The sequence below is a fragment of the Leptospira sanjuanensis genome (assembly GCF_022267375.1).
GTDB classification, from domain to species: domain Bacteria; phylum Spirochaetota; class Leptospiria; order Leptospirales; family Leptospiraceae; genus Leptospira; species Leptospira sanjuanensis.
Window position 1 is genome coordinate 3,300,001 of sequence record NZ_JAIZBH010000001.1, and the last position, 57,671, is coordinate 3,357,671.

Sequence of the window (57,671 nt, forward strand, 5' to 3'; positions counted from 1 at the left end):
GCTCACTTTTAAGGGACCGTTGTGAATCGGTTTGATCGTTACTTTTCCGTTCCTAACTTCCAACGGAAAAGATTCTTCCGTTAAAGGTTCGCCGGTAGCAGCGAATCCTATCCCGTTATGACTGGAATCGCAGAACGGTTTGTTTTTGGAGGCGCCGCAACGACATAACGTTACGCGAAACCCTGAATCCGTTTGTCCTATGATTTCCAAGTCGGCATGGAACGCAAGCGGACCGTTTTCGCGGACTCGAACTACGTTTACAAGAGGAGCTTTTTCGTTTTCCGATTCGATCTTACTCGTAAAACGAATCGCACCGGAAGGACAGTTCAGCGCAAGATTTTGAATTTCACCCGAAGTTGCGCGCTCGGGATAAATCCATTCTCCCTTTACGTTCGGAACGAAAACGTCCGGTCGATTGAGAACACAATTTCTGGAATGGATGCACTTTTTTCCGTCAAACTGAATCGTGATATTCTTACCGGAAACCGTTTCCATGTTTTACTCCTGAATCGAATAAAAACTATATCCTAAAAGAAAAATAAACCAAGTAGAATCGCGTAAAGACGTCCGAAGGTTCGCCGATTCGTAGAATACTCCCGAATAAAAAACGGAGAATTTCGATTCTTCTTAAACCTCCGGTTTCATTCCGTGCGAAAAATCGTCGGTAAGAATTTCGAATGCGGCTTTGCGATTCGAAGTTAATTTCAAAAAAGCAGGATCCTCTTTTCTTTTTACGTAAAGTTCCGCGCTCGCTATCTTACTGTTAAGACAATGTTTCCAACCGCCGGGCGGGTTCCAATATTGAAGACAAGCGAAGTCGTTCGGTTCCGCGTAGATTCTTCCTTTGAGTTGAATCTCGTTCGAACTCGCGGAAAAATTCCAATCGAAGTAGCGATAGTTCGCTCTTCCGAAACCGCCGAGAGGGTGATTGAGTTTATAATCCTTACCGCGAAAACGAAACACGATCGGCGTGATCGCCGGAGTCCAAATCGGTCCGATCTTCAACTTAGCCGTTGCAAGTTCCAAAAAAGAATCCGGCTCTTCCGCAAAGCCGACGACCTGCCCCCAAGCATATTGATCGGTGTGCTTCGATCCCCAGTTATGATTGTGGCTTCCGATCCAATCTTCGATCGAAACTTCATCGGAGCCGAGTTTTAAGGTTCCCGAAAGTTTGATCCGAGGATTTCCGACCAACACCTTCGCTTTCGGAAAACCTCCTTCGTACAGATTTTCCGGAAAAAGAAAAAGCGGAGGACTGCCGCCGGAAATTTTCAAATCCCAGAAAAAATTCTCCGGACCTTTTTTATTTCCGGCCTTTCCGATTAAATAAGAATCCGTCAGTTCCGATCCGCCGATCACAATGGAAAGCGGAGCGGATTGAAACTTGCATTGATCGATCGGGAACTCCGACTTGGAAACGAAGTGGCTTTTTTTGTCCCCGTCGAAATAGATCGCCCAAAGTTCGCCGATCGCTTTTTCGGGATGTTTTTTCGGAGAAAAAATCGTATAACGAATCCATAATGCTCGATGCGAATTCGGATCGTTTGCTCGGACGAACCAGCTTTCATAGTGACCGTTCGGATCGTTCGGCTTAAATCTAGGATGATTGAAATTGGAAAGAATCCCGTTCATATCGTAGTCTGATCTCCTTTTACCGATGAATATATCGAATCCGCTTAGCATAAAGATCGGATCAAAATCCTTTTTGCCGTTAGAACAATCGGATCTTTTTCGTTTTTTTTGGGATACAAAACCCTCGATTCTAGATTCAAAGTCGACTCGTTGTCTCATTTTTTACCGATCCAATCGACCTCGACAACAAAAAAAAGAAACAACACATTATACAATAATAATATACCTACGGAACGCAAGATTGTCCAATACCCTTCTCCCTCGATGTTCCACTCAATTCAAGATTTTCAGAATAGAATTTACACTTTACAGGATCTTATCGTTTTGTATTCTTTTCACAAGCGAATCGAAAACTTTACAGCGTGTCCCAAAACCTAATTTTACTTTACCGGAAAGATCAGCTGCAAGGTTCTGTCCCGATTTTGGGACAGGTTCTTAGAAGAACATTCTCTTTTAAAAATTTTCGAAAAAGGTTCTTGTCATGACGTTTAAAGGAACGAAGTCCCCCTCATTCTCGACGATTTTTCGACAATTCGTGGATTATACTGTCGATCTATTTCACATCGTTGATGATACGGATCAAAAGGGAACCGTCGATGCGATAAAAAAGGGGATAGAATTTAAGGGTGTAAACGTCTGGACTTTGATTATCGCGATCTTCATCGCTTCCATTGGATTAAATACGAATTCGACCGCGGTCATTATCGGCGCAATGCTGATCTCGCCTCTAATGGGACCGATTTTAGGCGCCGGTCTTGCATTAGGAATTTATGATTTTTCTTTGCTGAATAAGTCTCTCAAAAACGTAGCCGTAATGACCGTTTTGAGTTTGGGAGCTTCCGCGATTTATTTTTGGCTTTCGCCGCTTTCCGATGCTCAATCGGAACTTTTAGCGAGAACGTATCCTACGATTTACGACGTCTTGATCGCCTCGCTCGGCGGATTGGCCGGAATTATCGCCGCCTCACGAAAAGATAAAACTTCAAACGCGATCCCCGGAGTTGCAATCGCAACGGCTTTGATGCCCCCTCTCTGCACTGCGGGATACGGCCTTGCCAATCTAAATCTCAAATATTTCTTAGGAGCGATTTATCTTTACTTGATTAACTGTGTTTTTATTGGAATCAGCACGTTAATCGCCGTTCGTTATTTAAAATTTAAGAAAATTACGTATCCGGACAAGGAAACGGAAAAGAGGATCGCGAGATATGTCTATGCAATTTCTTTAATACTTCTGCTTCCAAGCTTGATTTTGGCCTACGACTTAATCAAAGAATCCACATTTAAAAAGAACGCGCGAATATTTATCGATAGTAATTTTAAATCGGAAAAAAGCAGGATCTTGAGCGTAAATTTCCGTTCAAGCGGAGGTTCAAAACAAATCGAGATTTCCATTATCGGCGAACCTCTTTCCGAATCCGTGATTTCACATCTCGAATCGAGTTTACCTCAATTCGGATTGGAAGAAACAGAATTAAAAATTATTCAACCGTTTTCTTCGGAAGAAAAGCAGGAGACTTTTTCGAAGGATCTAGGACTCGGAATCAACTCCCGCTTTAAGACGAAAGACGAGAAAATCATTTTTTTAGAGAACGAAATCCGATCCATGAACAACCCGAACAATTTGATTCCCAAAATCACCAAGGAAATAAATATCCTTTTTCCAAATGTAAGGTCTTTTTCGTTCGGAGACTTACTTGTTCAAAACGTTCAAGACTTAAGTTCAACGAAGGAGAATACGATCCTTGTGGAATGGAAACCCGCAACGAATAAAACCGATAAGAAAAGACTCGAGTTGTATCTGAAATCAAGGTTGAATATTGAAACTATAAAAGTGTTGGAGATTCATTGAGTCTTGAACTTTCGATATTAAAGTGGATACGAATTCCATTTTTATTTTTCGATAGAAACGTTACAAAAATTTGATATGGATAATGCGGTAAATCGACTGATCATAGTTTCCAATCGTCTGCCTTTGAATTTTTCTTTCGAAGAGGGAGTTCCTCATATCGAAAGAAGTGTAGGCGGGTTGGCTACCGGACTCAGTTCGTTTTTGGAATCGGTCGGAAGCGAGAATTCGGATTTTTCGGAATATCTTTGGGTAGGCTGGCCGGGAACGACAGTAACGGAAGAACAACGACTTGTCGTAAAAAAAATCTCCCAAGAAAATTTCTCTTGTTCGCCTGTATTCCTTTCGGCAACGGAAACGGATTGGTTTTACACCGGTTTCTGCAATAGCACGCTTTGGCCGCTATTTCATTATTTTCCATCCTACGCGATTTACGAAGAGGAGCACTGGAAAACATACAAAGACGTTAACGAAAAATTTTCGAACGCCATCGGCGAAATTTACCGGCCGGGTGATACTATATGGATCCACGATTATCATCTGTTCCTTTTACCTGCGTCGATTAAGAAAAAGTTTCCAGATTCTAAAGTCGGCTTTTTTCTACACATTCCGTTTCCACACTTCGAAGTTTATAGACTATTGCCGATGAACTGGCGAAAAGAATTGCTCGAAGGAATTCTCGGATCGGATCTGGTCGGATTTCACACGCACGATTATACTCAGTATTTTTTACGATGTGTTCTCCGAATCTTAGGCTTTGATAATAGCCTGGGGTTACTGCACTACAACGATCGATTGGTAAAAGTCGAAACGTTTCCGATGGGAATTCATTATTCTAAATTTAGAAACTATTCTCTAACGGAAGAATGCGCTATAAAGAGAAACGAATTCAAGATCGGTTTTTCGGGAAAAAAAATCGTATTATCGGTGGATCGGCTTGATTATTCCAAAGGAGTTCATAAACGACTCGAAGCATTTCAATGGTTTTTGAATAAATATCCGGAATGGTCTGAAAAAGTCATTCTTCTTATGATCGTCGTTCCTTCCAGGGAAAACGTGGAAAAATATTCGGAAATGCGTGATCAGATCGAAGGAATGATCGGACGTATCAATGGACTTTTCGGAACTTTAGATTGGAATCCAATCGTATATCTTTATAAATCCTTTTCTTTCGAAGATCTTGTCGCCTTATACGGCGCAAGCGACGTCGGCTTGGTGACCCCTCTCCGCGACGGTATGAATTTGGTAGCCAAAGAATATCTTGCAAGTCAAGTCGATAACGAAGGCGTTTTAATTCTTTCAGAAATGGCGGGTGCGGCTAAAGAATTAGGCGAAGCTATTTTAATTAACCCTAATAATCCGGACGACGTAGCGAACGCGATACATCAGGCCTTTTTACTCAGTTCGGCCAAAAAACAAGAATGTCTCAAACATATGATCAAAAGAATCGCTCGTTACGACGTGAATAAGTGGGCTGCGGATTTTTTAGAACGTCTTGAAGAGACTCATAAAAAGGAAAAGGATCTTTCCGCAAAGGTGTTGGAGGGAACGATTCGCGCGCAAATTCTGAACGATTATCAAAATTCGAAAAAAAGAATACTATTCCTTGATTATGACGGAACTTTAGTTCCGTTTAATAATGAGCCGAAATCGGCTCTGCCCGATCCTGAAGTATTAAACTTATTGAATACAATCTCTTCTGAAGAAAATAACAAAATTTATATAGTGAGCGGAAGAAGCAAGGACTGGCTCGATTCCGTCTTCGGGGATCTAAATTTGGGATACATAGCTGAACACGGCGTATGGTTTCGCGAAGGGAAAAACTGGGAACTCTTTCGGGAAATTTCCGGTTCTTGGAAATCGGAATTGTTTCCGATTTTGGAACAGTACGCAGACCGGCTGCCAGGTTCCTTTGTGGAGGAAAAAGAATATTCTCTCGTATGGCATTATCGAGCTTCCGATTCGGATGCAGGAAACTTAAGAGCAAGGGAATTGTTGAACGACTTAGTAAATTACACATCCAACATAGACGTTCAGGTTCTACCAGGAAACAAGGTTGTCGAAGTAAAATGTGCAGGCGTCAATAAAGGTCTTGCAGTTAAAAAGGTTACGTCCGAATCGGATTGGGACTTTATCGTTGCGATCGGCGACGATTGGACGGACGAAGATATGTTTCGGGAATTACCCGATGGTTCCAATACGATCAAAGTCGGATTAGGAACGACGGCCGCGAACTATTATTTACGCAGACAGCCCGACGTGATCCGTTTTCTAAAGGATCTTTCAGATCTAAGGAAAAAAGTTTGAACAAACACTCTTATAAAATGGGTTTGATTGGTAACTGTTCCTTCATTGCACAGATATCGGAGGATACCAATGTCGAATGGCTTTGTTGGCCGAAATTCGATTCTTCGTTTATATTCGGCTCTTTATTGGATAAAAAAAAAGGAGGGGAATTCAGGATTCTACCTATAGATGAACGTGCGCATTATAATCAAAGCTATTTAGAAAATACGAATATTCTAAAATCGAACGTAAAAACGGAAGACGGAGAATTTGAAGTCGTCGATTTTGCACCCAGATTTTTCGAACACGAAAGATATTATAAACCCTTAATGTTAGTCCGCAAAATTAAACCGTTACGCGGATCTCCGAAAATCAGGATAATATGCGACCCCAAAGGAGACTACGGACGAATTGATCCGGTAATGCAGATAGGGAGTAATCACATTCGATATAGCGGTTTGGATTCGGATGTTCGCCTCACTTCCAATATTCCGATTCAATATATCCTGAACCGGTCGGAATTCTTACTGAACGAAACGAAGTATCTTGTCTTAACTTACGGTGAACCGCTTGAAAGTTCTTTGGAAAAAACTTCCGAAACACTTCTTGCGCGATCGAAGGAATATTGGCAAAGCTGGGTAAAACACTGTTCCATCGGCGAATTTAGACAAAGTTCCGTAATCCGTTCCGCGTTGGCATTGAAACTTCATCAATATCAAGATACAGGTGCGATCATCGCAGCATCCACGACGAGTCTTCCTGAATCGCCGGGAAGCGAAAGAAACTGGGACTATAGGTATTGTTGGATTAGAGACGCTTTTTATACGTTAAACGCGTTCAGTAATGTTGGCCATTTCGAGGAGATGGAGAAATACTCTTATTTTTTGGAGAACATCGCTTCCCGAAATAAGGAAAGAATTCAACCTTTGTTTTCGATTACCGGCGAAGAAAGGATCGAAGAGAAAATAATTGAGCTGGCAGGATACCTCGATAACAAACCCGTGCGTGTCGGAAACCAAGCTTATACGCACATTCAAAACGATGTATACGGTCAGATGCTTTTATCCATCGCGCCTTTATATTTAGATTATCGATTTTCTCACAAAAAAATTCCTTCCTCCGCGATTATCGTAAAGGAACTATTAGAGCATATTAAAAACACAATGGACCAACCGGACGCAGGTCTTTGGGAATTCAGAAATCTTTCCCAAAAACACTGTTATACGTTCTTATTTCACTGGGCGGGTTGTACCGCTGCGGAGAAGATCGGGAGAAAAATCGGCGATCGAAAAATTTGGAGTATTGCCGCCGAATTGAAACAACAAGCCGCGGAGCGAATCGAAACCTGTTACGATTCAACAAGAGGAGTCTATACTCAGGCGGAAGGTGTCTCGAACTTAGACGCGAGTCTATTACAACTGATCAGCATGGGTTATCTGGATAGAAATTCATCCAAGGCCGCCCAACATTTAAAGGTCTTAGAATCCGAATTGAGAACTCCGGAAGGTCTATTCTACAGATATAAACATTCGGATGATTTCGGCGTTCCGAAAACCACGTTTCTTGTCTGTGCATTCTGGTACGTAGATGCTTTAACGTGCGTCGGTCGAGTTCGCGATGCGATAGAAGTCTTCGACACGTTGACTAATTTTTCGAATCACTTAGGACTATTCTCGGAAGATATCGATCCCGTAGACGGGTCGCAATGGGGAAATTTTCCGCAAACGTACAGTCATGTCGGTTTAATGAATTCCGCCTTTCGGATTTCCAGAAAATTGGACAAACCGCTCTTTTTATCATAAAAAGTCTCTCTTAAGAATTTAGATAAACATGACTTAAGCTATTTTAAATCGTGCTATTAGTTATCACCTACCCGTTTTTAAGAACGCACAATATCCGATCGAATCCTAATCTTTACGAATGAAAAATTATTCCGACTTCGGATTATCGCCCGCTTATATTCCGAGTATATTATAAATTCTTAAACCGAAAAAGTCGTTCGAAAGAAAACACATCGTCGTTTTCTTTTTTATCGAACGCTTGAATTTTACGCCTAATTATAATTTTTGTTTGACCTTCTTTGAATTTCGGATACGCCTCCAAGAGTTCGGAGGAAATAAAAATGAAAAAAGAGAATTGGAAAATCGCATTTATACTACTAATCTGCTCTGCATTTGCGGAATGTTCCGAAAAGAAAAACGACAACGACGCAATCTTATCGTTGCTAAACGAAGAAATCGCCTCCACAAATCTAAACGGTCACAAGCCTAACAACGGACAAACGCAGCTTACGTCGACCGCGCCTGACGTATTTCTAATCGGAGCGGGAAAGGCGGACATTACCGGTCCGTTTGTTCAATCAAGCACCGGCTACAATAGTCCCGGAGATCAAATGTCCGGTCTGGCAATGCGTCTGTTTTCAAGAGCCTTTGTCATCGAACGCCCGGGAGGAAACACGGTCGCAATCGTTACGAACGACATGCTTCACATGTATCAAAGCGTAAAAAAGGATACGCTTCTTATCTTGTGGAAACTTCGATGGGAAACAATTTTGTCGCGGCGTTCCCCCAAGGTCCGATGGGAGATTCAAGTCCGAATCAGCCGAATCCCGCGGACATCACGAAACCGTTTCTAAGACCGAACGACTTAGATCCGAATCTCGACGCTCTGGAAAATCCGATCGTTCACGGAGCCCAATGGACTACGATCGCTACGGATAACAACCCTTATACGGCGTTCGATTGGGTAAGAACGGGAGGAGATCTTTCGCCTACTTCGGAAGTTACGATCACTTGGCTGATTCGGAATCAAAGTCAGGGAACATACAGAATCGTCTACAACGGTCTTGCAAAACAATTCTGGGTATTCTTTTGGACCTATAAAAAAGTCACGGGTATATCCAAAGAATTCATATTGCAGTAAATCGGATTTCCGTTTCAAAAAGAAGCCGCGATGTCCGCCCCGAGGCGCTGCTTTTTTTCCGATAATCCGCCTAATACGGAAGACGGAACAATGGAAGGGATAAATTAAAACGTACCGCCACGATTCGGATCGTCACGACTAAAAGAACGGAAAGTCCCATGTTCCAGTCGGAATTCACATTCAAATATCCTAATAGAATATAGAGCGTAGCGCCCGCAAGACAAGCGGTCGCGTAAATTTCCTTTCGAAAGATCAAGGGGACTTCGTTGATCAAAGTGTCTCGAATCACTCCTCCGAAAATCGCTGAGATCATTCCGAGAATGACCGATCCGAACGGATTGACTCCGGTTGCAAGTGAGATCTTCGTTCCGATCACCGTATAAATGCCGATTCCGATGGAATCGAAGAGAAACATCTCCCTCCGAAATCTTCCCCAATAGCGAGCGAACAAAAGAGTGACGATAAAGCCGATAAAGATCGCCCAGAGTACGTTTTCATCCCGAACCCAAGCGACCGGATAATTGCCGAGAGTGATGTCTCTCAGAGTTCCTCCTCCGATCGCGGTGATAAAGCCCGTAAAAAACGCGCTGAAAATATCGTGATGATGTCCCTTCTTTTCGGCCGCGGCCAACGCGCCCGAAATCGCAAAAAAACCGACTCCGGTCAGTTCGATATAATATGATAAATCCATAATATTTAAGATTTTTTTGAAATTTTTCCGACTTTTATAAATGTTCTATCAATTCGGAAAGCGTTTGAATATCTCCGTCTTTCTTTTTCAAATACGACCTCCAACCGAGCGATTTCGGAACGGCGACGTCGAGATCGTATTTATCTCCGCAATATACGAGGGATTCTCCCGGAAGTTCCACAAGACGCATCGCTTCCTCAAAAATCTTCGGAGACGGCTTTTCGTAACCGAACTCGGCGCTTACGATTACCGGATTCAAATATTCTAATATTCCTTTCGCTTCCAGAAGCGCTTTGAGTCTGTGATCCCAATTCGAAATCACGCCGAGTCCCCAATTCTCATTTTTACAATGATCCTTGAGATCCCAAAATCCAGGATCGACGGTCCAAAGCTCCGGGTCCGCAAATCTATGATAGATGATCGGAAAGGCTTTTTCAATCGATACACGATCCGGAATTCTTTCCAAAAAATCCTCGAGCAGTTCCTTCCACCAGCCCGGCGTCCCTCCCGGATGATGTTGGTATTTGTCGCGATGTTCAGGCGGCGCATTCTCATTCATCCTATGCCAAGATTCGGAAAAAGCCTTCCGATAGATTTCTCCCGCATTCTTTTCTTTTTTTAAACCGGCTTCCAAAAGGACTTCAAGATAAGTCTCACCCGCCGATTTTTTCAGATGAAGAATCGTGTCACCCACGTCCAAGAACAGATATTTATGATAACGCACGGACTTACTTTTATCGACCCCGAAGTTTTTGCATCAAGGTTTCGATCGTATTTTCAAATTCAAAAATGACTTGTAAGTCGCGTTCCAAGATTCATGCTCTGGGTATGCCCGCGAACTTCTCTATCGGAATCTTTATCTTTTCCGGCGTCACACAACTCGACTTCACCGGACCTTACGAAGTGTTTTCGAGAATCCCGAACGCTAAGGTTTTTCTTTTTGCGCAAACGAAAGGGGCGATCACTACGGAATCGGGAATGAAGTTCATCCCCGATTATGATTTTTCGGATTGTCCCGATCTGGACATTCTTCTCGTTCCGGGCGGCTCCGGCACGACGATCTTAATGGAAGAATTCGAGGTTCTTGATTTTTTAAAAGAGAAAGCGGAGAAGTCCAAGTTCATCACTTCCGTCTGCACGGGTTCCTTGGTTCTCGCGGCGGCGGGTCTTCTCGACGGTTACAAAGCGACCACACACTGGCTTTCTTTGGATGTTTTAAAATTATTTCCGGTTCAGATCTCGGGAGAACGTTTCGTAAAGGATCGAAACAGAATCACCGGCGGCGGCGTTACCGCAGGAATCGACTTTGCGCTTTTCCTAACCGCCGAATTTTTCGGAACCGATCTTGCGGAAGAAATTCAATTGATGATCGAATACAATCCGGCCCCTCCGTTTACTTCCGGTCATCCTACGACGGCGACTTCTCATTTGGTTGCGAAGGTGAAGTCAAGTCGGGAGACCGCTCAGAATCGTCGGAAGGCCGCCGCGATCCGAGTCTTAGAAGCGCGACCGAGAAATTAACGAACCGACGGACGCGGATTCGTCCGAGCATTCGGAGATGGTGTGTGAACTCCTGCGTTTTTCCGATTGTTCGGAAATATGTAGGAACTCCTTCCTATTTTTGAAAACGGAGACGATGTAGGATCTCCTACTCAGACGTTCAGAACTGAGAACAAAATTTACAGAAGTTCCTTCGTTTTTGTGGGAACTCCCCCATTTCACAAAAAAAATTCGACCCACGGGAGAATTCTCCCCCATGCCTAAATTGAATCAAAACCTACGTTTCTTCTTTAATGAGACAGAATCCAGGGACGAAAGTCCCATCGAACGATCCGGTTGTAAGAGTTCCCACATTCCTAAAATCACAGTAAATTCTTGACCTTTAGTTACAAATTACATATTTTGTTATTTGTAACTAAAGGTATTCCAGGAGAAATTCAAATGATGAAGCAAAGAAAGTTAGGAGCACAAGGACCGCTCGTTTCCGAAATCGGTCTCGGTTGTATGGGAATGTCGGACTTTTACGGCACAAAGGAGACTCGAGACAGGGGCGAAAGCATTCGCACGATTCACGCCGCTCTGGATGCGGGAATCAATCTTCTGAACACGGGGGATTTTTACGGGATCGGGCACAACGAGTTGTTGATTGCGGAGGCATTGAAGTCGGTCTCGAACCGACCGCTGATCAGCGTAAAGTTCGGGGCAATGAGAACTCCGCAAGGAGGGTTTACGGGTTACGACGCAAGACCCGCCGCGGTCAAAAATTTCGCCGCGTACTCTCTAACCCGACTCGGAGCGGAAGCGATCGACATCTATCAACCGTCCCGCGTGGATCCGACCATACCGATCGAAGAAACGGTGGGCGCGATCAAAGAGCTGATCGAGGAAGGAAAAGTGCGTTATCTCGGATTATCGGAGGCTTCTCCCGAAAATATACGACGTGCGCATAAAATTCATCCCGTGACCGCGTTGGAGATCGAATACTCGTTGGCTACGAGGTTGATCGAAAAGGAAATTCTTTCCACAGCAAGAGAACTCGGAATCGGCATTGTCGCGTACGGAGTTCTGTCCAGAGGGCTTCTTACCGGAAAAATTTCGGGCCAACTGGAAAACGGAGATTTTAGAAATCATTCCCCTCGCTTTATGGGAAAAAACCTTGAATCCAATCTGGAGCGGGTCAATCTGCTTCAAGAACTCGCAAAGGAAAAAGGCTGTAGTCCCGCACAACTCGCGATCGCTTGGGTGCTTCATCAAGGAAACGATATCGTTCCTTTGATCGGTTCCACAAAGACGGGAAGTCTGAAAGAAAACTTAGAAGCGCTGAACATATCTCTCAACCGCGAAGAATTGAATCGAATCTCGGAAGCGTTTCCGGACGGTTCCTTCCAAGGAGAAAGATATCCCGCGCTTCAGATGCAGACCGTAGCCAAATGATGTATGCCCAGAACAGGCTTAACGCCGGACGAACTTTATAACAAGGCGCTCGATTCGACGGAGGAAGAAATCCGACGCAACGGAGTCGAACGTCTCAAGCTGACCGACATTGCAAGAGAGCTCAATGTCAGTCACGCGGCTCTCTATAAATTTTTTTCGGACAAACAGTCTCTTCTGGACGAGGTTTCCAAACGGTGGTTGGATAGAATCGATCGGGAATTGGAAAGAATTTCGAAACAGAATTCTCCGGTCGAAACGATCCTCACCGAATGGTTCACAACCTTACACACGATGAAACGGGAAAAGGTTCTTTCCGATCCGCGCCTATTCGGCGCGTTCAACCTCTCCGCCGAAAAAACGAGACCTTTTGTGGTTTCCCACCTCGACCACATGGCAAAGCTGCTTGAAGACTTAGTACAAACGGGAATTTCAAACGGAACGTTTCATTGTTCGAACGCGAAAGAAGGAGCGAGAATTCTCTTCGAAGGAACCGCGTCCTTTCACCATCCTCGTTTGGTTTTGGAATCGATCGAAGAGGATCGCAGACAGGCGTTAGACGCTCTTTTGAAAACCTTGATTGCGGGTTTGAAATCGAAATCTTGATCCGTTATTTACACAGACATCCCCCGCGACCGAAGATCCTCGCTCGAACACGAAGCGGAAAAATCCCCGCACTCGATTGACGCCGCAGGATTTTCCGTTTACTCCATTTGAACTTTAGAATATATCACTATTTTAATGTTTATGATGAATCAGATGCGGTTCGTCCAAGTCCTTCCATAACGCCGAATTTCCGATCGTAATCGAAGCCTCGTGAATTTCCCTTAAGAATGCTTCTTCCTTTTCCGGATTTTTTTTCTTATCTTTCGAATCCAAAGATTCCTTTACGCCCGCAAGAATCTTATCCAGAAGAAACGAAATCGGTTTGTCCCAAATCGCCGAAGTGGCCACGATCACCATTCTTCGGTGAGGAATCACATACACGAACTGACTTCCCTTTCCGTTCGCCATAAACGTTTTTTTGCCTTCGAACTGGTGCATCCACAATTGATAACCGTAATTCTGCGACGCCCCCGGTCGAATCGCCTGTTTGATCCAGTCGGACTTGAGGATTTTTTTACCTCGGTAAATTCCGTTATCCAAATACAGAACACCTAACTTCAACATGTCGATCGGCTTGAGTCTTAAACCGAAACCCGCGGTTTGTCTTCCCGACGGAGAAGTATACCATTCATATCCTTTGAAATCGAGCCAAGCGAACAAAGTCTTTTCCGCAAACTGGAGCAAGGTCATACCCGCCTTGTTTTCCAAAACCGCGGCGGCAAGTTGAGAATCTCCGTTGCTGTAATCGAACTTCGTACCGGGTTTATCCTTCACTTCGGGAAGCAATGCGATGACGAGAGGATCTTCCGCGGTACGAATGTCTTCCCGTTCGGGAAACTCGGACCAACGCATTCCGGAAGCCATGTGAAGAACGTCTCTGAGTTTTAAGGATTCTTTTCCATCCAAAAGAGGAAAGGGAAGATTGCCGAGAGAACGAAGAGAATTCATCACTGGTTCGTCCACGTTTTTCAGAACGCCTTCCAAGTTGAGAATTCCGAGTAAGGTGGAAGTGACAGTTTTCGTCACGGAATAAACGCTGTGATTGTGGTCGCGTGTCACACCTCCCGCGTAACGTTCCATCACGAGTTTGCCGTCTTTAAAGACCAGAAGAGCGCGGACTTCAATTCCTTCGTCGCGTATCGATTTTGATAAGCGAAGTAGCGGGGCTGAATCCAAACCGGCTTCTTCGGGAAGGCCGATCGGAAATCCTTCGAAAGGAGTTCGATTCAATTGTTTCGGAACGAACGAACGTGCCGCGCTTCGCAAAGCGACTTCTCCCTCGGGCTGGGTGGAGGCGCAGGAAAGAACAAATCCGATCCAAATCAAAAAAAGCCAAATTCTCATACAACACTCACTCTTTCTAATAAAACAACCAAATCGATTCTTTTTCTTTTCGATTTCCTCATTTTGAAATTTATTGAGCGATCGAAGTTGCGCCCCATAGGAAGCAACTTGCTGAGTTCAGAATACGAGATTTGAATCGCTTTTTTTCGGATCTTCTGCGAAACTTCAGAAAGGCCTTTTCGATGAACCGTACATTCGTTCTTCATTCTTTATTGATTTTCTTTTTATGCGTCGCTGTTCCGAACCTGGGTTGTCTCGTTCGAGTGGATTGGGACGCAAACGAGAAGAATGTCAAAAAATCCCCTTCTCCCGATGCGTTTCCGACGGCGGAGGACGCAAACCTTACGCAGGCGGAACGAGCGAAGCTGATAAGGGAAGGAAAGCTGACGCCTCTTTCTCCGGACGGCCTCTCATTGATTCACGGCCGAGATTCCGGTTTTTCCTACGAACACGCCTGCACGCAACTTCTTGCAAAGTGCCAGGGGAATTGTATGGAGGAATGGTATCCGTTCACGTCCATTTTCTTGCCGATCATCGGTTACAGAAGCGCGAAACAAAGACAATGTATGGACCGATGCAATCAATTCTGCAAACTTCCGAGTAGAATTCTTTCGGGAGAAACAAGCACAACTCCGACGACTCCCGGCCCTCAAAGTCAGTGAGGTCCAATCAAAAATCCTAATATACCTTTCACCCTCTTAAAACCCTAAAAAAACGACGTTTTTTATACCGTTCCAATTTTAATTCCGAAGAGATTCTTATAATTATCATTTCCGTTTAACGGTTAAAAATTTCTTGCCATTTCCGACAAATCGCCGATGATTTCCTACCTGGAGAAAACATGGCCGACTCAAAAGAAATCGTCGTATTTACAACGCTAAGCGATCGGGATCTCGCGGAGATTCAGATTTCAGAAATGCTTCAGGAAGGAATCATCATATCGGGAACGATTTTTCCCGAAGTTACGTTGATGTATCAGTGGGACGGAAAGATCGCGATGGATACGGAAAACAAGATCATGATTAAGGCGAGATCGGATCAATATCCTAAAATCGAAGAATTCATCATGAAACATCACCCATACCTCGCTCCGGAAATCATCCGTCTCGACGTAAGTTTCGGAAGCGAGAACTATCGTAAATTCATTAAAACGAAGATCGATAAGGCGGGTTGATCGGCTCTTAACCTTCTCCGCCGCCCGTCATATTTCTCAAAACCCTGCCGATGATTTCGGGTTCCAGTAAAAGGGCAAATGCAATTCCGCATAACGCACCCCAAAGATGCGCGTCGTGATTGATTCCATCCGACGCCGCGTTTCGCGAAGAAAAATACGTATACACGAGATAAAGAACTGCGTAGATCGCGCCGGGAATCGGGATCGGAATAAACATCATATAAAGCGACAAACCCGGATAAAACAGAATCGTAGCGAACAAAACTCCGCAAACGCCGCCCGACGCTCCGAGGGTCGCATAAAGCGGGTTATCCGAATTCTTTTTCCAGGAAATGACGCTCGTAATCAGAATCGTTCCTAAATAAAAAATCAAAAACTTGATCGGCCCAACGGTCAGTTCCAGATTCTTCCCAAAAGAATAAAACGAAACCATGTTGAAGATCAAATGCATCCAATCGGCGTGAATAAAACCGGAAGTAAGAAGCGTGTAATAATTCTTATCCCTCTCCAATCGATACGGTGTTAGAATGAATTTTCCGAGCTTTTCCTCGGAGGCAAAACACCAAACGCTCAAACCGAAAGTGACAAGACAAATCAGTATCGTAATCAAGATAAATTCCTTTGTGTTAGTTTTCTGCGGAAGAATCGCCCGTCTGAATCGACAACATCTTATCCCGTAAGATCGCGGCTCTTTCAAAGTCCAGATCCTTGGCGGCCTTCATCATCTCTTCGCGGAGTTTATCCTTCAATTCTTCCTTGTTCGGGAATTTCTTGGAATTGAATTTCTTGTCCACGTCTTCGAGAATCAGGTCTTCGGAGGTTTGTTCTTTTTCTTCCCTTTCTATGATGTCGCTGACTTCTTTTTTGATGGTGAGCGGAGTGATTCCGAACTTCAGGTTGTGTTCTTCCTGAATATGCCTCCGCCGTTTCGTTTCGTCGATCGCCTTAGCCATCGAGTCCGTCATCTTATCCGCGTAAAGAATCGCGGTTCCGTTCACGTTTCTCGCCGCGCGGCCGATGGTCTGTATGAGAGATTTATAATTTCTTAAAAAACCTTCCTTGTCCGCGTCCAAAATCGCGACCAAAGAAACCTCGGGAATATCCAAACCTTCCCGTAAAAGATTGATCCCGATCAGAACGTCGTGAATCCCCTTCCGCAAATCGCGGATGATCGCGACACGATCCAAGGTTTCCACTTCGGAGTGGAGATAAGCGACCTTCAAACCGATCTCCTCGTAATAATCCGTCAAATCTTCCGACATTTTTTTCGTGAGAGTCGTCACCAAAACGCGTTCTCCCGCTTCGATCCGTTTACGGATTTCGACGAGAAGATCTTCGATCTGATTTTTAGTGGGACGCACTTCCACGATCGGATCCAAAAGTCCGGTGGGACGAATGATCTGCTCCACAACTTTGGTACTTTTTTCCAATTCGTATTCTGCCGGAGTCGCGGAAACATACAACGTTTTCGGAGTCAATGATTCGAATTCGTTGAAGTTCAAAGGACGGTTGTCGAGCGCGCTCGGAAGACGAAAACCGAAGTCGACTAACGTCTGTTTGCGGGCCTTATCCCCCGCAAACATTCCTCCTATCTGAGGAATCGTAACGTGCGACTCGTCCACGATCAAAAGGAATTCTCCCTGAAAATAGTCGATGAGGCAAGCGGGACGTTCTCCCGCTTTTCTTCCCGTTAAATGTCTGGAATAGTTTTCGATTCCGTTGCAGTATCCCATCTCCTGAAGCATTTCCATATCGTAATTCGTACGGGAAGTGATGCGTTCCGCTTCGAGAAGTTTGTTGTTCTTTCTAAAAAAATCCGCCTGCATTTCCATTTCGGAACGGATGTTTTCCACGGCTTCTTTGACCTTGGGACCGGAAGTGATGAAGTGTTTTGCGGGATATATATACGCTTTTTCTAATTTAAGAAGCGTTTGCGCCGTTACCGGATTGATTCTGCTGATCGAGTCGATCTCGTCCCCGAAAAATTCGATCCGAATTCCGTCGGTATGGTATGCAGGATAAATTTCGATCGAATCCCCTCTTACGCGGAAGTTTCCCCTCGAAAAATCGATGTCGTTGCGATTGTATTGAATATGAAGAAGTTTGCGGATCACCGCGTCGCGCTCTATCGTATCGCCGACTTTTAATGCGACAACCGAATTCGTATATTCTTCCGGCGAACCCAAACCGTAGATGCAGGAAACAGAACTAACGATGACCACGTCCTCCCGTTCCAAAAGGGAAGAAGTCGCGCGCAACCTGAGTTTATCGATCTCTTCGTTGATCGAGCTGTCCTTTTCGATAAACGTATCGGAAGAAGGGACATACGCTTCCGGTTGATAATAATCGTAATACGAAACGAAGTATTCCACCGCGTTTTCGGGAAAGAATTCCTTGAATTCGCGGAAGAGCTGCGCCGCCAAAGTTTTGTTATGCGACAAGACGAGCGTAGGCAATCCGAGATTCTGAATCACCTGAGCCATCGTAAACGTTTTACCGGAACCGGTCACCCCCACGAGGGTGACTTTTTCTTCTCCTTTTTTAAAGGAAGAAGCGATGTTTTCGATCGCCTTAACCTGATCTCCGGCGGGTTGATATGCGGAATGGATTTTAAATACGGCTGCCATAACTACGAAAGTTTTTTCTTGGCGTTGAACTGAGCCTGTTTTCTATCTTCGAGAATTTCCAGATCGAGTTCGTCGAAGAGTTTCTGCATCACCATCATGCCGCGCATGAGAGTCGCGGTGGAGGAGAATTTTCCCCGTTCGATGTCCTGTTCCAGATTCAATTCTTTGAGGTTATTTATAATTTTGATGAAGAGCGTTTTATCCCGGTCGATGGAATATTCCACTTCGACCTCGGTTCCGTCCCCGTATTTTACCGCGTTTTCCACTGCTTCCAACGCGCCGATGCAAAGATCGATGACGATGTCCTCGGGAGTTCCCTGAGTTTTTAAAAAGAATTCGAGACGACTTCGGACGTATTGCATCGGCTGAAACGCGATCTTGCCGAGTAGAACATAACTGTCCTTAGACGGGAATTTTTTTCCCTGGATTTGATCGGGATGAATGTGAAATTCCTTCGCGTTGAACTTGCTGCGTTTCACGGTTCCCGAATCTACGAAACCTTCTAGGATTTCGGAGACGACCGAATTTTCGATATCGGGTTCGTCCTTGAATTTGCGGAGAGTTTCCATCCGAATCCACGCGAAAAAATCGTTCACGGAGCCGGTCAACCCCTGAGAAAGCATCGACTGAATCTGCTTTTCGATTTCTTCTCGAGAAAGATGGAAGCTCATACTTTATCCATTGGAGTGTGGAATTCTGAACGTGTAAATCCGTTTTTACCAGGAGCGGATTTGGCGCATCGCTTCGTACGAAATCACCGCGACTGAATTGCTCAGATTCAAACAACGGGAAGAATCTTCCATCGGAATTTTTAAGATCTTCTCCGCATTCCAAGAATTTTTCATTTCTGCGGGAACACCCGACGTTTCGTTTCCGAACAAAAAAGCGTCTCCGTCCTTGTAACGAACGTCCGTGTAAGAACGTCTACCGTGAATCGAAATCAGATACAGATCCGCATTGTCCGGAAGAACCGCTTTAAATTCTTCTAAAGAAGAATGAAGCGAAAGTTTCACCTTATCCCAGTAGTCGAGCCCAGCTCTGCGCGCGGCTTTTTCCGAAAGGTCGAACGCGGCTTGTCCGACGATATGAAGTTCCGCTCCCAAGGCCACACAAAGTCTCGCGATGTTTCCGGTGTTGGGAGGGATCTCGGGTCTGTAGAGTCCTATATGCAGAGGCATCGGATCATTTTTTCTTATTCTTTTCCAGTGACTTCTGAAGAATCGCTCCGAAGGAACTCGTCGATCCGCTCGTGTCCGAACTCAGATAACTGCTGTAGTCCATTCTCTCTTGAATCTCTTTCGCCTTTTGAATCGAAAGGGAAATCTGTTTTCTTTCGGGATTCACTTCCATTACAAAAACGTCAATTACGTCTCCGGGTTTAAAACTCTGATTGAGAGGAACGCGGTTCGGAATTCCGGTTTCTCTTCCCGGAACGAGTCCGTTGAAATGATCGTCTAACTTGACGAAGAGGCCGAACGGTTTTAAAGAATCGATCGTTCCTTTTACGATATCGCCTTCCTTAAACGGAACGGTCTGCGCCCAAGGGTCCTTTAGAAAATCCTTAACCGTTAATGCGAACTTCTGATTTTCCCAATCGATGCGGAGAACGCGCGCGCGGAGAGTCTGACCGACTTGAAATTCCTTTTCGAGTTCCGGATTTTTTTTGTAGGTCGCTTCGCTGATCGGAATCAGCGCACTCAGTCCGTCCATCTCGACGATCAAACCGAAGTTCTGAATCGTCTTGACCTTGCAGGTGACGAACATTCCTTCTTTGAGTTCTTGTTTGAGAACGCCGAGCTTCGCTTCTTTGGCTCGGTCCGAAATTTTCTTTTGGGAAACGATGAGTTTGCCTCTGGTTCCGATGTCTTGAATCAGGAACTTGAGTCTCTTGCCGACCAAGCCCGTTTTTTTAAACTCGGGATCGATCTGAGAAAAAGGGCAAAAGCCGGTAAATTCTCCGATCTTAACGTCCGCGCCGGATTCTCCCTCGCTGACGAATTGTCCAAGTACGGGAATCTCCGCTTTTTTAGCGATTTCTAATAGATCTTTGTTCAACGAATCTCCGCTCAGACAAGTCGTGAAGTGGATGTCGCCGTGATCCTCTTTCAAAAAGTAAGCTTCGATTTCTTCTCCGGGATTCGGAAGACCGGACTCGGCAAATTCTTCGGAAGAAATGATTCCTTGAAGTTTTCCTTCCTTGGCGGTTACGAAAACGAAATCCTTCTTAGCGGAGTTCACGACCGCGGTGACTTTCGTTCCCGCTTCCATCGCCTTTTTCTTTTTGAAGGAAGCGTCCAACATTTTTTCGAAGAGTTCTTTTTCGGATTCTTTCATTTATTTTTCCCTCTCTTTTTTTGACTGGAAGCCGGTTCCTTTCTTTCTGGCGGATATGAAATTTCTCCGGCGATTGTTCTGCGGAGGGATTTCAAATTCTTTAAATCGACGAGCGGATCTTCCGTAAAAATATTCATGAATGCGGGTTTGCCTTCGCGGATTTTTCCTTCGTGCGGAGCTTCGATAAAACCGCAAGTGGATTCGGTGGCGATACGGATCGTCTCTTCGTTGCCGATAACATCCGCAAGAATCCGCATCTCTTTCCATCCGCCGATTCCGGGATGAACGTGAAGGTAACCCGTGCCGGACGCGAGAAGCATTCCTTGACTTAGATTTTTTTGTCTGACTAAAAATGCAAGATAGGAATTGTATTCCTTTTCCGCAAGCGGCCGATCCTCTTCTTGTATGTGCGAAAGTTTACCGGCAAACTCGGGCTCGGGCGCGATGTTCTTTGCAAAGTAAGAACTCCATTCCTTCATCGCGTTCAGATCGGTTTCCCATTCGGGAGTTCCCGCGATCTTCTGATAATAATACACGGAGAACATCGGTCCCCAGTTCATGTTGCGAAAAACACCCGGAGAAATTCTTCCCGCGATCGTATCGGGAACGGGATGATACAAGGTCGGAATTCCGGCGTTGATTCCTTCGAGAATACTGTATTCGTCGCCAAAGGCGGATAACGCTAGTTTGATGTTCTCCGCGTCCGCTGCTTTTTTAAGCTGATATAAAAACGGACCGTCGAACGAAAACGTTTCCCCTTCCTGATAACGCGAAAACAAATGAACGGGAGAAGCGGGTCTTTTTTTGATTCTCGCGACCGCGTCTTGCGAAGAACGAATCACATTGTAACCCGGCAAGTTTCCTAAATGTTTCGTTTCCGCGCTTTCTGCGATCCAAGGCGCTTCCGTCTTTTTAACCCAGGGAGAATTCTTTCCGGATTTTTCCGCCTCCTTCAAAAGGGTCGCGACCCATGCGGGATCTCCCACGGAAAGAATTCCCGTGAACCCGTGCGCCAGCAGCGATTGCAAAGAAAGATAAACTCCCGCTCGATCTTTTTGACCGCCGAGCGAATCCGTGGACAACGTGACGTTCGCATCACAAAAACCGGGCAACACATACGAAACTTTTCCGGAGAAAGAATTTATTTTTTTGATCGATGTTACTTTGCCGTTTTCGATTCGAATTTCCGAAGGATCGGAATATTCTTTTTTACCGGGAAGAAGATAACGCACCGCGTTTAAGGTGATCGATTCGGAGCTCGCCGATTCGGTTATGAACAATAACGTGATGAAAAAAACAATCGGCTTAAAAAGAACGCCGATACAATCGAATTCGGAAAGATGCTTCTTTTTTCCCTTTCTAAAAATGACTCTCTTGACAAACAAAACAGATTCCGGAATGTTCATGGATGATGGGGCAGGAAATCCGAGATATATCAGACAATATCCGGCTAACAATTGAGAACGGAAAAATCCTGTCTCTGAAAACCCACAGGATGACTCATTCTGTCGAAGAGCATATCCAAGAGGCAGTCGGACTGATTCTGGATAAGGTGACTCATCCTACTCTGGTTCCTACGGTTTATACTATAATAAAAGAGTTGGCGATCAACGCCTGCAAAGCAAACCAAAAAAGGATTTTTTTCGAAGAAAAAGGTCTGGATCTAAACAACGCTTCCGATTACGAAAAAGGAGTTCGAGAATATAAGAGTATTTTCAGCGAAGCGATGTCCGAACGTTACGGACAAAAAGCGAAGAAGGAAGGATATTATTGCCTGATCAGTTTTCATTATTCCTTCGACGGAATTCGGATCGAAGTCGTAAACAATGCGCCGGTCACGCAGCAGGAAGAAAAATCGCTGCGCGAAAAATTGGAAAAGGGAATGCGTTACAACGACATCGCACAGTTTTATTTGGACAATGCGGACAATACCGAAGGCGCCGGAATCGGATTGGCGCTGATCTTAATCATGCTCAAGGGAGAAGGAATCGATCCTTCGTATTTTAGAATCATCATTCGCGAAGACGTCACGATCGCGCGATTGGAAATCCCGCTGACTCCCGATTTTCAGAGCATACGGAAACTCGATCATAAGAATTAAATGCGACAACTTCCCCTTTCCGTTTGTATCATAACACTCAACGAAGAAGACAATTTAGAGCGTTGTCTAAAACCTCTTGATTTCGTTTCGGAAATCATCGTTGTCGATTCCGGTTCCAAAGACAAAACCGTAGAGATCGCCAAAAAGTATAAGGCAAAAGTCCACAAAAAGAAATTCGACGATTACGTATCGCAAAAGAACTTCGCGTTATCCTTGGTCAAAAACGAATGGGTTTTAACGCTCGACGCGGACGAGGAAGTTTCACCCGATCTCAAGGTAGAAATTCTTAGTTTATTCGCGAACGGCCTTCCGAGCGGGGACGGTTATTCGACTCCCCGATTGACTTGGTATTTGGGAAAATGGATTCGTCACGGCGGATGGTATCCGAATCGACGCATCCGCTTGTTTCAAAAATCCAAGGGCAAATTCGGAGGCGGTCTCGTGCACGAGACCGTTCAAGTTTCCGGAATATGCAAAAAACTGAATTCTCCCGTATATCATTATTCGTATAGGAATATCGGGGATCATATCCGTTATATCAATTCGTATTCCGAGTTAGGCGCCCAGGAAAAATTCCGCGCGGGGAAAACGAGCGGCCTGTTTCACGCCTTTATGGAAGGGTTTTACAAGGCGTTCTGGATGTATGTGATCCGGTTCGGATTTTTGGACGGAAAGCAGGGTTTCGTTCTGGCGCTCTTCGGATTCTATTATAATTTCTTAAAGTATATCAAGTTGTACGAGTTGAGTCTGAAAAATGAAAAACGCCTCGACTCAACCAAAAATTAAACTCGGCAACGATCAGGCGAAAACAATCTTCAAATCAAAACCGCAATTCAGGACAAACCGATGTATTCGAAATCAATCGCAACGACGTTAATCGCTCTTATAATGACGTCCCTTCCCTTGTTTTCCCAAAACGAAGAAAAGTGCGTTTCGGGGGATTGTAAAAACGGCAAAGGAGTCTTAATCGATAAGGAAGGCGACAAGATCAAAGGTTCGTTTGTAAACGGGAAGCTTGAAGGCTTCGGTGAGATCGAGTTTAAAAACGGCGCAAAATTTTTCGGAGTTTTTAAGAACGGCGAAAAAAACGGAAAAGGAAAGTTAATTCTTCCGGAAGATAAAATCGAATACGATGGGGAATGGATCGCAAACGGAGTTTGTATCACCGGCGATTGCCTCAACGGCTCGGGCACGTTGAGAAAATTCTATCCGAACCTGAACGAAACCTGCGACTTTTCAGGAACCTTTTTATCCGGTAAAATCAACGGGAAGGGAAAATACCTCTGCACGGACAAGGAAGCCTATGATGGAGATATGAAGGATTCCAAACCGCACGGAACCGGGATTATATCTTATTCGGACGGTAAAAAATACGAAGGAGAATTTCAAAATTCCGAATATGAAGGAAAGGGAATATTTACTTGGAAAGCGGAAGATACGGAATGCGTTTTTCACGGCACCTTCAAGAAGAACAAAAGGTACGGCAAGGGTTTTTATACCTGTAAGGACGGAGAAAAATTCGAAGGTCTGTATGCGGACGATTTGCCTAACGGAAAAGGAAAACTCACCGATCCGGACGGAAGCAAATACGAAGGAGATTTTAAAGACGGGCGTCCTCACGGAAAAGGTACACGTTATGATTCTTCGGGAACCGTCACGGAAACCGGAATATTCAAAAATGGTTATAGACATTTCAAAGTCCCTACGTTCGATTTCATAGAGAAAACATGGGCCAAGCCGGAAAAATGGTTCGGAGGAAGTTTAGAAAAGACTCAAGTGCTCTTTATGGAATATCTTGCAAATCCCGATCTCTCCACGTTTCAAATCGCGGACGAAGGTCCAGAACTTTCCGATCTAAATCCAAATAAGACGTACGTTGAAGCGCGCGTAAGCGGGTTTTACGGAACGATCATCCTTTGCATCGATAAAAAATACGAATCGGCAATGGACAAGTTTCTTACAAAACCTTTGGTGATCATCGAGTTTGACGGAAGAATCGTGGGCTATTATGATGATTCGGACAAGCTACTGAATAAAAAATTGATCGTGGACGTTGAAAACGTCTCAAGAATGGGATATCTTGAAATTCCGGTGAAGAAGAAAGACTGATATGATTCCGCGTTAAACGCGACTCGATCTAATTTCCAAAGAGAAGGGATAAACGACCGTAATCGAATTTAATCCCTTCTTTCCTTGTTATGGTTGATGCGGTTCATGATGTAAAGAGCGAGAAGACCGCCCAATAAAACCGCGAGCAAGTTTACGTTGGAGATTTGGTAGATACCGAATTTCGGGGAAATCAGCCACAGAACGATGGAACGAATGAAGTCTTGAAGTAAGGAAAGAATAATCAGAGATCCTAGTAACGCGACGATGAGCGCTCCCCAAAAACCGCCGAGCAGATCCTTGCGTTTGTAGTAGTAATAATACCAGGAAAGTGCGCCCGAAATTCCAACGACAAAAAGAACATCCAGAATCGTGGTCCACCACGGTGAGCCTGAAAAAGAAGCAAGCGGCGTCAAAAAGAGTTGTGCGCTCAATCCGTGTAAAAAAGAATCAGGTAAATTCAGTAGGCTCATTCCAATACAGCATTTTCGGGAATTGTCTTTTAGTCGACTCATTTTACGACTCGTTCTAAAACTTGCTTCTTTTGGAGCAAAAAAGTCTAAAGCTCCGAGCCGACCCGCTCTCTTTTATAAGAAACGAATCGAAGAGATAAAAGTTTCCGAGACCTCAAACGGAAAAAGCGCAACTCCAAAAAAGAGAAAACCAAGTTTGAACCAGAAAACAAATCAGCACACTAAGACTTTTGGTATAGTCGGATTTCCGCTTTCACACTCACTTTCACCGCTCATTCACAATTCAATTTATAGGGACAGGGGGATCGATGCTTCCTATCTCGTTTTTGAAACGCCCGAACTGAATTCGCAAACGATCCGAAACTTTAGGGATTCCGGAGTTCTCGGGCTGTCCGTTACCATTCCCCACAAGGAAAAAGCCTTCGCTCTCGCGGACAAAGCCGACGACGCTTCGGCGATCATGAAAGCCTCGAATACGCTTCTCATCGGACCGGACTCGATTAACGCGTATAATACGGACGGAGAAGGCGCGTATCGATCCATTTTAGAATGGGCGCCGGAATCCATACGGAAAGGAAAAACCGTCATACTTGGAAGCGGCGGAAGCGCGCGCGGAATCGCATACAGCCTCGCGGCTTCCGGAAAAATCAGCGACTTGATTCTCTGTTCGAGAAACGAAACGACCGGAAACGAAATCTGTGCGTTGATCGCGGAACACACAAACGTAAAAACCGAATACGTCTCGCCCGACGCGATATTAAACCGAAGCGAGGAAATCTCGTTAGTCGTTCATACTACCCCGCTCGGAATGAAAGGACAATCGCCCGGTCCTTTTTTACCCGGAGAATTTTTCACATCTTCCATGACTCTTTTTGACATCGTCTATAATCCGCTCGAAACGCCGCTCGTAACGACCGCAAAAAAAAACGGAGCTAAGATTATTCCCGGCTCCGAAATGTTATTGTATCAAGCGATGAAGCAGTTCGAACTTTTTACGGGAATATCACCTAACGCGGAAGATGTGATTAAAACGAGAGAACGTTTGTCTCACGCACTCGCAAATCGATGAACTCAACGTCGCATTCCGGTTTTTTCGAATTCATCGAAGGACTTTCCAACTTGGAAAAGACGAGAAATTTCAACGTTTTTACCGGTTATTCCCTCGAGCCCTTCGCAAACGTTCTTTCAAAATACGGTTTCGATCGAAGAAACGCTTCCACCCTTTGCAGAATTTCCGTAGTGGGAACGAACGCCAAAGGTTCGATCACGCATTTTTTGGGAGAATTTTTCAGGCTTTCCGGATTCAAAACGGGACTCTATACTTCTCCGCATCTTATCTCTCCCTTGGAAAGAATCCGAATCGGATCGCAAAACGAAAACTTCCGCGAAGTCGAAGAGCGGGAACTCGACAAAATGTTAAGCGAATGGAAAACCGAAGGCGCCGAATCCGATCTAAAAACCTTTTCCTTTTTTGAACTCTTTACCCTTGCCTCCTTTTTCTTTTTCGAAAAAGAATCAGTCGAAATTCAAATTTACGAAGCGGGACTCGGAGGAAGACTCGACGCGACCAAACTCTGCAACCCGGATGTCGTAGTTTTGGGAAGCATCGGATTCGATCATAAAGAAATTTTAGGAAACACAAAACTACAAATCCTACAGGAGAAGCTCGGGATCTGCGGCTCCGATACGAAATCGCTTTTTGCGATCGAACCAAAAGAACCGGAACTTGACGAAAAAATCCGGGAGTTCTGTTCGCAAAACGGGATCGAATGTTTTATTTTTTCGCAGACCCCGGTCGAAGGGGACTATCTTTCCCGAAACAAAAACTTCAGTTATCAAGTATTTCAGAATATTCTAAACTTAGAATTATTTAGGGAAATAGACGAAGGGAACAAATACGAAATCGATCTCGCAAACAAGCGTAAAACGGAACTGGAATTTCACCCCGACTTTCCGATCAAACTCGAAAACAGATTTATAAAACGTCCGTTTTCTTATTACGAAGGTCGAATATCGTTTCCACCCGGAAGATTGGCCGTTCTTCGAGATTCCCCTCTACTCGTGTTTGATCCGGCTCATAACCCTGACGCGTTTTTCGAAACATTACGAAGTCTGAAAGCCGCCTATCCGAAATCGCGATTTCAAGTGCTCGCGGGAATCTTAAAGGACAAAGACGGAAACGGAATCGTGGAAATTCTCCGAACGGCAAAAGCCCAATCCGACATTACGGACTTTCGGATTCTCGCAGAAGCCGAATTTTCTATTCCAGCGAATTGTTTGCCCGAAGAGACGTTGAATCGATCGCAGTTTCAAGAAAGAATTCTTTCCGCTACTCGGACGCAGGAACCGATTTTGATTTTGGGAAGTTTTCGATTGTTTCCGATCGTGAAAGAACTGCTCGATAAAAACAAAACGGATCGAGAAGGAAAAGGCTGATTCTTTTAAAAGCGAAAATTGAACTTCGCGTAAGAATCGATCTCGATGATCTGTCCCGGGATCGCATACGGATTGTTGACCCGTTTCGGGGCGACGCCCACGTCCAAGGTTTCCTCGTCCAAACCGAGCCAATAAAACGTTGCGGCGAAAATCAACATCGCTGCCATTCCGTAAACCATCACTCCGCCCGTCAGGCCTTCGTGTCTTCCGAAGTTACCGGCCAACTTTTGATATTTACCCGCGTCATGATTCGTTTCACGGATGATCCTTTCCTGATACAAATACATTCCGATAAACGCGTCCTGCGAAACAACGTTAGCCGATAAGTACAACGAAGTCAAACTGACTTGAGAACGCGCGCGATCATAAAGATCGTTGGCCTTTAGGTTGAAGTAATAATAACCCGCGTAAAACAAAAGCGTCCCGTATAAGGAATAGATCGAGAAATCGTTGTATGAATGATCTAAAAACACGTTTTGTTTATTTTTGTAATAGGAGACGCTGTCGCCTTGTCTCAAATTCAGATCGAGTTTTAACTCTTCGTCCTTTTTCACCTCGACGCCTTTTAGTAAATCGACATGTCCTTCCATGGACAAACGAAGTCGGTTGAATCCCGTTTTGACTCGGACATTCTGCAACGGAGTTTTTCCTAAAAACTCGGAGCCGAGATATACGTTTGCTCCTTCCGGATTCGAAGTCACGGAAATCAAACCTTCTCTCGGAGTTTTGGAAAGAATCATTTCGAAACTTCCTCCCTCCTGAACGGAAACTCGTTGCTCGCGACTTTGAAACCCGTCCATGTAATACTTGATGACGTGGTTACCCGGAAGAAGGTCCGATTTTTGAAGCGGAGTTTTACCGAGAAATTGTCCGTCCAAAAAAACCAAAACTCCGTCCATGGTTCCCGATTTAAAGGAGAATGAAACCGTATTCTTTCCGATAAGTTCCTTTTTGATCTCGCCGATTAAACCGTCCAACTCTTGATAAGAGCGTCTAACGCTAGTTTTGACTCTGAATTCTTTTCGGGAAGCGTCCTTCGAAGATCTCAGGATGAGTTTGAGTTCCATCTGCGAATCGCTCTTCTTCTCGTAGGTTCCCGCAAGATGGTAAAAACATCCCTGCTTCTTTCCCGATAAAAAGAGCGTGCTGTCTTCGGGAGGAACTTCGTCTTGAACGTATTCCGTTTTTAACGTCAGAAAGCGCGGATCTTTTTCGGGAGAGGTTTCCTTTGCGTTCTTGACCTGTTCCAGGATATCCCCGTCCCATTCTCCCTTCTTCAACTTCTCTCTTCCGGTCGGTTTTCCGAATCCGTGTTGAGCGCTGGTCGGAATTACGTCCGGATCGAAAATCTGAAACAGATTCTTTAAGCCGGAATACAGAACACCGCCGTATCCTTTGCTGAGATAGTCGATGTTCGCGTCCGCGTTCTGATTTTTGAGCGGGAAAACGCAGAGTTTCCGTTCGGTTTCGAACGTGATTCTTTCCCTCATACCGGCTTCGGGAAAACGATAATAATCGTCGATCCCTTGCGCGGAAATTCCCATACTCAAAATCGCTAATATTAGAATAAATGCAAATACTCGAATCATCTCTTTTCCACGTTCAATGCGGTGACCAAACCTACGATCCCCAAAATAGGCATCACCAATGCCAACGGAGCCGAATACGCGTAATCTCTCGCAAAGGAAATCTGTTCGCCCAAACCGGGTCCGAACCAATCGGAACCGGCGCTCACACCCAAATAACTAAAAAGCGCCAGCGTCATTACAACTCCGGGTAACCCTGTCGTAAACAGAACTTTCAACACGGGTAAGGAAGCCGGAAAAATATGGTTTCGAAACACGTTGGCCCTCGACGCGCCGAAATATGCCGAGGCCAAAACGAATCCGCTTCCGTCCGTCTCTCGAATTTTACTCTGCAAGGTTTCGTATGAAAACGCCCAATCCCCTAACAGGATCGCTACGACCAAAACGGACGGTCCGTTGCCGAGCGCGTGCACGGTCAACAACGCGATGAGCAAGGAAGGAACGGAAACGAACACGGAAGAGATCGGAGTAAAAAACAATCTTCCCGTAAACGGAAGAGAATATTGGAACAGACAAACCAGCGAAGTAAAGGCCAGCGTCAATACGCGGGACGGAAGGGAAAACAATAATGTGGCGACGGTTCCGTATGCGAATAGGCCGTAAACGTCTCTTCCCAAACGATCACAACCGAAAGGATGATTCCAAGTAACCGAACAAAAACTATCTTCCAGAAAAACTTCCGTAGGCGGGTTTTTCCAAAGCACGCCCACAATCGCCGACGCCGCAAAAAGAATCCGTAAAACGTTGCCCATCAAGAAAGGCCCTCCTTTCCGGTAAGATTTTCCTGAAACCGTAAAGAGATTCTGCTGAACAGATAGAACGTAAGGCCGCTGTAAAACAAAAGCGCGCTCAACAATTCGGCGTCCATCGTCTGAATCGCGTAATACATGGACTTGCCGATTCCGGGGAAAAAGAAAATCTCCTCCACGATCATCGCTCCGGAAAGAAGCGAACTGAAATCGAGCAGAATCAAAACCGCGAGCAAAGGAAGAATCTTCAACAATACATGATTCCATAATATTCTATTTTTAGAATATCCTCGCGCGCGAAGAACCTTGGCATACGGAGATTTTAATTCGATTTCGGCGAGACTAAGGGCAAACTGATAGATTCTCGCCCAAACCCTCGAACCCAAAGCGATTCCGGGAAGAATCACATACGTCGTATTTCCGTTTTCGTAACCGCCCGGCGGAAACCATTCCAACTGAACGAAAAAGACCAAAAGCAAAATCACCGCTACCACGAATACGGGCGTGGACAGGATCAAGTTGCTCAGAAACAGAAACGCCCTTCTCGAAACGCTTTCCTCGTTTTTGGAAACGACCAACGCGATCGCGATCGCCAAAAAACTTCCCCAGCCTACGGAAAAGACCGCAAGGTGCAGGGTCGGAAGGACTCTGGAGGAAATATGTTTCCACACCGATTCTCCCGAAGCGGTCTTGCCGGGTTGAAAAGTTAGAATTCCTTTCACAAAGGAAAGAACCTGAGACGGAAAGGTTTTTCGTTCCAGAAAGGATTCTTCCTTGGAAACGGAGGAATCGGCGTAGAGATATTCCTTATTGATGGAACGCAGATGTCCGAAAAGGACGGAGAAAAAAATTAATGCGACAAGAAATAGAAAGAACCTGGAGATTTCCCCCTGCACGATTAAACGTTCCGAGAAAAAGCTTTTTGGATTTCCTCGAAGGATCCGGAACGAATCAATTTTTCTCTGTCTTCTTTTACGTTTAACGCCTTTGCGATTTGTGCGAGGGTTTTGATATGTTCTTGAAACTTGGTTTTAGGAACGATGAGAAGAATGAAGATGTGAACCGGTTGATGATCGATGGAATCGAAATCGATTCCCTGCGGATTGAGTCCCATCACACACTTGAGTTCGTCGACGAGATTGACCGAACAATGAGGAATCGCAACGCCGCTTCCGATCCCGGTCGACATGGACTTCTCGCGTGCGAGAAGGGATTCCAAAATCTCTTCCTTATTTTCGGAATCGATCTGATGCGTATCGACCGCTTTCTGAAGAAGTTTGGAAATAACTTCTTCCTTGGTTCCGGATTCAAGATTGAATATGACGGTTTCGGGATGGAGAAGAGTCAATAGTTGATTCATACGAGAGCCCCTGACTCCGTTCGGATTTCTTTTTTTTGTCCGCGTTTGTTACGATACGAGATCATCATTCTAACCACAAATTCGAATTACTCTAATTGCCCGAAATTATCGACTCTGCTTCCCAGAAATATACGAATCAAACTGGCTTCAATGAAAAAATAGAAAACGGAAAAGCTGAAAAGCGGCAGATAAAAGCCGACTAAGACTTGGATGACATAAAAAAGAATTCCCGTCGCCAAAACCCCGATCAAAGAATATACCCAAGCGGTGTGTAAATTTCTTCCCGGAGCTGCGAACAGAATCGAAAACGAAACCCAAGTCGACAAAAGCACGGAAGAATATTCCTGCGCAAGACTTCCCGTTCCTAAAATCAATCCGACTCCGAAAATCAACGGAATCAGAAAGGCCTGCGGTCTTTTTAAAAACACGGGAATTAAAAAAAGAATCGAAAACGTTCCCATCGTTTCCAGAGAAGAAAACCTCCAAGGAGAATATCCTTCCTGCGAAAAGGAAAGAACGCTGTAAAGATCGGAGATGGATTCGTCCCGAAACGACAAACTCGGTTTTCCCGCAAGTCCGCTAAAAAGATCGATCGCCGGCAAGAAAAGATACAAAACCAAAAAAAGCAAAAGTTGAATGAGAGAAAGAGGAACTTGAATCCGCAGACGATTTTCCAACGGAGAATATAAAAAGACTCCCGCGATTCCGGCAAGAATTCCCCAGATCACGGTTCCCGGATGAATCGGCAATAGAAGAACGAAAATTCCAGTATGAACGATCCACTTCAAAGGATAAACAGGTCGTTTAACAATCGTAAATTGATAAACGAAACAAGTCGCAAAAACGATCGCATAACAAATCCATAATGGAACCGTTCCGAATAAAACGATTCCCGCAAGGGACAGGATTCCGACGAGGAGATCCGGGAAAAAAGGATCGGACTTACGGAAAAAACCGGTTTTGGTCACGAGGAGATAATCAGACATTCTGTGTTTCCCTCTTTCCGTTTTTTGCGTCTCGAATCTTATCGCGAAGAGAAATTCCCGAAGGGCAAAGAAACGTGCAGATCCCGCATGAAATACAGGCGTTCGAAAAGAATTGTCCCTGACCGGTCACGAGGGAAATCGGATTGCATTCGAGCGGACAATTGTAAGTACATTCTCCGCATTCGGTGCAGGGAAGTTCCTTCTGATTGCGGATCTTTCCGGCTACGAAAATGATGGAATGTTGTTTGTAGATATCGAGAAAATATTCCTCGGAAGAAGAATGGAATTCTCCTCCGTCGAAAAAGGAATTAAACGTAAAGTTCGGATATTCCTTCTTCTTTTCGAGAAGCAGAAAGCTGAGGCTTTGTCCGTCCCGAAACTTGATCGGAGATTCTTCCTTTTTGAGTCCTCCGTTTTTTCCCACGTAATAGATGCTGATATGTCTTTCGATAAAGGGAATCTTTTTGAACAAGGCGCGGTAGAGATGATAGAGCGTTTCCGGTCCGAGATAAAGAATATTCTCTTTTTGGAATGTCTTTTCCGAGAGCGCTTTTTTTACGAAATACTGGGGAAATCCCGCGGGATATTCGTATTTGCGGAACGGAACCGGAGAAAGGATATAATCCTTCACGTTCGCGCCCGGAAACCAAACCTTCAAGTATTCTAAAAACTGAATATGCAATTCTTTGCATTCTTCGGCGAGGATCTTTCGAAAATCGACGGACTGCGTTTTTGTGTAAGGCGAGAGAACGATCAGGGAGCTGCGGAACGTTTGAAACAGAGTCGACAACTTCGTATCGGCGAAATCGAGCGATACAAGTCCGAGTTCGTCCATTCTTTCAAGAGCCTGTTCGAGTTTCAGCGCCGTATCGATCTGCGTTTCGCCCGATAACTGAAAACTTCCGTCCTGAACGATCCGAATTTTAGTCGAATGTTCTCCTTGGATCAAACTCGCGATCCCGTCGACGGGAGATAAAAGTGTTCCGACGGATTGCCTGAGAAGCGGCTCGCCTGCGCGTACGCGCGTGGGGAATTCTTTTAGATATAAGGCTCCCGGTTCGGGAAATAATGTAAAAGGTTCTTCCAGGACGGTCTTACGGGAAAACTTACCGTGGACCAATCCTGGCTTGAGAGTAAAAGCGGAGGGCTTCAAAACTCTTTAGGTGAGAGTTTTCACCATGTAGATTTCGTCTTTGATTGGGAGTTCTTTCTTAAGATTTTTGATATAAGGAAGAATTTCACCCATCGGCTCATAGAATTCACAGTTTACTTGCATACGGCGAGCAACGGTGAAATATTTATAGAGCTTCTCTTCTCCGGATCTTTTGGACCATTTTTTCTTGGTACATTTTACGCGGAGAATGTATTTATCTGCCTCGGATTCATACTGTCTTACGGTCACGCAGTGCAGGCAATTAGCGCAGTAAACTTTCTCACTCATCGGGGTTCCTATAAAAGTAGCGGTATTTTGTCAATTTTTCAGAAAAAAGTGCGGAGTCAAGCAGAAGCCTCCTCGTCTTTGTCCGCAGGATAGGAGATTCTCTCTTACCCCGCTAGTTAGACGGTCGGCTTAGGCTTGAGCGGGAAGTTCTTCCGTGGACTCTTGTTTGGAAGCCCCGAGTTTCCAGAGGGCTTCTTTGAGAGATAAATATCCTACGTAGAAGAATCCGATCGCGTAGATTGCCAAGAATCCGACGATTTGCGGTTTTCCAAGAACGAAGGAAAGAACCACGGTTCCGAGGCAATAGATTCCCATCAGGAACTCAAGAACCACGTGGAAATCCAAAGGAACGGTATATTTCAATCTTTCTTTCAGAACATCCGTGCTCTTTTCAATTTTGAGTTTCGGAGTGCGTTTGAAAGAAGACTGGATTCCGAGAATTGCTTCGAGCCATGCTCTCGTGTTTACGATTGCGATTCCGGTTCCGATCATGATCAGAATCGGGAGATACACCATTCTTCTTTTCCAATCTTTATGGAGAGTTTTCTGGGAATATGCGTAGAAAATCATCGGTCCGACGGAGCCTACGGAAAGAATCGCCGCGGTTCCCATCAGGATTTCGATCGGAAGATCGTAAAAGCTAAATCCGGACCAGTAGTCCATCAAAAGCAACGGAGCGCTGAACAGGATGTTGATCACCATCAAAGGGTGAACGGAATAATTGATTAGGTGAACGATTGCCTCGGATTTGATTCTCCAAGGAAGATCCGCACGGAGAATTCTAGGAAGAAGTTTCACCGCCGTTTGGATGGAACCCTTGCACCAGCGGAATTGTTGCGACTTGTAAGCGGAGATCATCGCAGGGATTTCCGCCTTGCAAACGATATCCTTAAAATAACGGAACTTCCATCCTCTCATTTCGGCGCGATAAGAAAGATCGAAGTCTTCGGTAAGAGTATCGTGCTCCCATCCGCCGGAATCGATGATACATTCTTTTTTCCAAATTCCCGCGGTTCCGTTGAAATTCATCCAAAGGTGAGAACCGTTTCTTGCCACCTGCTCGATCATAAAGTGACCGTCGATCCCGAAGGATTGCGCCTTGGTAAGAACGTTGTATTCGGCGTTTACATGTCCCCAACGAACCTGAACCATCCCGATTTGCGGATCTTCGAAATAAGGAACGGTTTTGATTAAGAAGTCCGGATCGGGCATGAAGTCCGCGTCGAAGATGGCGATGTACTGACCGCGAGCCACTTTCATTCCGGCTTCGAGGGCGCCCGCTTTGTATCCTGTGCGTTCCGCTCCGGATCTGTGGAGATGATGAATGTCGAATCCGAGCGATTTATAGTGAGCGATGAGTTTTCTGGACTTTTCGACCGTCTCGTCCGTGGAATCATCTAAGAGCTGGATTTCGAGCTTATCTTTAGGATATTTGAGTGCGACTGTGGTTTCGAGGAGACGATCCACAACATAGAATTCGTTGAAAATAGGAAGCTGAACGGTTACTACCGGAAGATTCGGGTCGTTTACGTCGAGAATCTTGTCTGGATCGGATTCGCAATATGCATGATTCTTTTTATAGAGATATACCATTACGTAGGTATGAATCCCGAAAAAAAAGAGAGCGACGATGTCGATCCCATAGATGGCTAGAAACAGTACAGTTACGACGGTCAGCATAATGCTGACCAGGAAAAATTTTGCCGGTTAAAAGTCAAAGGTTTTGCGCTGCATAAAATTTTTAGTTTTTAAAATTGGCCCTGTATTTTTTACCGCAGAGACTAATGTAGGAACTCCCACGGCCGATACTTTTCATGGATGGACAACAACCTCCCTGGTTGTGTTCCTCCACTGCGAATTTTCATTTTGAAACGGACGGGGGGACGAAAGTTACACCGTCCCCTTTTTTTGTACATACCAAACGATTCAAAAGAGCGAGATAACCCAAAGGCAGTGGAATGTCTCCGTTGAGTTCTCAGCGCAACTGAGATAGTAGTCCGTTTATCCCGATTTTGTGGTAGTTCCTACAGCTTCGACGTTCCTCTGGGACCGTGACTTTCTTCTAACACGCGGCAGTTCCTCTATTGGTTTGGAAATTCCATAAAATGTTAAGATTTTGAAAATGTGGGAACTCATACGAATCACCCAGTTTCTAGATTTTTCCTCTCTCCTTTACGAAATTGGGATTCTCTTTTGAACCCAAATCTCGTCCGAGTTCTTTAAATTTGTGGGAACTCCTTCAACATTCCATGATTTACTAAAGTTCTCTCAAATGCGGGAACTCCCATGCTTCCAAAAAACTTAAGACTTTTCGGAAGAACCCCGCACAAAGGATCGAAGCGGGGTCCCGTTCCGGAGGAACGGACCGGAGCTGAGAGCCTGGTGGTCGGGCTTTCCTGCGGCGAAAAAACATCTCTCTACGGATGAATCGCACTTTACTTCAACAAAATCAAAGCCCGGCCATGTGCCCGCGCCTTTGTTAAGAGACAGAATGTTCTTGTAAAAAGGCAGGAATGTGGGAACTCTTGCGGAAATGAATCCTACGCTCGTCGGCCTTTCCGTCGCATTCTTTTCCGTATTGATCGCGATTCTTTTGGAGGGCGCCCATTTCTTATCGTTCTTTAAGGTTTCCGCTCTTTTACTCATCATCGGCGGAACCGCGGGCGCGACCTTTGCGAGCTTTTCCCTCGAACAGATCAAGGATCTCATTTTAAACCTGCAAACATCCGTATTTCCCCGACGCAAACTTCCTTTGGGAGAACTCTTTTTGGACTTCGCGGAACGTGCGCGTAAGAACGGACTTCTTTCCCTCGAGGACAATCTCAAGTCGATTCAAGATCCGTTCTTACAAAGAGGAATTCAACTGATCGTGGACGGAACCGATCCGCGCGCGGTCGAGGAGATTCTTTTCGAATCCGCGCTCGCGATGGAAGACAAGGAAGCGAACTCGGCAAAGATTTTGGAAACCGCGGGAGGATTTTCTCCGACGGTCGGGATCATCGGAACCGTCATGGGCCTCGTCGGAGTTCTGGAAAACTTGGGTGCGGGAACACGCGCACTCGGAGAAGGAATCGCGACCGCGTTTATCGCGACCTTTTACGGAATCGCTTTCGCGAATTTACTCTTTTTCCCTCTCGCGAACCGAATCAAGTCTTGGTCCAAAGAACAATCGGATCGCAGACAAGCGATCATCCGAGGAGTCATCGCGCTGCAAAGCGGAGACAACCGTCGGATTCTTATGGAAAGAATGACCCCGTTTATCGGCGGTTGAAGTTCGATTCGGTTCGAGGCAACGGATTTCGCCTCAATCACACACTATGTTTCCGAAATGTAGGATCTCCTAACGTTTCTTCGAAAGCCGTTCGTTGAACCGGGATTCGTATGAGTTCCTACAACGTTTGCTCCGACAAATCATTTCGGGCGCTCCTGCTCGGTTTTATTATAAATCTTAGATCGAATTGATTCAAACGCAGGCCAGGCTTGCTCCGCGCTACGGCAATCGCCTTCGGTCTCCTCTTTCGAGGAGACCGCTTCGCGCGCTCCGCATCCTTAGCGCGGTTTTCGTCGTTTACTTTCCGCAAGTCGGATTAAAAACTTCTTTTCTTTTTTTAAAAGAAAGAATCGATTCTTCCCCATGCCTTCTTCCTTGCAAAAAGTTCTCGGGCCGTTTCATCTCTGGGGAATCTCGGTCGGTCTCGTGATTTCCGGGGATTACTTCGGATGGAATCTCGGCTGGGCCCATTCCAACTTTTGGGAATTTGCCGTGGCCGTCGGTTTGATCGCGATCTTTTATTCCTGCTTTTCCTTGTGTTTCACCGAACTCGCGACATCGATCCCGCACGCGGGCGGCCCTTCGGCATATGCGCATGTCGCCTTAGGACCGTTAGGCGGATTGGTCGCCGGTTTTTTCACTCTCGTCGAATTCGTATTGGCACCGCCGGCGATCGCTTCGGCTTTAGGAGGTTACTTTCACTTTTTAGTTCCCGTCGTCGATGCGAACCTCGCGTCCAACGGATTTTTCATACTTTTGATCGGAATCAATCTCTTAGGAATCAAACAAACCGCGCGTTTCGAATTGTTCGTAACGTTGACGGCGGTGTTCGGACTTCTGCTTTACTTCGCGTTTTCGGTTCCCCACTTTCGATGGGGACAAATCGGAACAAATTCTACATTCAATTTTTGGAATCTGTTTCCGGCGTTGCCGTACGCGATCTGGTTTTTTCTCGCGGTGGAAGGCGTCGCCATGGCCGCGGAAGAAGTGAAAAATCCCGAAAAAGACATTCCTCTCGGTTATCTTTCCGGAATCGGCACTTTGGTCTTATTGGCGTTCGGAGTTTTATTCGGAACAGCCGGAATCGTTTCCACGAACTCGGTCTCAACTTTGGATTATCCGCTTTCGTTCACATTAGGAAATCTTTATGGATCTTCATCCTGGATCGCGCGTTTGTTTACCGGAATCGGATTGTTCGGATTGATCGCGTCCTTGCTCGGAATCATACTCGGATATTCGAGACAGATCTACGCGCTCGCCAAAGAAGGATTCTTACCGAGAATTCTCGCCCGATTGAATCCAAAAACTCAAGCGCCGAGTTTCGCGATCGTGGTCGGCGGACTGGTCGGACTTTTGGCCCTTCAATATGGAAACACGGGAGAATTGATCACATTATCCGCGTTCGGCGCCTGCGGAATGTATTGTATCAGCATGATTTCCTTTTTTGTCTTGAGAATCAAAAACCCGGACCGAAAGAAACCTTATCAAGTTCCCTTCTATCCGATTCTTCCGGCGGTCGCGATCGCACTCGGCTTCCTGTGTTTTATCACATTAGCGATTTATTATACGTTCTCTTTGATGATTTTGGCGATCGGCTTGACCGTTGCTTTTTTGTTTTTTCTCGGCAGCAAAGGATTCGATCTCAAACGGATTCCGCATTCTTCCCTTTCTCCCGATCAGGAAGAAAGTTCGTTTTCCCGGGGAGATACGGACTTTTAAGTCATTCTATCCGATCGGATTCACTCTGTTAGGCGTCGCTTTTTGGAAACGTTCCCTTTTTTACGGAGCGCTTGTTGCCAATCTGATGGTGATTTCCAAAGTAATTTGGAGCACGGTCAACGACGCGGAAAATTCCGTGGGTACGATTTACCTTCCTACGATCGTAGGAGTGTTGTTGTTCAATTCCTTGTTTTACTATCTGACAAAACGAAAGAAGAAAGAAGTTTCATAAAAATAACAAGAAATGGAGAATCGAATAGGGATTCTAAACCGCATCCTCGTTCAACTCCGCAAGAATATCTTTGAGTTCGCGCTTGTCGCGGACTTCCACAAGACAATCCTCGCCGAACTCGTCGGATTCGAGACGGACGGCAAAATAACCGTTTTCCTCTTCTCCGTGCAAAGAACGTACATCGAGATTGACCAGATCTAAGTCCTCTTCCAACACGGGAGTCAAAAGAAGATATTGATTCTCGTCGATCTCCAACGCTTCCGCCACGATAAAAGAATGCGGGTTTCCATCCTCGTCCAATAGCTGAAGGGTTTCCCGTCCTTGTTCCTCGTGATCTCTGGATTCTTCCTCGGAAAACGGATCGCTCATCGTTGGTCGCCTTGTGTTCCCGCTTCGGAATCGAACTCGAACGGAAGTTTATTCTTTTTGGCGAAATTACATTCTTTGCATGCAGGAACGAGATTGGCTTTGATGGACTTTCCTCCTTTTGCAAGAGGAATGAGATGGTCCATCGTCAATTCTTCGGGCGGAAACTTTTTACCGCAATAGTGGCAGACGCCCGCGCCTTTTTTCTTTTTCCACCAAGGAGTTCGCTTCAAATCCTTGGCGATTCTTCTCTGTTTCGCGAGTTCTTCCTCGCTGATCCAGACGATGGGTTCTTCTTCGGGTTCCATTCGAAAATTCTAATCTTTATAAGCGGCCCAATCCGAACCGGGTCCGCTGATGGAAAGTTTCAGGGTTTCGCTGCGATTGACCGCCTGAATTCCCTCTTCCAAACCGGAAGCGGTGAGAAGAAGCGTATCCCCCTGCGAAAGGATTTCTCCTTCGACCTCCGCCTTTCCCTGCAACACGATCAAAATTTGGAACACGGAATCCTTATATACATTCGGAATTTGGAATATTTTACCGTTCCCGGAAACCTCGAGGGTTTCCATGAGGAATTTATCGTTTGCCGTTAGACGAAACCGCTTGCCGTCGCTCCAGTTTTTCGGCGCGGGTTTCATGATATCGTCTTCGGAAGGACCGGAATAATCCAAAACGTCCAGCGCCTTTTGAAGATGCAGCTCTCTCGGTCTTCCGTAATCGTAAACGCGGTATGTGGAATCGGAGGATTGTTGCACTTCCATCAGAAGAATTCCGGCGCCGATCGCGTGAATTCTTCCCGGATTCAACAGAAAGGAATCTCCTTCCTTTACGGGGATCTGTCTTAAAACTTCTTCGGCGCGGTTTTGCTCCACGAGCGTTTTGAATTCTTCCCTGCTGGTCGCATTCAAAAAACCGCATACGAGTTTGGAACCGGGTTCTGCTTGTAATACGGTCCAGGCTTCTTTTTTTCCGGCGCTTTGCGGATCGTATTTTTCGGCATACGCATCGTCGGGATGAACTTGAACGGAAAGTTTTTCTTTGGCGTCTATGATTTTGATTAAAAGAGGAAACGGTTTTCCGCGAAACGGTTTTCCAAGAATCGAATCTGTGTTTTCCCGGTACGCGGTACGGAAATTTTTTCCGGCAAGAGGTCCGTTGACGATTTCGGAAACGTCGTTCCCGTAATCGGAAATTTCCCAGGATTCTCCGATGTTCCCGTCCGGAATCGTTCTTCCGGGAAAATCTCCGAGCTTTCTACCGCCCCAAATTCTTTCCTTATAGATCGGATTCAATCGGATCACCTTCTGCATAGAACCTATTTTTTCCCTCCTTCTATAAGTTCAATTTTTACTTTGAGAAGATTCTTCTTAAAATGTACGAATCCTGACGGTTTGAGTCCGGATAAATCCAATTCGTAGATTTTTCCGGGTATAAGTTTTCCGGCTTCCGCTTCCAGATTGAGATTTCGAAAACTTTTATACGTTCCTTTTCCTCCGCAGGAATCGCAGAACACGTTCGAGCCTCTGCAATCGGGACAAAGAACGCGCACGACCAAGGGGATCTTCGCGGCTACGGGAGAATCGAGTTCTTCGTTAGTTAAGAGAATTCTAATATCGTAATGGATTCCGGAATACTTTTTGCGTTCCTTATTGCGCATTCCCGCGCGGAGAAGTCCCCGTTTTGCGAATTCGACCGCTTGACCCGCGTATAAAATTCTCGAACTCGGAATTTGCCGGATCTGTGCCGTAACGTTCGAGTCATTCTTCCCTTCGAACGAGGACTTGAACTTAAAAAGAATCTCGGGATGTCTGGAAAGATATTGAAGATCGTATTCTTTCCGTTTGATCGGATGCGTTAGGATTTGATACGAAACCGCGAATTTTTGAAACAGATCGGAAGATCCGGTTTCGCGGTTATCGGGATGAAAGATTTTCGCCAATTCCCGATAACGCGACTTCACCCTTTCGACGGAGGCAAGAGGGGAAAGTCCGAGATTTTTATAATGATCCGGAAAGTGATTCTGAAGTCCCGGATCATTCATGGAAGTATTTTAATCCTTCGGAAGATTCTCCTGATAAGGTCCCCCGTTCTCGATTTCGCGCAGAGTTTTTTCAACGTCTTCCGCTGTCGTTTTAATATTTCCTTCCACATACTTATCGATTCGACGGATGATTTCCAATAGGTTGGTTCTATAAATCCGGACAAGTTTTACCCGTTGTGCCGGTTCTCGAATGGTTGTGACATTATACAATGTTTCTTTCGTACCCGCGTCCGTTTTTTTACGGATCACCAATTCGATGGAATCCGGATTGGTTCCGTCCGAACCCACCTTTTCGTTCTTCAAGATGCTGATTTCTTCGTCGATACTGCGCATTTTGGAAATTAATGATTTCCTGCTCCAGAAGACGATCGATTCCAACTTCAAGGGTGCGTTCTGCGCGCCCGCGCCGGAAACTTTTAATACGAAGCGAAGATCGAGCATGTAACGGTTTCTACTTTGAGGGATTTGATCTTCGTAAGCGGGAATAAACTGACTGTAAAGATTGTCTTGGATCTGTTTTCTTCGATTTAGGAACGCTAGTCGACTCTCGATTCTCTTATGAAACTCGGCGATATCCTTTCCGAGTATCTCCAGGTCCTTAACTTGTCCCTGTTCATAAGGTAGGATTTTCACTTTACCATCCGGTTCGAACTCTTGGCCCGAAATACCGGCTAAGGCGGAAATCAAAATCAGGAAATAAAATAATTTGGCATTCATTGTAGATTTTTCCAGTCGCCGTCCTTTAATAGTTTCGGAGGTTCCAGGATTTTCCCCATAATTTTATCAAAAATAGATTGAACTTATCGTCAAATTCTGGGAAAAGGGAAGGAAAGGATCGGTATGGAAATCAATCATAGAAAGTCGGGAGAAACAAACATAGTGAGTCTTTCGGGCAGTCTCGATATCTATACCTCAATCGATCTCAAAACCTTCTTCGAATCCAACATCAACAAAGATAATAAAAACGTAGTCGTAAATCTTGAAAAACTCAACTACATCGATTCTTCCGGAATCGGAATGTTGATCAAGCAGTTGAACTACGTGCAAGACTTGAACGGTTCTTTTTTTATCGCGAACATGAAACCTGCGATCGAAAAAGTTTTCAAAGTCGCCGGTCTTACTTCTTACTTTAAGACGATCAGCCCTGCGGAATTCGCTTCCAACTTCCCGTAATTCGAATTTGGTTCATAAAAGCGCGACCCCTGAGCGTTGCAGCAAATGAACACGGACAACTCAGCAAATCGTTCCGTATGAGCTGCGTTTAAGGAAGTGTTCCCTTTGGTTTATTCTTTTTTGCCGAAATTCTTTTCCAGAAATGAATGCTAACGAAGAACTTTGTTGTAGTTCCTACAATTTTTCCGTGAAACAGCGGCCCCACCCTAAAATTGGGCGGTGGTGGTGTGGAGGCGGGAAAGTTCGGGCCAATTCCCCTTTATCAGAAAGATCTCATATTCACAATCTAAAAATGGCGATCTTGTCGGAACATTGGCCTATTCATTTCTCAGCTTCGCTGAGAGGCTGCGATTACTACGCTCCGCTATCTACAGGCCTATCTCTCCCTAGAACGCGATCCACAGAGAGCGTTCTGCTGAGTTACTGGGTCGCTCGATAAGAGTAAAACACGTCCCAGATTCCCCAGAAACGACCGATCTCCCCCGCGTTCGGAACCAATCGAAAATCCATTCTCCCTTCGATCAGCTCGCCCGGATCGACCCGAAACCGAACCGGAAATTGGGATGAATAGGTTTCACTTCCCGGGAATCGAACCGTGGTTTTTAAAATCCCGTTCATATAAATCGCCAGCTCCCGCGGCTTCACCCCTTTCGGTCTTTCGGAAAACGTAAACTGCGTTAGGTCCATTTGAATATACAAAGGCTCGTTGCGGGAGGGATCGGCGGTGAGATAAAAACGAAGTCCTTCTTCCGGAATCATTCTGCAAAGACCGTCTTGAAGTCTGCCCGTCCCGGCTCCCGGAGCAACATCCGGTCGGTCCCGTTCCAACTGCATTCCGTTGTGAATCGCCCAAGTCGAAAGTTCGCTATAAGTCCGGAAATCCTCCGTATGCAGGGGCGCCCCGTCTTCTCCCTGATGATCGAAGTTGATGAATTTTTTAAATTTCGGATTTTCTTCCGATTGGAGGAACCCCGTACTGGTAAAAGTAAAACAGAGAAAAACGAGTATGATTCGGTGAACTACCATCTACTTATAGTATCGACAGGACCGGGAAGAATTTGATCACAATCCAGACACTCGAACAAGCCGGAAAGACGATTCATTCTCCCTGCGTAGTGACCTTGGGCAATTTCGACGGGATTCATCTCGGTCACCAGGCTCTTTTGGATCGGGTTTTACAAGTTTCCAAACAAACCGGCCTCTCCTCCTGTGTGGTCACCTACGACCCGAACCCGGCCATCGTCCTTGGGAAAAATCCCGAAATGAAAAGTCTGATGACTCTCGCCGACAAGGAAGAATGGATCCGCAGACAAGGCATCGATTATCTGGTCGTTCTTCCGTTTAACAAAGAATTGGCGGAAATGAGCGCAGAATCCTTTTTGGAGGAAATTCTCCTCAAACAATTGAAAGCGAAAAACATCATCATAGGCTTCAATCATTGTTTCGGAAAAGGAAGAAGAGGTAACTACGAACTTCTTCAAGAATATTCTGATAAACTAAAATACTCGGTCGAAAAAGTGGACCCCGTATTTCTGGAAGACGTCAAACTCTCCAGTTCTTATGTGAGAATGCTCGTTTCCGAAGGAAACGTTAAGGAAGCCGCGCGCTGTTTGAACCGCTCCTATTCCGTTTCCGGCAAGGTTGTGGGCGGCCACAAACGGGGACGACAAATCGGATTTCCGACGGCGAACGTTCAATTCAATCCAGATATTCTTCTCCCCGGAATCGGCGTCTACGCGGGTTTTACTACCGTGGAAGGAATCACATATCCTTCGATGATCAACGTAGGACATAACCCGACCTTCGGTCAGAACGCGGTTACGCTCGAATCGAACATCTTCGACTTTCAAAAAGAAATCTACGATCAAATCATACGCATTACGTTTACGGAAAGAATTCGGAGCGAAGTCAAATTCTCAGGCGTTGAATCTTTGATCGCTCAGCTCAAACAAGACGAAATCTCCGCGAGAAAGATTCTCGAATCCGAAAAAACGGATTTCAAGGTCTGATCGACTTCGCTTAACAATCTAGGATACTCTTACGGAGCGGAATCCACGATTCTCGTCTTCAACGTCGGAACGACTCGAACCTTCGACTAAAAACGGCATTCTACTTGGATCGACCGGTCACGCACGGGTCGAGCGTTTCGGGAAAAATTTCGATTCCGTTCTTTTCCGAAAAACGGCCCGCGAGAATCGGTAAATTCCGTTTTTTCTTCTTCATTAGAATTTCATGAATCTTTGTTGGCGCTCCGAATCTTCGCGAAAGAAATCGAAATTATGGCTTCGAAATCCAAGAAATAAATATTTTATAGTTTCAAATTCATCGTCCAAACGAATACTGGGGTCGGGCCCGATTTTTTTAGAATTCGTTCTTGCGTATGAATTATTATCTTTTTTTTCCCATGGCGGCTCTTTTTACGAATACGATCTTTATCGCATTCGTTTACGCAAGAAGAACGGGCAATCCTCTCATTCGTTCCTATCTCCTTTATACGATCGGTCTCGACGCTTGGCTTTTTACTTACGCGTTCACCTGGTCCTATCCGCCCGAAGCTTGGATGACATGGGCGTTTAAAATTCTCGCGGCGACTTGGCTTCCGGTCGGAGCGCTTTATCTCGAATTCGTTTACGTCTTTTTAAACAGAATTCCAGGACCGTTTCTTTGGTTTTTTAGAATCGGAATTCCGATCTCCTATCTGATTACGCTTTCCACGGACTGGGTCGTGCGGGGAAGCATTCGTTATTATTGGGGTTACGAAAACGAACCCGGACCTTTGTATCTCGTCGTCATTCTTTCCTTTGTCGCGCTGCCCGGTTTTATCGGTTTGGGAATTTTAATACGTTCCTTTTTTACCGCGCGCAAGGATCAAAAAAAACAGATCGGTCTTGCGATCTTAGGTTCCATGTCCGCGATGTTCATGAGTTTTTATTCCGAAATCCTTCGGACGGACGATCAAGGGAGAATGTTGGGCGTTCCCTTGACTCCGATCGCGGTGGTCATCCAATCCTTTCTGATCTTTATCGCGATCACGCGATACGGTTTTTTACGGATCAACATCGAAGGACTCGCCGTGGAATTGTTCCGCGACATCCACGACGGAATGATTTTGGTCAAACAGGATCGTTCCTTGTTCTTCATGAACGAATCCGCGATCAAAATATTAGGAATTTCGAATACTCTTCCCAGTCATTTTTATCCGTCCGATTTTTTAAAAGGATATCAGGAAAACCCCAATCATCTTTCGCGGGAATATCAGCCGATCTTCAATCGAGCTTGCAAAGGCGTGGAACTTACCCGGTCGAACATCGAACTAACCGGAAACGAAAACGGTTATCTTTTTATCCTGCGCGACATCAGCGAAAAGATAAATTCAAGAGAAAAGATAGAGAGCATCTATTCTTCCATCAGCAAGGATTTGGAGATCGCGAAAATCGCGCAGACTTCGGCGATATCCACCAAGTTTCCGGAAAGTTCGCGTTATAAGTTTCATTCGCACTTTCAGCCTTTCGAGCTTGTCGGAGGAGATTTTTTCAGAACGTTGGAACGTTCCGACGGGAAACTTGATATCTTTTTTGCGGACGTTTCGGGTCACGGAATTTCCTCCGCGATGGTGGCGGGTATGCTTTCTATTTCCTTTCAGCTCGTTACGGAATCCAAGCCGAGTCCCAAGATCGCTCTCGAAAAGATTCAAGAACTTCTCTTGGGCGCGGTGTTGAACCACCACATCTCGGCGGTTTACCTGTCCTTCGATCCGAACACAAAAATATTAGAATATTCTTATGCAGGGCATCATCCGATCCTGGTATTCCGGGACGGAGAAATAGTTTCTCTCGAGGGCTCGGGAAGAATCCTTCTGATCACCCAGGAAACCGAGTTGAACAACTATTCTTTTCAACTTAAGAAGGGGGATATTTTGTTTCTCTATTCGGATTGCCTCTTTGAAGTACGAAACTCCGAAGGGGAAATCCTGGGTTACGAAAATTTTCTGCAGAAGATCCGCGAGATTCCGGTTCAAACTCCTCCCAATGTTCTGAAAACTTCCATCGACTGCGCGCTCGCGTTCGGAAAGGGAAAACTTACGGACGATCTCGCAATTCTGATCTTGGAGGTGTTCTAAAATGAATCCGTATATTCTGATTCCTTTTTCGGCCCTCGTTATCAACGGTTCCCTGTTCGCATACGTCAGCGCTCTCAAGGGCAAATCCAGAACCGTAACCTTATACCAAAGATTTTCGCTTTTACTTTCGATCTGGCATATCGCTTTGATTCTCTATTGGTCCTTTTTACCGGGTAACTGGCCCGTGATCGTTTTTAAAGTTTCTTCCTTTGCTTGGATTTTTATCGGCTGTTTGTTTTTCGAGTTCGCAGTTCAATTCACGGGATCGTCGTATCGATTTCTGATCTATTTCTTTCGCGGACTTTCTTTGGTTTCCTTTTTAATTACGGTCAGTACGGACTCGGTGGTTGCGGGAAGTTTTCGAGCCTATTGGGGAGACGTCATCGTTGCCGGGCCTCTGTATCTTCCCGTAAGCAACTTCGTGATCGGCATACCGACGTTAGGCGGCTCTTTGATTCTGATTCTGAATGGAATCCGTTCCCCGAATCCTCTTTTAAAAAAACAATCGAGGCTCGTGGCGTATGGAACGATATTCACGTATGTTCTGAGTTTCAGCACGACCCTTCTTCCCCGTTATTGGAATCCTTCTTTGACGTTTCCTCCGATCAGCGGAAGCGCCGCGCTCATCCAATCGGTTTGTATCTTTATCGCGATTCAGAAATACGGCTTTATGGATCTCAAGCTCGAACACATCGCGCTTCGATTGTATGCCGAAATTCGGGAAGGAGTGATTCTTTTATCCTCGAAAGGAATTCTTTTGTTCAGCAATCTTTCCGCGAGAAAGATGCTTCGTCTTCCCGAATCGATCAACACGGGAATGGCGTTCGACCTCAGAAATTATCTCGAAGACTTCCCCGCAGATTCCTTTTTTGAAAGAAAGGAATTCGTCAATCTTAGCGTACCGTCCGAGGAATCCGTCATCGGCCTTCATGAGGAGTTTCTGCAAGTTCCCGAAAACAAATATCTGGAGGTTTCCTCTTCACCGATTCCTTTGTCGGGAAGGAGCGGAGGCAAGGTTTATATTCTGCGGGACATCACGGAAAAAAAGGAATCGCTTGAGAAAATTAGGAAATTATTATATAGACTCGACTTGGATCTGGATCTCGCGAGAAACATTCAGGAAAAGATCACGACCCACGACTTTCCCGACTCTCCCGATTACAAAATCCATTCCCACTTTCAGCCGTACGTAAAGGTGGGAGGCGATATTTTAAACGTCATCAAGGAGAAGGATGAAAGTCTTCACATTCTTTTCGGGGACGTTTCGGGTCACGGGATTTCGGCGGCGATGGTTGCCGCAATGACTTCGATCGGTTTCGGAGCCGCCACAGGAAGAAGCGATCGCACGGATCAGAATCTTCTTTTTATTCACAGACTTTTAAAGGATACGATCACTCTGCACTTCCTTTCCTCGGTTTACATGAGATACGTTCCGTCCGAAAGAAAATTAGAATATAGTTATGGAGGACATCACCTCGGTCTGTTGATCCGCAACGGAGTCTGCAGCTTTATCGAAGGTTCGGGGGGAATTCTTTTTGCGATCGCCTCCCCGAAAATCCAAAGATACGAAATCAATCTTCTCAGAGGGGATCGGGTTCTTTTTTATTCTGACGGCTTATTCGAAGTGAAAAACAGGGAAGGGAATATTTTGGGAAGAAATCAGTTCCTCGAAGCGGTCAAGTCTCTGATCGTGGACGATACGAGTTCCATGATCCGTTCCATTCTCTCCTACTCCGCATCGTACGGAGAAGGAGAAATGTCGGACGATGTTACGATCTTTTGTCTCGAAGTTCTTTAAGCGATCTTTTCGCGGATCGCCTTTAAAAACGGAAGGAACTCGTCGAGCGCACCGGGAAGTTCGTATTCGATCGAATCTCCGGCGCGAATGATGTCCTTTTCCTCGAGAGCGACGGCGACACTCGCGAGAATCTCGTTCAGTTCTCCCGTCTTCTCTTCGAATCCGATTCCATCGATCGTAATCGCTGTGAGATCCAATTCCGGTTTTCTCAACTTCAAAGTGATAAACGAAGTAAGCAGAACGTTGATCTGCGAAATGGATTGAGTCAACAACTCTGTTGCGACTTCGTCCTTTCCGGATTGATACGCTTCGTTGACTTTTACGAAAGCCTCTTTGAGTCCGCCGATGTTCGCAATAAACGTATCCAAAATTTCTTTGAGTGTGGGTAGATCCAGATCCAACACCTGCGTTCTTGCGATCAAATCCATGATGAAGAGTTTCAGATCTCTTAGATTTTCCAAAAAGGTTTCGATCGTCGCCGTATTATCCAGACTTTTGCAGTTGGACGAAAGTTCGGAAACGATATCCGCCACGGTGTTTCCCGTTCCCATCGGCTTGATCTGATCGAGTTTCAGATGAAGCAGATTCGAAGCGGAATTCAGAACGTTTTGAATCCATTTGACTCCGTCGCCGAGTTCGTTGGATTCTTTTTCGGTTAAGGAATCCCTTCCGAAAAGAGTGGAACCCACTTTATCCACGTATAGATCCAGTTCGTTCAAAGTGGAAACGAGAAAATCCATCTCTTCGCCCACGAAAAATTCCATCTTGTTCGCTGATTCGATTCCTTGTTCGTTCATGCTGGAAGCTTGAAATTCCACTCCGTCGACGGTGCAGCCGAGAAGATATTTTCCTTTCGACTCGACCCATTTGTTGATCTCGCCGAAAACTTCTCCCAGTTTCCTTTCGTTTTCCAGGGAACTATCTAAAAGGTGTTCGTTGATGTAAATTTCCATTCTACTCTCCTGCTTGAATCACTCGTTTCTTGCGCCTTTGAGATTGTTGTTCAAATAAGCGCCCACGGCTTTGTTCTTACCGACTCCCTGTTCCATATAAAGAAACTTGGACTTCAGTTTTTTCTCGTAACTCACGAGATGGTTTTCGTATTCCTTGATCTTCTTGTTGTTATCGGTGACTTGTTCTTCGAGCATCTTCACCTTACCGGAAACGAGTCCGCCCGCGTATTGCGTGTAAGGTTTAACGTGTTCGAGAAGATCGACTCCGACGCCGGTGTCCATTCTTGCGTCCGAGTTCGTATCGATCGCAAAAAGATTTCTGACGCTGTCCGGATTTTCGGCGAGTTTTACGCGAAGTTTCTCCTCGTCCAAAACCAAAAATCCGTCCTGTATATCGGCCCATTTGCTTCCAACGCTTCCGGTGCTGATACCGATGTCGCTTAACATTCGAACGGGATTTTCGCCGCTCACGGGATATGAGGAACTCGCGACGGTTTTCATTCCCGCGATCAGACGAAGCACGGTATGTTCTCCGGACAAAAGACCGGTTTTGGTTTTTCCTTCCCAAAAGGTTTGGCCGATTTCTCCGCCGTCGTCCTTTCCATCCTTGACTTGGGCGTTTTTATCGACCGCGGTCGCGTCCTTTCCGAATTTCAAAACGGTGTTGTAGGCCGCGACGAATTCCTTGATCATCTCAAGACCTTTGTCCGAATCCGTTTTGATGTCAATGCTCACCGGTCCTTCGGTTTTTTTAAGAAGGTTGAGCGAAACTCCGTCGAGTACGTCGGTGAGCCCTTCGTTTTTGGGACGGTTGACTTCGATCCCGTCCACGAGAAACACGGCGTCTTTCGCTTCCGCGATTTCCTTTGCGGGTTTGGCTCCTCTGAATTCTCCCGGAATAACCACATGCAAAGAATCTAATGTTACCGTTTTTCCGCTCGAGTTCGCAAAAAGAATCTTGTGCGCCTTTTGACCCGAGGGGAACGTCTTCAAGTTCAAAACGATTTTTCCTTCCTGCTTGGAGGCGGTTTCGAAAATCATCTTTTCCTTATCGTTTTCTTTATAAAGAATTCCTAATTCTAGTTTATCTTCCGGTGCGAACTCGGTCGAAGTGATCAGCTCGATTCTAGTGTTCTTTTTCAATTCCGTGGTCGGAATTCCGAACTGAAAGGAAGCGACGCTCGCGATTTCCATCCACTTCTTGTTATTCTCTTCTTTATAAACCGGTTTTGCATCCGCGGCCATTCCGTATTTTTCCGGTTGAAAGACGGAGATCTGATCCGCTTCGGGAAGAAGGTTGATCACTTTCGGAGGGTCGGCCGGTTCGGTCGCACCCACAAGATTGGCCGCTTGTAACACTCCGTTCGCGTCTTCGAATTTGAGTTTGCGATCCTTGCCCGATAAACCTGCGGTAAGAGTAAGAACGTAATTGTCACCGTCGACTTTTACAAGTCCGGTATTCACAAGACCCGCCGCCGAAATTTTAATGGAAGAAGCAAGATCGCGGATCGTTCCTCCGGTGAATTCGATTTCTTTTTCGGAATCGCCCGAAAAAATTTTGAACTTACCTGCGGGAATTTGTTTGTTCGCGTCCGTTTTTTCCCCGGAGATTTGATGAAAGGTCGCGAGATCTTTGATTTCTATCTTTCGTTTGCCGGCGCTTGCGGAACGGGAAGCGTCTCCGCTGACTACGCCTTCCGGTTCGGAAACGATATTCTTCATCGCAAACGGAGCGGTAAAGGAGATGAGTGCTCTTGTTTTATTTTGCAGATCGGTTGTGACTACTTTGAGGTCGTTCCACGCTTTCACTTGAGCTTTGTTAAACGAATTCTGTTGCTCAAGACGGCGGATCGGTTTGGCTTCCAATTCCACCAATTTCTTTACGATCATATTCGTGTCTTGTCCGGAACTAAGTCCTGGAATCGTAAATGCGGGCATCTTGTCCTCCTACCTTCTTCATCGACCGAATCGGAAAAAAGATAAGGGAAAATGAAAAAATTCGATGCAGGAAAAACCGATTGCCGATCTTAAATGTCCGTGGATTTTAGTTTGGATTTTCGTAGGGGGAAGAATGATATCGCCTTTTTTGGGAGAATTTTTAGGAACCTTCGTTTTAATTCTTTTGGGAAACGGAGTTGTCGCCGGAGTTTTACTGGAACGAAGTAAATCCAAGGACGGAGGCTGGATCGTGATCACCGCCGGATGGGCCTTTGCGGTTATGCTCGGAGTTTTTACGTCCAACGCGTTCGGAAGTTCGGACGCACATCTCAATCCCGCGGTAACGTTGGCTTTTGCGATCAAGTCGGGCGATCCTTCCAAACTTTTCTCTTACATTCCGGCGCAAATCGGAGGAGCTTTTTTAGGAGCCGTATTCAATTATCTGCATTATCTTCCGCACTGGAAAGAAACTCAGGACCCCGGAAAAATTCTCGCGGTGTTTTCGACCGAACCCGCAATTTCGCATATCGCGTCCAACTTTTTCAGCGAATTCTTGGGAACGTTCCTGCTCATCTTAGGAATCGTTTCGATCTTCTCCCCTTCCATGCCCGGCTTAAGCGTTCACTTCGGAACCTTTCTCGTGGGAATTCTCGTTTGGAGCATCGGTCTGTCGATGGGGGGAACGACCGGATACGCGATCAACCCGGCGCGCGACTTGGGCCCGAGACTCGCGCATTTTCTTTTGCCGATCGCGGGAAAAGGTTCTTCCAATTGGAAATACGCGTGGCTTCCTGTGATCGCTCCCTTGAGCGGTGCGGCCTGTGCGGGATGGCTGCTCGGATTTTTGAAAATTTAAGAAAGAATATTTTGTTTTTTGAATGTGTTTTCGTTTTCTCCGCTTGGAATTTGAGAAGAATACAATAGGTTTCGAATTCCGTGTTGCGAAACATAAGATCGCAACGCGAAAATTTTGAACTGTAAAATTGTGTAGTGATAGCATTCACCTGACAGTCGGGTAAAAATCATGATTTACGGATTAATCGGATTCCCGAAAATTTACAATTTCATAGACTGACTCTCATGATTAAACAATTATTTAAGCACGTTTCGCTTCCGCTCTTACTAATATTATTCAGGGATTTTCGCCTTTTTATTTATCCACGCCTTTGGGCGGAAGAAGGAACGATCTATTTTCAAGAAGCTTACTTATTAGGTTTCAAAACGATATTTGAATCTAAATTAGGTTATTACTCTTTATTTCCTAGAATCTTTTCGTATTTTACAACATTTTTCCCGCTCGAATACGCTCCCTTAGTCATGACAATTTTAACAACGACAATTTGGTTATTGCCTCATGTTTTGATAAGTCTTTCTAAAAACGAATATTTACTTTCGGATCGTAATAAAATCATCTGCTCCTTAATCTTAATAATCACTTCACCATCGGATGAGATTTTTCTAAACTCAATCAATCTACATTTCATTACTCCATGGATCCTATTGTTAATAGGAATGGATAACCTTAACCAAATTTCAAAAAGTCAAAAACTCATCTATATAGGACTTTCCTGGCTATCAATATTAAATGGTCCTGTAGCAATGTTCGTAATACCAGTTTATTCATATTTGCTTATCATTCAAAAGGAATACAAATTTCTATTGCTGAGTCTCTCAGTTACGATCATTCAATTGTTTTATGTTATAACTTATGGGGATGCCAATTCTATCCATGACAGATTTGGATTTTCTTTGAAAGAATTTAGTCAGACATTCTATCTAAGAACGTTAATAAATCCGTTTATAGGTGAAATAAATGACACCCATTCAATTCTCAATTTGATTGGAATATTTAACGTAGCCAAAGGAAAGAACTTCATTTTCTTACTTCTCCTTTGTTTCTTTTTATACATAATAAAACGAAAGAATCTTCCTTCGGCCGCTTTGATAGTCGGATGTGTATTGGTTTCATTCCTCACATATTCCACAACTTTAAACCCTAAGATCCAAGGACTCCTTTTAGGATCAGGGCGATATTTTTATCTTCCGAATACAATGCTTTCAATCAGTTTTTTATTATTCGCTTTTCAGGAGAAAGAATTAAAAAATTCAAAATTTTTAATATACTCCTTACCATTGCTTCTACTAATATACTCCTCAGGTCTTGAATACTTCCGCACCTCACCGTATTGTTCAGATTGCGCAAATTGGAAAACAGAAGTTCGAGAAAATTTCAAAACAAATCAGCAAATTGAAATATGGCCGAAAGGATGGATTATAAACTTTAGAAAACCGTAAAATCCTGATTTACGGATTAATCGGATTCCCGAAATGATGAAATTGATATGCGAAGTCTCGCCTTTGTCCTATTTTTTTCGTTTTTCTCGATTTGGAACTTATCTGCACAACCGGGAGATTTAAAAGGAGAATGCAAACCGAAGGATTGGATCTGCGTTCTCACCCGAACTACAAACAACACAGTAGAGTTCTACGTTCAAAACAAAACTCCTTCGGGAGAATATCCGTTTACGGTTTATTTCAACTTCACGACCCTTGAGAATTTCGAATCGGACGTTGCGCTCCCGTTTCACTTCGTTTCCAAGGGAACCCCGGAACCGAAAAAAATTCTTACGTTGAGTCCCATCGACGCACATAAGGAATTTGCTTACAACTCTAGTATCTATATTAAAGCCGGAGATATATACGCTCCGATGTCAAAGAAGATAATCTACCGATTGCCTTTCGAATCCGTCTCCAGGGTCGGACAAGGATATAACGGAAAGTCTACTCATTCCGGCGAATTTCCTTTCGCACTGGATTTTTCCCTTCCCGAAGGGAGTTCCATCCTTGCCGCAAGAGATGGTCTTATTATCTCAGTCGAAGACAAGTATAAAGAAAGAGGAACCACGGCATATTTTCAGGACAAAGCCAACTATATTCGAATTCTTCATAAAGATGGAAGCGTAGCCGAATACGGTCATTTGAAATATAAAGGCGTTTTAGTAAAAGTAGGACAGATTGTTCAAAAAGGAGAAAAGATAGGACTTTCGGGTAATACAGGTTTTAGTAGTGCACCTCACCTTCATTTTCACGTTCTTAAACCTACAGAAAAATTTCAACGTCTAGTATCATTTCCGACTTCCTTCGAAACCGATGAGGGTGTTTTAGACGAGCTAAAACGCGGGTTCGTTTATTGGAATCCCTCCAACCTTTTACCGGCGGGAAAACTTTTCTTCGAGGAAGATCTCAAAATCTGCTCGGAGTTCGTACAGAAAAAACTTTTCGACTGCGAGGATAAATTCAACCCTCAGAAAAGACCGATTCTCGCTTTGGAAGTGCGAAAACCCGGAAAATACGATTTAAAAGTGGAAGTCTGCAATCCGGATTCGATCTGTAAAAGACTTGATTGGAACTTGACCCCAGAACAGATTATAGCCGTTTTTTATTTCGATTGGAGTCTTTTTCCGCAACAACCGGGAAAGTATAAAATCCAAGTCATCAACGATATCGAAATCATCAAAACCTGGGTCGTTGAACGAGAATGAATTTTAGAATCGAGACTCTGACTCCGAAGTTACTGGTCGGAAACCGAATGACCATGTCCCTTCTGGAAAATAAAACGGGAGAACTTTGGCGTAACTTCATGCCGAGAAGAAGAGAGATCACGAACAGTGTCGCAACGGAACTGTACTCGATGCAGATCTATGATGCTTCTTATTTTCAAAATTTCAATCCGGGCACAAGCTTTGAAAAATGGGCGACGATCGAAGTCGACGATTTCAATTCGGTTCCGTCGGAGATGGAAACGACGATCCTGCCCGGAGGACTTTACGCGGTCTTTTTGCATAAAGGTTCGTCGAACGAAGGGCCGAAGGTTTTTCAATACATCTTCGGAACTTGGCTGCCGAACTCGGAATACGTTTTAGATCATAGACCTCATTTCGAAAAATTGGGAGAGAAATACAAAAACGAGGATCCGAATTCGGAAGAAGAATTTTGGATTCCGATCAGGCAAAAATCACAAGCCTGATCGAAACCCTTCGCGCGTTTTGATGCAGGCGTTTGGAGCCTTCAAACACCTTGATTTTTCCGATGTTCGATCGGTCCAAAAATCGTTTCCTAAAAACCGCATTCTATTTTTTGCCGATTCAGGAAAAACTCGATTCGATTTTTCTAAAACGAAATCTTTCAGATAACTTCGGCTGAAGAATACTCGATCACGAAATCTTCTTTCGCCTTACGAACCTTAGGTGCATTTACGAGCCTGTCGTTCTCCGCATCGCGATAACCGAGCGTTAAAATGGACGTGGATCTCAGTCCTTTTTCCTTCAAATGAAGCAATTCGTCGAGCGCGGCGGGATTAAACCCTTCCATGGGAGTAGCATCCACTCCTTCCACCGCGGCGGCTACGATTCCCGTTCCAAAGCCGATGTAGGTCTGTTTCGCCGCCCAGTTAAAACTAGACTCGGGTGTTTGCGATTTCAGCCAGCCAAGCATAGAATTTTGAAAGCCTTGCAGAGATTCGACGGAAGTGTTTCTCGTTCTTGCGATCAGTTCGATATAATCTTTGATCCTGCTTTCAGTGACTTGGTCCCACGCGGCAAAGATAAGTATATGAGAGGATTCTAATATTTGAGGTTGATTGTTGGCGATGGGATGAATTTTGCGTTTTAATTCTTCGTCTTCAACTACCAGAACCTGATAAGGTTGTAATCCGAAACCGGACGCGGTCAAGCGCACCGATTCTAAGATTCGATCCACTTTTTCTTGAGGAACCTTCTGACCCGTCATTCTTTTGGTCGCGTATCTCCAGTTGAGTTTTTCCAATAAATCCATCGTTTTCTCCTTAAATTTAAATCCGGTTTTCCGGAAGATTAAAATGTTATCTTGTTATTAACACTTTAACAAGTTAGACCCGAAAAAAGAAAAGGAGAAAACAAAACAATCAAAGGGAAAGAGACATTTTTTTTTGGCATTCGCCCCGGACCTGCATCATCACGTCCTCTAGGGAGAATTCTCCCAATTTGGCTTCCAGGGCGGCTTGAGCCTGGGCGAACATACATTCAAGTGTCGGGAGAATTCCCATTCCCACCGAGCAATCCTGTTTCGGGTGATCGTGAACGTTGAAAAGGCATTCGGAGGCCTCGATGGCGCGATAAATGTCGGAAAGTCGGATCTCCGATGCGGGTTTGGTAAGAGAGGCGCCGGGAACCCCTTGTCTTGTATAGACTAATCCGGCCTTTCTCAATTTCCCGATCAGGGTTCTTACGATCGCCGGGTTTGTTCCGACCGATTCTGCGATGGTGTCGGAGGTTGTGTCCTTCCCTTTTCCATCTTCCAGAAACGTTAGAATGTGAATTGCGACGGCGTAACGACTAGGAATAGCCAAGATTTTGATCCTTTACACAGTATTCATTGGGTTAGACAGCGCCCTGCCAAGAAGAATTCGGGTTTTTCTCGGGAATATTATCGGTTTTCATTCGGGTTTTTCTCTTTTTAAAAAGTGGGAACTCCTTCTTAAGGAGTTGGAAATTCTCCGTAGTTCCAATCGGTGTGGGAACTCCCGCTTTTCATCCGGAGGCTTCCCGTTTGCTGACAAAAAAGTGTGGGAACTCCTGCACTTTCGGAAGTGCACTGAAAAATACCCAAACACCATTCTTCCTTTCGTCCAAAAACTAGGAGGGAATCACAAACCTGTCATCAAAATCCCCCTTAGAATCATTGACTCCCGATAAAGCAGGTTTAAACAGGAATAGAATCCACCGACAACTCCCAAGCGGATTTTGAATCCGGGGAATCTGAGGATCTTCCAGAATTTTAGGATATATACGTGTCGAAACCAAGAGTACAAGAACAATCCCCGACGACGTCGGGACAAAACGGATCTTCCAACGGGAATCTAACGGAAATTCATCTGAATAATCCGAATATATTTTTCGACCGGGAACTTTCCTGGATCGATTTCAACCGACGCGTATTGGAAGAAGCGAATGATCCCGAAAATCCTCTGTTGGAACGTTTGAAATTCTTGAGCATCACCGAAACGAACCTCGACGAATTTTATATGGTTCGCGTCGCCGGACTACGCAACCTCGTTAAGGAAGGAAACGACGAAAGAAGTTTGAACGGAGACAGCGCCTCCGAAATCCTTTCCGACTTATCAGACAAGGTCCGTGCATTCGTACGCGAAGAATACGAAACGTTCTCCAAAACATTAGAAGAATTGAAAGTAGCCGGAATTCATCTGATTCTCAATCCGGAAGAATTGACGATAGACGAAATCAAACAAATTCAATCCTATTACAAAGAGGACGTTTCTCCGATCCTAACACCTCTCGCGATCGACACCGCACACCCGTTCCCTCATATCCTCAACAAGTCGTTGAACCTCGCGATGGTGCTGAGCACCGAAGACGAAAAGACCGGCGG

55 protein-coding genes (2 of these 55 only partly in view) are annotated in these 57,671 nt (G+C 45.1%); 25 read left to right on the forward strand and 30 right to left on the reverse strand.

Annotated elements, in window-relative coordinates:
• Both LFX17_RS14895 and LFX17_RS14900 read right to left on the reverse strand, forming a co-directional pair.
• Positions 1–495, reverse strand: partial view of a CDGSH iron-sulfur domain-containing protein gene (locus tag LFX17_RS14895; protein ID WP_238747210.1) — the 5' portion only. It extends 135 nt beyond the left edge of the window; only the first 495 of its 630 coding nucleotides appear in the window; it begins with the start codon at positions 493–495; its stop codon lies off the left edge, out of view.
• A gap of 132 nt (positions 496–627) precedes the next feature.
• Positions 628–1,632 carry a hypothetical protein gene (locus LFX17_RS14900; protein WP_238747211.1) on the reverse strand — a complete coding sequence of 335 codons (1,005 nt, stop codon included), beginning with the start codon at positions 1,630–1,632 and terminating at the stop codon, positions 628–630.
• A 481-nt stretch (positions 1,633–2,113) separates the two neighbouring features.
• Between LFX17_RS14900 and LFX17_RS14905 the strand changes: the two genes are divergently transcribed.
• The 5 genes from LFX17_RS14905 to LFX17_RS14925 all read left to right on the forward strand — a co-directional run bounded on the left by LFX17_RS14905 (position 2,114) and on the right by LFX17_RS14925 (position 8,689).
• Positions 2,114–3,484, forward strand: coding sequence for a DUF389 domain-containing protein (locus LFX17_RS14905; protein WP_406600682.1), 1,371 nt, complete (start codon positions 2,114–2,116; stop codon positions 3,482–3,484).
• Positions 3,485–3,559: 75 nt separating this feature from the next.
• Complete coding sequence (locus LFX17_RS14910) at positions 3,560–5,788, forward strand: bifunctional alpha,alpha-trehalose-phosphate synthase (UDP-forming)/trehalose-phosphatase (protein WP_238747213.1); 2,229 nt, start codon at positions 3,560–3,562, stop codon at positions 5,786–5,788.
• A 17-nt stretch (positions 5,789–5,805) separates the two neighbouring features.
• Positions 5,806–7,569 carry a glycoside hydrolase family 15 protein gene (locus tag LFX17_RS14915; RefSeq protein WP_238747804.1) on the forward strand — a complete coding sequence of 588 codons (1,764 nt, stop codon included), beginning with the start codon at positions 5,806–5,808 and terminating at the stop codon, positions 7,567–7,569.
• Between the two features lie 320 nt (positions 7,570–7,889).
• Entirely contained in the window at positions 7,890–8,402 is a 513-nt protein-coding gene (locus tag LFX17_RS14920; RefSeq protein ID WP_238747214.1) for a neutral/alkaline non-lysosomal ceramidase N-terminal domain-containing protein, read from the forward strand.
• Entirely contained in the window at positions 8,345–8,689 is a 345-nt protein-coding gene (locus LFX17_RS14925; RefSeq protein ID WP_238747215.1) for a neutral/alkaline non-lysosomal ceramidase C-terminal domain-containing protein, read from the forward strand. Before LFX17_RS14920 ends, LFX17_RS14925 begins: the two co-directional genes overlap by 58 nt.
• Positions 8,690–8,759: 70 nt before the next feature.
• Here LFX17_RS14925 and LFX17_RS14930 read toward each other — a convergent pair whose 3' ends face one another.
• Positions 8,760–9,380, reverse strand: coding sequence for a trimeric intracellular cation channel family protein (locus LFX17_RS14930; RefSeq protein ID WP_238730914.1), 621 nt, complete (start codon positions 9,378–9,380; stop codon positions 8,760–8,762).
• 34 nt (positions 9,381–9,414) lie between these two features.
• A complete protein-coding gene (locus LFX17_RS14935; protein ID WP_238747216.1) occupies positions 9,415–10,104 on the reverse strand; it encodes an HAD-IA family hydrolase in 690 nt (229 codons plus the stop codon).
• Between the two features lie 104 nt (positions 10,105–10,208).
• Here LFX17_RS14935 and LFX17_RS14940 point away from each other — a divergent pair, with 104 nt between their 5' ends.
• From LFX17_RS14940 to LFX17_RS14950, 3 genes are all read left to right on the forward strand, one after another.
• Positions 10,209–10,901, forward strand: coding sequence for a DJ-1/PfpI family protein (locus LFX17_RS14940; protein WP_238747806.1), 693 nt, complete (start codon positions 10,209–10,211; stop codon positions 10,899–10,901).
• A gap of 423 nt (positions 10,902–11,324) precedes the next feature.
• Positions 11,325–12,314, forward strand: coding sequence for an aldo/keto reductase (locus LFX17_RS14945; protein WP_238747808.1), 990 nt, complete (start codon positions 11,325–11,327; stop codon positions 12,312–12,314).
• Between the two features lie 3 nt (positions 12,315–12,317).
• Positions 12,318–12,917, forward strand: coding sequence for a TetR/AcrR family transcriptional regulator (locus LFX17_RS14950; RefSeq protein WP_238730917.1), 600 nt, complete (start codon positions 12,318–12,320; stop codon positions 12,915–12,917).
• A 132-nt stretch (positions 12,918–13,049) separates the two neighbouring features.
• Here LFX17_RS14950 and LFX17_RS14955 read toward each other — a convergent pair whose 3' ends face one another.
• A complete protein-coding gene (locus LFX17_RS14955) occupies positions 13,050–14,261 on the reverse strand; it encodes a serine hydrolase domain-containing protein (protein ID WP_238747217.1) in 1,212 nt (403 codons plus the stop codon).
• Between the two features lie 182 nt (positions 14,262–14,443).
• On the opposite strand from LFX17_RS14955, the gene LFX17_RS14960 reads away from it, so the two are divergent.
• Both LFX17_RS14960 and cutA read left to right on the forward strand, forming a co-directional pair.
• Complete coding sequence (locus LFX17_RS14960) at positions 14,444–14,923, forward strand: LIC_10730 family protein (protein WP_238730919.1); 480 nt, start codon at positions 14,444–14,446, stop codon at positions 14,921–14,923.
• Positions 14,924–15,102: 179 nt separating this feature from the next.
• Positions 15,103–15,435: a divalent-cation tolerance protein CutA gene (cutA, locus tag LFX17_RS14965; protein ID WP_238730920.1), complete on the forward strand. Its 333-nt coding sequence runs from the start codon at positions 15,103–15,105 to the stop codon at positions 15,433–15,435.
• A gap of 7 nt (positions 15,436–15,442) precedes the next feature.
• Here cutA and LFX17_RS14970 read toward each other — a convergent pair whose 3' ends face one another.
• The 6 genes from LFX17_RS14970 to LFX17_RS14995 are packed head-to-tail and all read right to left on the reverse strand — an operon-like array spanning position 15,443 to position 21,802.
• On the reverse strand, positions 15,443–16,045 hold the full coding sequence (locus tag LFX17_RS14970; protein ID WP_238730921.1) for a rhomboid family intramembrane serine protease: 603 nt from the start codon (positions 16,043–16,045) through the stop codon (positions 15,443–15,445).
• Between the two features lie 16 nt (positions 16,046–16,061).
• Positions 16,062–18,062 carry an excinuclease ABC subunit UvrB gene (gene uvrB, locus LFX17_RS14975; protein ID WP_238730922.1) on the reverse strand — a complete coding sequence of 667 codons (2,001 nt, stop codon included), beginning with the start codon at positions 18,060–18,062 and terminating at the stop codon, positions 16,062–16,064.
• A gap of 2 nt (positions 18,063–18,064) precedes the next feature.
• Complete coding sequence (locus LFX17_RS14980; RefSeq protein ID WP_238730923.1) at positions 18,065–18,733, reverse strand: ATP-binding protein; 669 nt, start codon at positions 18,731–18,733, stop codon at positions 18,065–18,067.
• A gap of 45 nt (positions 18,734–18,778) precedes the next feature.
• The gene (locus LFX17_RS14985) at positions 18,779–19,240 is read right to left on the reverse strand and encodes a tRNA (cytidine(34)-2'-O)-methyltransferase (RefSeq protein WP_238747218.1); all 462 of its coding nucleotides are present in this window, start codon (positions 19,238–19,240) and stop codon (positions 18,779–18,781) included.
• Between the two features lie 4 nt (positions 19,241–19,244).
• Positions 19,245–20,396 (reverse strand): S1 RNA-binding domain-containing protein, encoded by a 1,152-nt coding sequence (locus LFX17_RS14990; protein WP_238730925.1) that lies wholly within the window; start codon positions 20,394–20,396, stop codon positions 19,245–19,247.
• Positions 20,393–21,802, reverse strand: a complete 1,410-nt coding sequence (locus LFX17_RS14995; RefSeq protein WP_319941256.1) for a hypothetical protein — start codon at positions 21,800–21,802, stop codon at positions 20,393–20,395. The genes LFX17_RS14990 and LFX17_RS14995 overlap by 4 nt, the downstream gene beginning before the upstream one ends.
• 2 nt (positions 21,803–21,804) lie before the next feature.
• Between LFX17_RS14995 and LFX17_RS15000 the strand changes: the two genes are divergently transcribed.
• Genes LFX17_RS15000 through LFX17_RS15010 form a run of 3 tightly spaced genes read left to right on the forward strand, consistent with a single transcriptional unit; the run spans position 21,805 to position 24,606 of the window.
• Positions 21,805–22,497: a histidine kinase gene (locus LFX17_RS15000; protein WP_118955114.1), complete on the forward strand. Its 693-nt coding sequence runs from the start codon at positions 21,805–21,807 to the stop codon at positions 22,495–22,497.
• The gene (locus LFX17_RS15005) at positions 22,498–23,283 is read left to right on the forward strand and encodes a glycosyltransferase family 2 protein (protein WP_238747221.1); all 786 of its coding nucleotides are present in this window, start codon (positions 22,498–22,500) and stop codon (positions 23,281–23,283) included.
• Positions 23,284–23,343: 60 nt separating this feature from the next.
• Complete coding sequence (locus LFX17_RS15010; protein WP_238747222.1) at positions 23,344–24,606, forward strand: MORN repeat-containing protein; 1,263 nt, start codon at positions 23,344–23,346, stop codon at positions 24,604–24,606.
• Between the two features lie 68 nt (positions 24,607–24,674).
• On the opposite strand, the gene LFX17_RS15015 is transcribed toward LFX17_RS15010, so the two are convergent.
• On the reverse strand, positions 24,675–25,067 hold the full coding sequence (locus LFX17_RS15015; RefSeq protein WP_118955203.1) for a hypothetical protein: 393 nt from the start codon (positions 25,065–25,067) through the stop codon (positions 24,675–24,677).
• Between the two features lie 205 nt (positions 25,068–25,272).
• Between LFX17_RS15015 and aroE the strand changes: the two genes are divergently transcribed.
• Together aroE and LFX17_RS15025 are read left to right on the forward strand one after the other, a co-directional pair.
• Positions 25,273–26,145, forward strand: coding sequence for a shikimate dehydrogenase (gene aroE / locus LFX17_RS15020; protein WP_238747223.1), 873 nt, complete (start codon positions 25,273–25,275; stop codon positions 26,143–26,145).
• Positions 26,142–27,512 carry a folylpolyglutamate synthase/dihydrofolate synthase family protein gene (locus LFX17_RS15025; RefSeq protein ID WP_238747224.1) on the forward strand — a complete coding sequence of 457 codons (1,371 nt, stop codon included), beginning with the start codon at positions 26,142–26,144 and terminating at the stop codon, positions 27,510–27,512. Before aroE ends, LFX17_RS15025 begins: the two co-directional genes overlap by 4 nt.
• A gap of 5 nt (positions 27,513–27,517) precedes the next feature.
• Here LFX17_RS15025 and LFX17_RS15030 read toward each other — a convergent pair whose 3' ends face one another.
• The 8 genes from LFX17_RS15030 to LFX17_RS15065 all read right to left on the reverse strand — a co-directional run bounded on the left by LFX17_RS15030 (position 27,518) and on the right by LFX17_RS15065 (position 35,314).
• Complete coding sequence (locus LFX17_RS15030) at positions 27,518–29,101, reverse strand: PEGA domain-containing protein (protein WP_238747225.1); 1,584 nt, start codon at positions 29,099–29,101, stop codon at positions 27,518–27,520.
• Positions 29,098–29,850: an ABC transporter permease gene (locus tag LFX17_RS15035; protein WP_238747226.1), complete on the reverse strand. Its 753-nt coding sequence runs from the start codon at positions 29,848–29,850 to the stop codon at positions 29,098–29,100. Before LFX17_RS15035 ends, LFX17_RS15030 begins: the two co-directional genes overlap by 4 nt.
• Positions 29,850–30,743: an ABC transporter permease subunit gene (locus LFX17_RS15040; protein WP_238730933.1), complete on the reverse strand. Its 894-nt coding sequence runs from the start codon at positions 30,741–30,743 to the stop codon at positions 29,850–29,852. Before LFX17_RS15040 ends, LFX17_RS15035 begins: the two co-directional genes overlap by 1 nt.
• 2 nt (positions 30,744–30,745) lie before the next feature.
• Positions 30,746–31,207 carry a PTS sugar transporter subunit IIA gene (locus tag LFX17_RS15045; protein ID WP_118955106.1) on the reverse strand — a complete coding sequence of 154 codons (462 nt, stop codon included), beginning with the start codon at positions 31,205–31,207 and terminating at the stop codon, positions 30,746–30,748.
• Between the two features lie 86 nt (positions 31,208–31,293).
• A complete protein-coding gene (locus LFX17_RS15050; RefSeq protein ID WP_238730934.1) occupies positions 31,294–32,193 on the reverse strand; it encodes a hypothetical protein in 900 nt (299 codons plus the stop codon).
• The gene (locus LFX17_RS15055; RefSeq protein ID WP_238730935.1) at positions 32,186–33,346 is read right to left on the reverse strand and encodes an oxidoreductase; all 1,161 of its coding nucleotides are present in this window, start codon (positions 33,344–33,346) and stop codon (positions 32,186–32,188) included. Before LFX17_RS15055 ends, LFX17_RS15050 begins: the two co-directional genes overlap by 8 nt.
• Before the next feature lie 6 nt (positions 33,347–33,352).
• Positions 33,353–33,634, reverse strand: a complete 282-nt coding sequence (locus LFX17_RS15060) for a hypothetical protein (protein ID WP_004459036.1) — start codon at positions 33,632–33,634, stop codon at positions 33,353–33,355.
• Positions 33,635–33,763: 129 nt separating this feature from the next.
• Positions 33,764–35,314, reverse strand: coding sequence for a cellulose synthase family protein (locus LFX17_RS15065; protein WP_238730936.1), 1,551 nt, complete (start codon positions 35,312–35,314; stop codon positions 33,764–33,766).
• 853 nt (positions 35,315–36,167) lie between these two features.
• Between LFX17_RS15065 and LFX17_RS15070 the strand changes: the two genes are divergently transcribed.
• Together LFX17_RS15070 and eat are read left to right on the forward strand one after the other, a co-directional pair.
• Positions 36,168–36,905, forward strand: a complete 738-nt coding sequence (locus LFX17_RS15070; RefSeq protein ID WP_118955202.1) for a motility protein A — start codon at positions 36,168–36,170, stop codon at positions 36,903–36,905.
• A 363-nt stretch (positions 36,906–37,268) separates the two neighbouring features.
• Complete coding sequence (eat, locus tag LFX17_RS15075; protein ID WP_238747227.1) at positions 37,269–38,624, forward strand: ethanolamine permease; 1,356 nt, start codon at positions 37,269–37,271, stop codon at positions 38,622–38,624.
• 265 nt (positions 38,625–38,889) lie between these two features.
• Here the strand turns inward: eat and LFX17_RS15080 are convergent, their stop codons facing one another.
• Genes LFX17_RS15080 through LFX17_RS15100 form a run of 5 tightly spaced genes read right to left on the reverse strand, consistent with a single transcriptional unit; the run spans position 38,890 to position 41,980 of the window.
• Positions 38,890–39,225 carry a DUF1292 domain-containing protein gene (locus LFX17_RS15080; protein WP_238730938.1) on the reverse strand — a complete coding sequence of 112 codons (336 nt, stop codon included), beginning with the start codon at positions 39,223–39,225 and terminating at the stop codon, positions 38,890–38,892.
• Complete coding sequence (locus LFX17_RS15085; RefSeq protein WP_238747228.1) at positions 39,222–39,530, reverse strand: HNH endonuclease; 309 nt, start codon at positions 39,528–39,530, stop codon at positions 39,222–39,224. Before LFX17_RS15085 ends, LFX17_RS15080 begins: the two co-directional genes overlap by 4 nt.
• A 9-nt stretch (positions 39,531–39,539) precedes the next feature.
• Positions 39,540–40,532: a type I phosphomannose isomerase catalytic subunit gene (locus LFX17_RS15090; RefSeq protein ID WP_238747229.1), complete on the reverse strand. Its 993-nt coding sequence runs from the start codon at positions 40,530–40,532 to the stop codon at positions 39,540–39,542.
• Positions 40,533–40,537: 5 nt separating this feature from the next.
• Positions 40,538–41,263: a J domain-containing protein gene (locus tag LFX17_RS15095; protein WP_238747230.1), complete on the reverse strand. Its 726-nt coding sequence runs from the start codon at positions 41,261–41,263 to the stop codon at positions 40,538–40,540.
• Positions 41,264–41,272: 9 nt separating this feature from the next.
• Complete coding sequence (locus tag LFX17_RS15100; RefSeq protein ID WP_238747231.1) at positions 41,273–41,980, reverse strand: LIC_12936 family protein; 708 nt, start codon at positions 41,978–41,980, stop codon at positions 41,273–41,275.
• 123 nt (positions 41,981–42,103) lie between these two features.
• Here LFX17_RS15100 and LFX17_RS15105 point away from each other — a divergent pair, with 123 nt between their 5' ends.
• Positions 42,104–42,436, forward strand: a complete 333-nt coding sequence (locus LFX17_RS15105; RefSeq protein ID WP_238730943.1) for an STAS domain-containing protein — start codon at positions 42,104–42,106, stop codon at positions 42,434–42,436.
• A gap of 420 nt (positions 42,437–42,856) precedes the next feature.
• Here the strand turns inward: LFX17_RS15105 and LFX17_RS15110 are convergent, their stop codons facing one another.
• Complete coding sequence (locus LFX17_RS15110) at positions 42,857–43,462, reverse strand: LIC10729 family protein (RefSeq protein WP_238730944.1); 606 nt, start codon at positions 43,460–43,462, stop codon at positions 42,857–42,859.
• Positions 43,463–43,494: 32 nt separating this feature from the next.
• On the opposite strand from LFX17_RS15110, the gene LFX17_RS15115 reads away from it, so the two are divergent.
• The 3 genes from LFX17_RS15115 to LFX17_RS15125 all read left to right on the forward strand — a co-directional run bounded on the left by LFX17_RS15115 (position 43,495) and on the right by LFX17_RS15125 (position 48,354).
• Positions 43,495–44,445: a bifunctional riboflavin kinase/FAD synthetase gene (locus LFX17_RS15115; protein WP_238730945.1), complete on the forward strand. Its 951-nt coding sequence runs from the start codon at positions 43,495–43,497 to the stop codon at positions 44,443–44,445.
• 371 nt (positions 44,446–44,816) lie between these two features.
• Positions 44,817–46,556, forward strand: a complete 1,740-nt coding sequence (locus tag LFX17_RS15120; RefSeq protein WP_238747232.1) for a SpoIIE family protein phosphatase — start codon at positions 44,817–44,819, stop codon at positions 46,554–46,556.
• A 1-nt stretch (position 46,557) separates the two neighbouring features.
• Positions 46,558–48,354: a SpoIIE family protein phosphatase gene (locus tag LFX17_RS15125; protein ID WP_238747233.1), complete on the forward strand. Its 1,797-nt coding sequence runs from the start codon at positions 46,558–46,560 to the stop codon at positions 48,352–48,354.
• Here the strand turns inward: LFX17_RS15125 and LFX17_RS15130 are convergent.
• Both LFX17_RS15130 and fliD read right to left on the reverse strand, forming a co-directional pair.
• Positions 48,351–49,307, reverse strand: coding sequence for a hypothetical protein (locus LFX17_RS15130; protein WP_238730948.1), 957 nt, complete (start codon positions 49,305–49,307; stop codon positions 48,351–48,353). The genes LFX17_RS15125 and LFX17_RS15130 overlap by 4 nt on opposite strands.
• An 18-nt stretch (positions 49,308–49,325) precedes the next feature.
• Positions 49,326–51,245, reverse strand: a complete 1,920-nt coding sequence (gene fliD, locus LFX17_RS15135) for a flagellar filament capping protein FliD (RefSeq protein ID WP_238747234.1) — start codon at positions 51,243–51,245, stop codon at positions 49,326–49,328.
• 133 nt (positions 51,246–51,378) lie between these two features.
• Between fliD and LFX17_RS15140 the strand changes: the two genes are divergently transcribed.
• The 3 genes from LFX17_RS15140 to LFX17_RS15150 all read left to right on the forward strand — a co-directional run bounded on the left by LFX17_RS15140 (position 51,379) and on the right by LFX17_RS15150 (position 55,272).
• On the forward strand, positions 51,379–52,101 hold the full coding sequence (locus tag LFX17_RS15140) for an MIP/aquaporin family protein (RefSeq protein ID WP_238747235.1): 723 nt from the start codon (positions 51,379–51,381) through the stop codon (positions 52,099–52,101).
• 1,486 nt (positions 52,102–53,587) lie between these two features.
• The gene (locus tag LFX17_RS15145) at positions 53,588–54,787 is read left to right on the forward strand and encodes a M23 family metallopeptidase (RefSeq protein ID WP_238730951.1); all 1,200 of its coding nucleotides are present in this window, start codon (positions 53,588–53,590) and stop codon (positions 54,785–54,787) included.
• Complete coding sequence (locus LFX17_RS15150; protein WP_238747236.1) at positions 54,784–55,272, forward strand: GyrI-like domain-containing protein; 489 nt, start codon at positions 54,784–54,786, stop codon at positions 55,270–55,272. The genes LFX17_RS15145 and LFX17_RS15150 overlap by 4 nt, the downstream gene beginning before the upstream one ends.
• A 158-nt stretch (positions 55,273–55,430) precedes the next feature.
• Here the strand turns inward: LFX17_RS15150 and LFX17_RS15155 are convergent, their stop codons facing one another.
• Together LFX17_RS15155 and LFX17_RS15160 are read right to left on the reverse strand one after the other, a co-directional pair.
• Positions 55,431–56,078 carry an NAD(P)H-dependent oxidoreductase gene (locus tag LFX17_RS15155; protein WP_238730953.1) on the reverse strand — a complete coding sequence of 216 codons (648 nt, stop codon included), beginning with the start codon at positions 56,076–56,078 and terminating at the stop codon, positions 55,431–55,433.
• A gap of 109 nt (positions 56,079–56,187) precedes the next feature.
• Entirely contained in the window at positions 56,188–56,631 is a 444-nt protein-coding gene (locus tag LFX17_RS15160) for an Rrf2 family transcriptional regulator (protein WP_238730954.1), read from the reverse strand.
• Between the two features lie 441 nt (positions 56,632–57,072).
• On the opposite strand from LFX17_RS15160, the gene ppk1 reads away from it, so the two are divergent.
• Positions 57,073–57,671, forward strand: the beginning of a protein-coding gene (ppk1, locus tag LFX17_RS15165; protein ID WP_238730955.1) for a polyphosphate kinase 1. The gene runs 1,540 nt beyond the window's last position; only the first 599 of its 2,139 coding nucleotides appear in the window; it begins with the start codon at positions 57,073–57,075; the stop codon falls past the right edge of the window.

Coding starts and splice junctions, on each gene's coding strand:
- LFX17_RS15130 (WP_238730948.1), bottom strand. CDS start 49,307: ATGGAAATTTACATCAACGAACACCTTTTAGATAGTTCCCTGGAAAAC.
- LFX17_RS14980 (WP_238730923.1), bottom strand. CDS start 18,733: ATGAGCTTCCATCTTTCTCGAGAAGAAATCGAAAAGCAGATTCAGTCG.
- LFX17_RS15045 (WP_118955106.1), bottom strand. CDS start 31,207: ATGAATCAACTATTGACTCTTCTCCATCCCGAAACCGTCATATTCAAT.
- LFX17_RS15060 (WP_004459036.1), bottom strand. CDS start 33,634: ATGAGTGAGAAAGTTTACTGCGCTAATTGCCTGCACTGCGTGACCGTA.
- LFX17_RS14955 (WP_238747217.1), bottom strand. CDS start 14,261: ATGAGAATTTGGCTTTTTTTGATTTGGATCGGATTTGTTCTTTCCTGC.
- LFX17_RS15125 (WP_238747233.1), top strand. CDS start 46,558: ATGAATCCGTATATTCTGATTCCTTTTTCGGCCCTCGTTATCAACGGT.
- LFX17_RS15085 (WP_238747228.1), bottom strand. CDS start 39,530: ATGGAACCCGAAGAAGAACCCATCGTCTGGATCAGCGAGGAAGAACTC.
- LFX17_RS14950 (WP_238730917.1), top strand. CDS start 12,318: ATGCCCAGAACAGGCTTAACGCCGGACGAACTTTATAACAAGGCGCTC.
- fliD (WP_238747234.1), bottom strand. CDS start 51,245: ATGCCCGCATTTACGATTCCAGGACTTAGTTCCGGACAAGACACGAAT.
- LFX17_RS14940 (WP_238747806.1), top strand. CDS start 10,209: ATGCCCGCGAACTTCTCTATCGGAATCTTTATCTTTTCCGGCGTCACA.
- LFX17_RS15035 (WP_238747226.1), bottom strand. CDS start 29,850: ATGGGCAACGTTTTACGGATTCTTTTTGCGGCGTCGGCGATTGTGGGC.
- LFX17_RS14990 (WP_238730925.1), bottom strand. CDS start 20,396: ATGAAAGAATCCGAAAAAGAACTCTTCGAAAAAATGTTGGACGCTTCC.
- LFX17_RS15010 (WP_238747222.1), top strand. CDS start 23,344: ATGTATTCGAAATCAATCGCAACGACGTTAATCGCTCTTATAATGACG.
- LFX17_RS15030 (WP_238747225.1), bottom strand. CDS start 29,101: ATGATTCGAGTATTTGCATTTATTCTAATATTAGCGATTTTGAGTATG.
- LFX17_RS15105 (WP_238730943.1), top strand. CDS start 42,104: ATGGAAATCAATCATAGAAAGTCGGGAGAAACAAACATAGTGAGTCTT.
- cutA (WP_238730920.1), top strand. CDS start 15,103: ATGGCCGACTCAAAAGAAATCGTCGTATTTACAACGCTAAGCGATCGG.
- LFX17_RS14945 (WP_238747808.1), top strand. CDS start 11,325: ATGAAGCAAAGAAAGTTAGGAGCACAAGGACCGCTCGTTTCCGAAATC.
- LFX17_RS14910 (WP_238747213.1), top strand. CDS start 3,560: ATGGATAATGCGGTAAATCGACTGATCATAGTTTCCAATCGTCTGCCT.
- LFX17_RS15065 (WP_238730936.1), bottom strand. CDS start 35,314: ATGCTGACCGTCGTAACTGTACTGTTTCTAGCCATCTATGGGATCGAC.
- LFX17_RS15090 (WP_238747229.1), bottom strand. CDS start 40,532: ATGCAGAAGGTGATCCGATTGAATCCGATCTATAAGGAAAGAATTTGG.
- LFX17_RS14930 (WP_238730914.1), bottom strand. CDS start 9,380: ATGGATTTATCATATTATATCGAACTGACCGGAGTCGGTTTTTTTGCG.
- LFX17_RS15025 (WP_238747224.1), top strand. CDS start 26,142: ATGAACTCAACGTCGCATTCCGGTTTTTTCGAATTCATCGAAGGACTT.
- LFX17_RS15100 (WP_238747231.1), bottom strand. CDS start 41,980: ATGAATGCCAAATTATTTTATTTCCTGATTTTGATTTCCGCCTTAGCC.
- LFX17_RS14915 (WP_238747804.1), top strand. CDS start 5,806: ATGGGTTTGATTGGTAACTGTTCCTTCATTGCACAGATATCGGAGGAT.
- LFX17_RS14900 (WP_238747211.1), bottom strand. CDS start 1,632: ATGAACGGGATTCTTTCCAATTTCAATCATCCTAGATTTAAGCCGAAC.
- LFX17_RS14920 (WP_238747214.1), top strand. CDS start 7,890: ATGAAAAAAGAGAATTGGAAAATCGCATTTATACTACTAATCTGCTCT.
- LFX17_RS14960 (WP_238730919.1), top strand. CDS start 14,444: ATGAACCGTACATTCGTTCTTCATTCTTTATTGATTTTCTTTTTATGC.
- eat (WP_238747227.1), top strand. CDS start 37,269: ATGCCTTCTTCCTTGCAAAAAGTTCTCGGGCCGTTTCATCTCTGGGGA.
- LFX17_RS15145 (WP_238730951.1), top strand. CDS start 53,588: ATGCGAAGTCTCGCCTTTGTCCTATTTTTTTCGTTTTTCTCGATTTGG.
- LFX17_RS15095 (WP_238747230.1), bottom strand. CDS start 41,263: ATGAATGATCCGGGACTTCAGAATCACTTTCCGGATCATTATAAAAAT.
- uvrB (WP_238730922.1), bottom strand. CDS start 18,062: ATGGCAGCCGTATTTAAAATCCATTCCGCATATCAACCCGCCGGAGAT.
- LFX17_RS14905 (WP_406600682.1), top strand. CDS start 2,114: ATGACGTTTAAAGGAACGAAGTCCCCCTCATTCTCGACGATTTTTCGA.
- LFX17_RS15080 (WP_238730938.1), bottom strand. CDS start 39,225: ATGAGCGATCCGTTTTCCGAGGAAGAATCCAGAGATCACGAGGAACAA.
- LFX17_RS15140 (WP_238747235.1), top strand. CDS start 51,379: ATGATATCGCCTTTTTTGGGAGAATTTTTAGGAACCTTCGTTTTAATT.
- LFX17_RS15005 (WP_238747221.1), top strand. CDS start 22,498: ATGCGACAACTTCCCCTTTCCGTTTGTATCATAACACTCAACGAAGAA.
- LFX17_RS15150 (WP_238747236.1), top strand. CDS start 54,784: ATGAATTTTAGAATCGAGACTCTGACTCCGAAGTTACTGGTCGGAAAC.
- LFX17_RS14995 (WP_319941256.1), bottom strand. CDS start 21,802: ATGAACATTCCGGAATCTGTTTTGTTTGTCAAGAGAGTCATTTTTAGA.
- LFX17_RS15050 (WP_238730934.1), bottom strand. CDS start 32,193: ATGTCTGATTATCTCCTCGTGACCAAAACCGGTTTTTTCCGTAAGTCC.
- LFX17_RS14985 (WP_238747218.1), bottom strand. CDS start 19,240: ATGCCTCTGCATATAGGACTCTACAGACCCGAGATCCCTCCCAACACC.
- LFX17_RS14925 (WP_238747215.1), top strand. CDS start 8,345: ATGGGAGATTCAAGTCCGAATCAGCCGAATCCCGCGGACATCACGAAA.
- LFX17_RS15155 (WP_238730953.1), bottom strand. CDS start 56,078: ATGGATTTATTGGAAAAACTCAACTGGAGATACGCGACCAAAAGAATG.
- LFX17_RS15120 (WP_238747232.1), top strand. CDS start 44,817: ATGAATTATTATCTTTTTTTTCCCATGGCGGCTCTTTTTACGAATACG.
- LFX17_RS15070 (WP_118955202.1), top strand. CDS start 36,168: ATGAATCCTACGCTCGTCGGCCTTTCCGTCGCATTCTTTTCCGTATTG.
- LFX17_RS15110 (WP_238730944.1), bottom strand. CDS start 43,462: ATGGTAGTTCACCGAATCATACTCGTTTTTCTCTGTTTTACTTTTACC.
- LFX17_RS15000 (WP_118955114.1), top strand. CDS start 21,805: ATGATGGGGCAGGAAATCCGAGATATATCAGACAATATCCGGCTAACA.